The organism is Sulfitobacter sp. PM12 (assembly GCF_045586035.1).
In the GTDB taxonomy this organism is placed as follows: domain Bacteria; phylum Pseudomonadota; class Alphaproteobacteria; order Rhodobacterales; family Rhodobacteraceae; genus Sulfitobacter; species Sulfitobacter pontiacus.
Map to the genome: position 1 here is coordinate 2021365 of NZ_CP151529.1, position 54692 is coordinate 2076056.

Consider the following 54692-nt stretch of genomic DNA (forward strand, 5'->3'; position numbering starts at 1 on the left):
GCAAGATCTCCGGTGTTGGCCCCGTCATCGTTGGCAAGCTGAACGGTGAAGGCATCACAACCTTCGCACAGATCGCTGCTTGGACAGACGCTGACGTCGAAGCTATCGAAGAGAAACTGTCGTTCAAAGGTCGCGTCGGTCGTGAAGACTGGATCGCACAGGCCAAAGAACTCGCAAAAGGCTAAGGAGAGACACCAATGGCACATAAAAAAGCAGGCGGCTCATCCCGTAACGGCCGCGACTCAGCAGGTCGTCGTCTTGGCGTGAAAAAATATGGCGGCGAAGCTGTCATTCCCGGCAACATTCTGGTGCGTCAGCGCGGTACAAAGTACTGGCCCGCTGAAGGCGTTGGCATGGGCAAGGATCACACGATCTTCGCAACCGTTGACGGCAAGGTCCAGTTCCACAAGGGGCTGAAGAACCGTACGTTTATCTCGGTCCTGCCAGCGGCAGAAGCCGCAGAATAAGCCGCACCCGAGAGGTTTGAAAATTTAGGGATCGGCGGAAACGCCGGTCCCTTTTCCATTTTATCGCCCAGTGTTCACCCAGGAAGGGAGGGGCCGTTATGTCACGATCAAACCGCCCCGAGCTGAGCGATGGCACCATCCGTCTGCGCGCGCCCGAACACCGTGACATCGACGCCCGGTTCAAGCTTGGAAACACGCCCGAAATCCACCACATGTTCGGGGCAGAGCTGAACGCCGTACCAGTGATGACCAAGGCGCTGGCCGAACGTTGGTATGAAACGCAGCTGGTTGAACCGCTGGCCTGGGTCATCGAACATCGCGGCAAGACGATCGGTGCGCTGCGCCTGCACAGTCTGCGTCCGTGGGACGCCAGCGCCGATGTCGCGATCGGCATTCTCGCCCCCAAGAAACTGGGCAAGGGGTTGGGCACGCGCGCGCTGCATCTGCTTGCGGCCCACGCCTTTGGCTCGCTGTCGCTGCACCGCCTCTCTGCCCGTGTGCTCGACATCAACGAACGCGCTGCGGCCTGTTTCACCAAAGTCGGCTTTGCCGCCGAAGGGCGTGCGCGGCAGTCGTCTTTTCTGGGGGGCGAATGGCACGACAACCTGTTGTTCGGGCTGATCAAACCCGATTACGTTCCGCCCGTCTATGACGCCAAGCCGCGGCAAAAGCGCAAAAAGAAGAGCCAGTCATGAGCGTCGCCCTGACATCCTTTATCGTCTTCGCGGCAAGCCAGATCGGCACACCCGGACCGGCGAATATGGCGCTGATGGCCACGGGCGCGCGCTTCGGCTTTCGCGCGGCATTGCCTTTTGTCGCGGGCGTGGCACTTGGCAAACAGCTGGTGATCTGGCCAGTGGGTTTCGGGTTGATGCAACTGGCCGACCGCGCGCCGGGGGTTTTCGTCGCGCTGAAATTCGCCTCTGCCGCCTATATCATCTGGCTGGCGTGGAAGGTTGCGAACCTGCGGTTGGGGCAGGGCGCGCGAACCGAGGCCGCGCCGGGCTTTCTGGCCGGGCTGATCGTCCACCCGCTGAATCCCAAGGCCTGGGCGATGATCGTGGGCAGCTTCACGGCCTTCATCGCGCCCGGCACACCTGCGCTGGCGGCGACGGCCACGGTGGCCGCCGTGCTGCTGGGATGCCAGGTCGTGCTGCACCCCTTGTGGACGCTGGCCGGTGCGGGGATCGCAAAGACGGTCGCAGGCACCGTTTGGGAGAAATATTTGATGTGGACCTTGGCCGCTTTGACGGTGGCCTCTGTCTTGTTCGTGCTGTTCGGAGGAGGGACATAACGATGGAAGATTTAACAGTGTCGCAACAGCAAGTGATTGAAACAGAACGGTTTGACCTGCGCCCTGTGCGCATGTCGGATCGTGGGATGATCGAACATTATGCCAGCGATCCACGGGTTGCGATGCGCACCGCATCCATTCCGCACCCGCTACCGCCCGGCGTGATCGAAAGCTTCATCACCCGCGCCACCAGCACCCCCCGGACAGAAGATGTCTGGGTCATGGACGGGCTGAAAACCGGCGGCTCCGAGGTGATGGGCGTGATTTCCCTCATCCGGATGGACCGCGATCAATCCGAAGTCGGCTATTGGGTCGCCCCTGCGTTCTGGAACACGCATCTCGCGTCCGAGGCGGTACAGGCGCTGGTGCAGGCCAATCCGCTGCGCAACAAAAATATGTTCGCCTCGGTGTTTCGCGACAACCCTGCCTCTGCCAAAGTGTTGACAAATGCGGGCTTCCGCTATCTTGGCAATGCGGAAACCTATTGTCTGGCGCGCGAGACCTGCGTACCAACCTGGACGTATAGCCATAAACTATGACCACACGTGCCCCGAAAGGCCCTTTTGATGAAGTTTCTTGACCTGTGCAAAGTCTATATCCGCTCTGGCGCAGGCGGGGGCGGTTGCGTGTCTTTCCGGCGCGAAAAATACATTGAATACGGTGGTCCCGATGGCGGGGACGGCGGGTCGGGCGGATCGGTCTGGGCCGAAGCCGTCGACGGGCTGAACACGCTGATCGACTTCCGCTACCAGCAGCACTTCTTTGCCAAGAACGGCCAGCCCGGCATGGGCAAGCAGCGCACCGGCAAGGATGGCGATGACATCATCCTGCGCGTCCCCGTGGGCACCGAGATCCTTGATGAGGATCAGGAAACCGTGCTGGCGGATATGACAGAGCTTGGTCAGCGGGTCGAACTGGCGCGGGGCGGCAACGGCGGCTGGGGGAACCTGCATTTTAAATCCGCGACGAACCAGGCACCGCGCCGTGCCAATCCCGGACAGGAAGGCGTGGACCGCACGCTGTGGCTGCGTCTCAAGCTGATCGCGGATGTGGGTCTGCTCGGCCTGCCGAACGCGGGTAAGTCGACCTTCCTTGCCGCGACATCGAATGCGCGGCCAAAGATTGCCGATTACCCGTTTACCACACTGCACCCCAATCTGGGCGTTGTGGGGGTGGATAATACCGAATTCGTCGTCGCCGATATCCCCGGCCTGATCGAAGGCGCGTCCGAAGGGCGCGGTCTGGGCGATCTGTTTCTGGGCCATGTCGAACGCTGCGCGGTGCTGCTCCACCTGGTTGATGGCACGTCGAACACCATTGCCGAAGATTACCAGACCATCATCAACGAACTCGAAGCCTATGGCGGCGAGCTGGCGGATAAACCGCGGATCACCGTGCTGAATAAAATTGATGCACTGGATGAAGATGATCGCGTAACCGCCCGCGAGGAATTGGAAAAAGCCTGCGGCGCAGAGGTCATGATGATGTCTGGCGTCGCCCGCGAAGGCGTCACCGAGGTGCTGCGGGCTTTGCGTGGCCAGATTGACGACGACCGGCTGCGTTTCCGGTCCGAAGATGAAGAAGAGGCACCTTGGCAACCCTAAGCGACGGCACCCGTATCGTTGTAAAAATCGGCTCGGCGCTGCTCGTCGATCGGACCACCGGCCAGCTGCGCCGCGATTGGCTGCAAAGTCTCGCGCAGGATGTGGCGTGGCTCAAGGAGCAGGGCAAGGATGTGGTGCTGGTGTCTTCGGGCTCCATCGCTTTGGGGCGTGGTGTGCTTGGGCTGCCGCCAACCACGCTTGCGCTGGAACAATCCCAAGCCGCGGCCGCGGTGGGGCAAATCCGTCTCGCCCGCGCCTATGAAGAGGCGCTGGAACCCTATGGGATCACCGCCGCGCAGGTGCTTGTCACCCTAGAAGACAGCGCGGATCGTCGGCGGTATCTCAACAGCCGCGCCACGATGGAACAGCTGTTGTCCATGGGGGCGGTACCCATCGTCAACGAGAATGACACCGTCGCCACGGACGAGATTCGCTTTGGCGACAATGACCGGCTCGCGGCGCAGATCGCCGTGACCGTGGCGGCAGACCGGTTGATCCTGCTGTCGGATGTGGATGGCTTCTATTCTGCCAACCCCAATGACGACCCCGATGCCATCCGCTATGATGTGATCGACACGATCACCCCAGACATCGAGGCGCAGGCGGGCGATGCGGGCTCTGGCCTGTCCAAGGGCGGCATGAAGACAAAGCTGATGGCCGCGAAAACCGCGACCGCCGCGGGCTGCGCCATGGCCATCTCCGAAGGATCACCTTTGCGGCCTTTGCTGACCCTCGAAAACGGGGCCAACGCCACTTGGTTCACCGCGCAATCCGACCCCCAAACCGCGCGCAAACAATGGATTACGGCAATCAAACCACGCGGTAGCGTCACATTGGATGCCGGTGCGGTGGCTGCTATGTCCAAGGGCAAGTCGCTTTTGCCCGCCGGTGTCACCGCTGTTTCCGGCCCCTTCGGGCGCGGCGACTCCGTCGCGCTGCTTGCCCCTGACGGGCGCCCCATCGGGCACGGGCTGACACGCTATACCTCAGCAGAGGCAGAGCTGATCAAAGGTCGACAATCCTCGGAGATCGAGACCATTCTGGGCGCGCCGGGGCGTGCTGCTTTGATCCATCGGGACGATCTTGCGCTTTCCTGACGTCCAAATGGTTTAAAATCCTCGCCGAAGGCTTTAGGTAGAGGGCAACCCGAAATGACAAAAAAGCAGTAATTAGGTTATGACCTTGGATATGACACAGACAGACGACATTCCCGCGTTGATGGCGGATATTGGCGCGCGCGCCAAAGCCGCCGCCGCGACATTGGGCTTTGCCAGTGCCGACCAAAAGCAGACCGCGCTTGAAAAAGCCGCCGACGCGCTGATGGCCAGCAGCGCCGATATTCTGGACGCGAACGCCAAAGATCTGGAGTTTGGCCGCGACAAGGGTCTCTCTGACGCGATGATGGACCGGCTCTTGCTGGATGATGCGCGCATCAGTGCCATCGCCGACAGCCTGCGCAGCATCGCCGCACAGGATGATCCCGTGGGGCAGGTGCTGACCGAATGGGATCAGCCGACGGGCCTGAACATCCAGCGCGTGCGCACGCCTTTGGGTGTCATCGGTGTGATCTATGAATCGCGCCCGAATGTGACCGCGGATGCCGGTGCGCTTTGCCTCAAGGCGGGCAATGCCGTGATCCTGCGGGGCGGCTCCGAAAGCTTCCATTCTTCGCGCGCGATCCATGCGGCCTTGCAACAGGGGCTCGAGGCCGCAGATCTGCCTGCGGATTCAATCCAGCTGGTGCCCACGCGCGACCGCGCCGCGGTGAGCGAGATGCTGACCATGACCGACACGATTGATGTGATCGTCCCGCGCGGCGGCAAGGGGCTGGTCGGTCTGGTGCAGCGCGAAGCGCGGGTGCCGGTCTTTGCCCACCTCGAAGGCATCGTGCACATCTATATCGATGAAAACGCCGACCCCGAGAAGGTTTTGAAAGTCGTTCTGAACGCCAAGACCCGCCGCACCGGCATTTGCGGCTCGGCTGAATGTCTGCTGATCCATGAAAAAGTGGCGCGGACGATTGGCAAGGGCGTCATCAAGGCGCTGCTGGACGCTGGCGTCGAAGTGCGCGCCGATGGCGCGCTGACCGATATCGAAGGTACGGTGCCGGCCACGGCGGATGATTGGGGTCACGAATACCTTGATATGATCATCGCGGCGAAAACCGTGGGCAGCATCGACGATGCGATCACCCATATCCGCACCTACGGCTCGAACCACACCGATTGCATTATCACCGAAGACGATGCGGCGGCGACCAAATTCATGACGCGGCTGGATTCTGCGATCCTGATGCACAATGCCTCCACCCAATTCGCCGATGGTGGAGAGTTTGGCATGGGTGCCGAAATCGGGATCGCCACCGGCAAAATGCACGCGCGCGGGCCCGTCGGTGCCGAGCAGCTGACCAGCTTCAAGTATCTGGTGCGTGGCGATGGGGCCGTGCGCAGCTAAGCCGTGATCCCAACGGTGATGGTCGTTTCTGTCACGATAGATGTTAACAGTTGCCCGCTGTCTTTCACGATGGCGGGCAACAGCCCGAACTGGACCTGCGACGCTGTTAGACGCTCTGCCCGGGACTGCCCCGCCAGCACGCCCCAAAGCGCAGCGGTGATGCTTAGCCGGTCGGCCGTGCCGGTGATGTCCCATCCCGCATCGCGGTGATCTATGGTGATCTGCCCACCGTAGGGCATCCCCGTTTCCAGACACAGCAGGCTCAGGAACACCATCCGCAGCGCGTTGCGCGGCGCGGCGACGCCGTCGGGCCACGATACCTGCCATTTGGACTGAGCATATAGATCACGCAGGATACCGCTTATTTCTAGGGCAGGGACAGGCTGCGCGTCGCCCGCGCCGAAAGCCACGCGAAAGAACCGCAGCCGCGCACTGGCGTTGCGCACGCTTTCATCGATCAGCGCGACTTCGGGGCTCATATTCATGCCCGACATCAAAAGCAGCTCAAGCCCATTGTTGATTGCGCCCACCGGCGATATCAAGTCATGGCAGATGCGGCTGCCGATCAAGGCGGCAAGATCAGTGTCGGTTTCTACCATGGGACACCCCCCAATTAGCTGGCCCTAAATAGCTGGCCCTAAATAGCTGCCCCCCACACCGCGCCGCAGAAAGGACGTACGCTTGGAAGACCTGAATGCGATACTGACACCCGGAATGCTTGTACGCCACCCTGCACATCCCGATTGGGGCGTGGGGCAGGTGCAAAGCAATATCAGCGGCAAGGTCACGGTAAACTTCCGCAGCGAGGGCAAAATCGTGGTCGATAGTCATCGGGTGATGCTCACCCCCGCCTTTGATGAAGGCTCTTCGTTAGCAAATCGTTAATTTTTCGCCGAAAACCACCGCGACGTGGGGCAAGCATTGCGCAACGGGCGGCAACTGCCTATTTATCCGCGTGATTGCGACCGGAGACGAAACCAGCCCATGATCATTGCAAAAGCGGCAGAGTTCGAAGTCCGTCTGGCGCGCACCCAAGCGGATCTTCATGCGGCGCAGCGGCTGCGGTATGACGTTTTTGTCACCGAGCTGGGGGCGGGCGGGCCTTTGGTGGATCATGACAACCGGCTAGAGGTCGACCAATACGACGATTTCGTGGACCATCTGCTGCTTATTGATCGCAAGACCCAGCAAACCGTTGGCGTGTACCGGCTAATCCGCCGCGATATGGCGGATCGGGCAGGCGGGTTCTATTCGGAAAACGAATATGATCTGACCGCGCTCAAATCCTCCGGCCGCGAGATACTCGAGCTGGGGCGGTCCTGTCTGCATCCGTCCTATCGCGGGGGCATCGCGATGCACCAGCTTTGGGCGGGGCTTGCCTCTTATGTGGCGAAACACGGGATTGAGATCCTTTTTGGCGTCGCGAGCTTTCATGGCACCCAGGCCGAGGCATTGGCGCAGCCCTTGTCGCTGCTGCATCACACCTACCTCGCGCCGCCCGATCTGCGGGTCACCGCCTTGCCAAAGGCACGCCAGGAGATGAACCTGATCCCCGCCGACATCTTGAACCGGCGTCAGGCGATGGTGCAGATGCCCAGCCTGATCAAAGCCTATCTGCGGCTTGGCGGATGTGTGGGCGAGGGGGCCTTTATCGACCATGACTTCAACACGACGGATGTACTTTTGATGCTCGACACCGCCCGGCTTAGCGAACGGCAGGCCAAGATCTACAGCGGACAGCAAGGATGAGCGCGGCCTGGGACAGCGCCGACCACCCGACACCGGTATCCGTCGGGCCCCTTGGCTGGGTGCTGATGCTGCTGCGAGGGGTGGTGCTGGCGACGGTGGTTCTTGTGGGGCTGGTGATCCTGCTCGCGATCCGCCTGATAGAGCGCCCGCTATATGGGCAGGGCCGCCCCGTGACCCCGCATATCACCCAGATCGTCTGCAAAATCGCATTCTGGGTCATGGGGTTACGCCGCGCGGTTATCGGCACCCCGATGCGCCACAGGGGCGCTGTCGTCGCCAATCACACCAGTTGGCTTGATATCTTCAGTTTGAACGCGGCGCAGCGGATATACTTTGTGTCCAAGTCCGAAGTCGCCAGCTGGCCCGGCATTGGCTGGCTCGCCAAGGCGACCGGCACATTGTTTATTGAACGCAACCCGAAACACGCGCGCAAACAGACCGAAGTGTTCCAACAGCGCTTGCTCGACAACCACCGGCTGCTGTTCTTCCCCGAAGGCACCAGCACCGATGGCCTGCAGGTCTTGCCGTTCAAAACCACGCTCTTCCAGTCCTTCTTCGCGCCCGAACTGCGCGACCTGATCTGGGTGCAGCCTGTGACCGTGATTTATACCGCGCCCGATGGGACCGATCCGCGGTTTTATGGCTGGTGGGGCGATATGAGCTTTGGCGGCCATCTGCTGCGCACCTTGGCGTCCCTGCGGCAGGGGCAAGTAACAACGATCTATCACACGCCGCTGGCCGTCGCCGATTTCGAGAACCGCAAAGCCTTGGCCCAAGCCTGTGAAGCGCAGGTGCGCGCGGCCCATCCCTCGGCCGGGCTTGCAGCGCCAAACCCCGCTGAATTGCGCTGATATAGGGCCCCAATGGCTAAAACATGCGCCTTGGACCTTGCGAAGCGTGAAAATCCGGACTATACGCGCGTCACTTAAACCCGCAGTCGGGGTTGGGCCTTTGAGGGAGAAATCCTTGAACGTCCGCCGGTTGGTCCCATTCCGGGATCGAGACCCCCGACGAGGCAAAACCGGAAAGGTATAAAGACATGGCTCTTCCTGAGTTCTCCATGCGCCAACTGCTTGAAGCAGGCGTACACTTTGGTCACCAAACACAGCGCTGGAACCCCCGCATGGGTCCGTTCATCTACGGCGCGCGTAACGGCATCCACATCATGGACCTGACACAGACTGTTCCAATGCTGGACCAGGCCCTGCAAGTCATCCGTGACACCGTCGCCAAAGGCGGCAGCATTCTTTTCGTTGGCACCAAGCGTCAGGCTGCACAGCCAATCGCAGAAGCCGCAGAGAAATGCGCACAGTACTACATGAACCACCGTTGGTTGGGCGGCACGCTGACAAACTGGCAGACCGTTTCCAAATCCATCCAGCGCCTGAAGTCCATCGACGAACAGTCCGAGCGTGGCTTTTCCGGCCTGACCAAGAAAGAGCGTCTTGGCATGGAACGTGACCAAGCGAAGCTGGAAGCATCGCTGGGTGGTATCCGTGAAATGGGCGGTCGCCCTGACCTGATCTTCGTCATCGACGTGAAAAAAGAAGCACTGGCCGTGGCCGAAGCGAACAAGCTGGGCATCCCGGTTATCGCTGTTGTCGACACCAACTGCTCCCCCGACGGGATCGACTACATCATCCCGGGCAACGACGACGCCGCCCGCGCGATCCACATGTATTGCGATCTGGCCGCACGTGCCGCACTTGACGGTATGTCCGCGCAGCTGGGTGCCGCAGGTGTTGATATCGGTGCGATGGAAGAAGCGCCCGAAGAAGAAGCCCTGATCGACGGTGGTGTCGAAGTTGGCAACGCTTCGGAAGAAACCGTTTCGAACGACGCAATGGCAAAAGACGCACCTCTGGATATCGAATCCAAGAAGGAAACGCTGGCCGACGCCAAGTCGTAAGCGACGCGAAAGAGACGGGCAGGGGGCATGTTTCCCTCTGCCTGTCACAAAACCATTACATGATTGAGACAGTGGTGCAGGACGCTCTGCCCCTCAATTTATCCCAATTCAAGGAGAACCAAAGCGATGGCAATCACAGCATCCATGGTCAAAGAACTGCGCGACACAACCGGTGCCGGCATGATGGACGCGAAAAAAGCGTTGACTGAAACAGATGGCGACATGGAAGCAGCCGTTGACTGGCTGCGCACCAAGGGTCTGGCGAAAGCAGCCAAGAAATCCGGCCGCACCGCAGCCGAGGGCCTTGTTGCCGTTAAAGTCGAAGGCGGCCACGGTGTTGCTGTCGAAGTGAACTCCGAAACCGACTTCGTTGGCAAAAACGCCGACTTCCAGAAAATGGTTTCCGGCATCGCAGATGTTGCTACCGGTGTGTCCGACGTTGACGCGCTGAACGCGGCTGACATGGGCGGCAAGCCCGTTTCCACCGTCATCACCGACGCCATTGCGAAAATCGGCGAGAACATGTCGGTGCGCCGCATGCAGTCCATCGATGGGGATCAGGTCGTGTCCTATGTGCACAACGCTGTAGCACCCGGCATGGGCAAAATCGGTGTTCTGGTCGCAATGACCGGCGGCAACGAAGAACTGGGCAAACAGATCGCGATGCACATCGCCGCTGTGAACCCTGCCTCCTTGTCCGAAGCGGATCTGGACCCGGCTGTTGTTGAAAAAGAAAAGCAGGTTCAAATGGACATCGCACGCGAGTCCGGCAAGCCGGAAGCCGTGATCGAGAAAATGATCACCGGCCGCATGCAGAAATACATGTCCGAAGTGACACTGCTGAACCAGGCATTCGTTGTGAACCCTGACCTGACCGTCGGCAAAGCCGCGGAAGAAGCTGGCGCGACCATCACCGGTTTCGTCCGTCTTGAAGTTGGCGAAGGCATCGAAGTCGTCAAAGAAGACTTCGCAGCAGAAGTTGCAAAAGCCGCCAAAGGCTAAGCTGTCACACAGCAGATGAGAGAAAGGGCGAGGGCGCATCGGCACCTTCGCCCTTTTTTATTATAAATCAGATACTAAGCGGTGAAACCTAATCTTTTAGGTGAACTTCCAGCGCATCCAAGGCCATCAGATAACCCTGCGCACCAAACCCACAGATCTGACCCAGAGCCACAGGCGCGATGTAAGACCGGTGCCGGAATTCCTCGCGTGCGTGGATGTTGCTCAGGTGCACCTCGACAACTGGCAGCTCGACTGAAGCGATCGCATCCATCAACGCAATCGACGTATGGGTATAGGCACCGGCATTCAGCACGATCCCGGCATGTTTGCCTTTGGCCGCGTGGATCAGATCGATCAGCGCGCCTTCGTGGTTGGACTGTTCAAACGCCACATCAAACCCAAGCGTCTTCGCTTTCTCGCGGCACAGCGCCTCGACATCGGCCAAAGTCGTCTTTCCATAGACCTCGGGTTGGCGCGTGCCCAGCAGGTTCAGGTTCGGACCGTTCAGGATCAGAATGGATGTCATAGCGATGGCCTTGTTGTTACGATGTGGTGGCGCAGACGTAGCACAGGCGCCGCGGCGTCGTTAGTCTTTCTTTTCAGGGTATTCGACCGGACCACCGTGCTTTTCCCACGTCGAAAAACCTTCGCGCAGATGCGCCGCATCAAAACCCATGTCTTGCAGCGTCGCCGTGGTGATCGCCGAGCGCCAGCCAGAGGCACAGTGAAAGACAAAGGTTTTGTCCTGACCGAAGATCTCTTTGAAGTACGGGCTGTCAGGGTCGACCCAGAATTCGATCATGCCGCGCGGTGCGTGAAAGCTGCCGGGGATATAGCCGCTGCGCTGGCGTTCACGGATATCGCGCAAGTCAACGACAACAACATCCGGGTCCTTCAGCATGGCCATCAGATCAGGCGTTTCGATCTCGCGGATACGTGCACGGGCAGCGGCGACCATATCCGCCGAAGACATCTTGAGCGTCATATTCTTCCTTTCGTTCAGCAGCCGCCAAAGCGCCGATCGCTTACAGTTGCATCGGCTTGGCGCATGTGGATTATGGCACGCAGAACAACGGGGTAAAGCAAGAAGCCACGCGGGTGGGAGAATGAAGAAACTGGATGAAGAATCGTCTTTTTATACTGCTTTTCAGTGATTTATGACGCACTTTAACAGCAAAACATCACCCAAAGCACACGGTTTATTTACATAATACTGATTATGAGATTCAGGTTAGGCCCATACGCACCCCTCACAAACACAGGATTAGCTAATGAAACTCTGCCGTATCGAAACCCCTGACGGGATAAAACCTGCGATGATTGACGCAGATGGTGCCGCGCGCGATCTGACGCAGCATCTGACGGATATCGAGCTTGCCACGATGGCACCCGCAGCGCTGGACCAGCTGCGCGATGTGGACGTTTCGGCCTTGCCTGTCATCACGGGCCGGTTTGCCTCTGTGATCAATGACATTCGTCGTATTCTGTGTATCGGGCTGAATTACTCCGACCACGCGGCAGAAGCTGGCATGGACGTGCCCGATCACCCGATCCTGTTTAGTAAACTCTGCGCGGCCACCGGTGCCAACGACCCGATCATCATCCCCAAGGATTCCGAGAAAACCGATTGGGAAGTTGAACTTGCGGTCGTGATCGGTACCAAGGCACAGCATGTGTCCGAGGCAGACGCGCTGTCCCATGTGGCGGGTTATGCGACTTTCAACGACGTGTCAGAGCGCGCTTTTCAGATCGAATTCGGCGGTCAGTGGGTCAAGGGCAAGTCCTGCGACAGCTTCGCGCCCATCGGCCCGTATCTGGTGACCGCAGACGAGGTGCCGGACCCACAGAACCTTGATCTATGGCTTGATGTGAACGGCACCCGTCGCCAGACGGGCAATACCCGCACGATGGTCTTCTCGGTGGCCGAGATTATCTCTTTCCTCAGCCGTTTCATGACCTTACTGCCCGGAGACGTGATCGCCACCGGCACACCGCCCGGCGTTGGCATGGGCTTTAAGCCGCCGGTGTACCTGCAACCGGGCGACGTCGTTGAACTGGGCATCGAAGGCTTGGGGAATCAACGCCAAGAAGTCATTAAATTCAACGGGTAAGCGCCCTACCCTAATGCATAACCTGCACCGCGCACCGTGCGGATTGGGTCATCGCCACCGTGAGATGTCAGCGCCTTGCGCAGCCGCGCGATGTGCACATCCACGGTGCGCGTGTCGACATAGATATCGCGGCCCCAGACGTGATCCAGCAGCTGATCGCGGCTAAACACACGGCCCGGACGCTCTAACAGGGTGACCAGCAGCCGGTATTCTGTCGGGCCCAGTTTCAGCTCGTTCGCGGCGCGGTTCACGCGGTGGCGTTCCGTGTCCAGCGTGATATCGGCATAGCTGAGCGCCGCGCCCGAGGATGCCGGGCGCACACGGCGCAATTGGGTGCGCACACGGGCCATGAGCTCGCGCATGGAATAGGGTTTGACGACGTAATCATCCGCCCCCGTCTCTAGCCCGCGCACGGTGTCCACCTCTTCTGACCGTGCCGAGAGCATGATCACGGGGATATTACGCGTATCTTCGCGGGTCTTGAGCTGCCGGCACACCTCGATCCCGCTCAGCAGCGGCATCATCCAATCCAGAATAATTAGGTCCGGCAGCGCCTCTGCAACGAGCAGGATCGCTTCTTCACCATTCTCGGCCCGCCTTACGTCAAACCCTTCGGATTCAAGGTTATACGCCAGAATTTCGCGCTGTGCGGGTTCGTCTTCCACCAACAGGATCTGGGGCTGCGCCGCCGACATGGTTCTACCCCTTCAGCTTGGTGGAGGTGTTATCCGCCTTTGGGCGGTCCTCGTCCGGATGGGTGCCGGTCACCAGATAGACGACCTGTTCCGCGATCGAAGTGACCAGATCGCCCATGCGTTCCACGTTTTTCGCGATGAAATGCAGGTGCATACACGATGTAATGTTGCGCGGGTCTTCCATCATGAAGGTGAGGAATTCACGGAACAGCGCGTTGTACATCTGATCGACGTCTTCATCGCGTGCGATCACGTCCATCGCCAGTTCTGCGTCGCGCTGCACATAGGAATCCAGCGCGTCCTTGAGCATGGATTCAACCGTTTTACACATGCGGCGGATGGCACCGGCGCTATCCGCAACTGCAGGAAGCTGCGCGAGCACTGAATTACGCTTGGCCATGTTTTTCGCATAGTCGCCAATACGTTCCAGGCTGGCGCTGATCTTGATCACGCTCAGGATCAGACGCAGGTCCACGGCTGTGGGTGCGCGCAGGGCGATGATGCGGGCGGCGCGTTCGTTGATCAGCTCTTCGAGCGCGTCAATCGCCTTGTCCCCGCCGCGGACCTGATCGGCCAGCTCTTCGTCGCGGGTTTCAAGCGATTGTGCGGCAAGGCGAATGGCATCTTCGACCATGCCACCCATTTTCATGATCTGTGCCTGAACGCTTTCGAGGTCACGGTCAAAGGCAGAGACAATGTGTTGATCTTGCATGATACTTATCCAATCCGGCCAGTGATGTAGCTTTCCGTCCGAGGGTCTTCGGGCGACGTGAAAATCTTGTCGGTCTCGCCGAACTCCACCAGATTGCCAAGGTGGAAGAACGCTGTTTTCTGGCTCACCCGTGCGGCCTGCTGCATGGAGTGTGTGACGATCACGACCGAATAGTCCTGACGCAGCTCGTCGATCAGCTCTTCGACCTGCGCGGTGGCGATCGGGTCAAGCGCGGAACAGGGTTCGTCCATTAGCAGCACTTCGGGTTCGGTCGCAACGGCACGGGCGATGCACAGACGCTGCTGTTGCCCGCCAGAAAGGCCGGTGCCGGGCGCATGCAGACGGTCCTTGACCTCGTTCCAGATGGCACCGCGTTTCAGGGCGCGTTCAACGATATCGTCAAGCTCGGACTTGTTACGGGCCAGACCGTGGATACGGGGGCCGTAGGCCACGTTGTCGTAGATCGATTTGGGGAACGGGTTCGGCTTCTGGAACACCATGCCGACCTTGGCGCGCAGCTGCACCGGATCGACCGCACTGTCATAGATGTCTTCGCCGTCGATCAGGATATCGCCTTTGACGGTGCAGATATCAATTGTGTCGTTCATCCGGTTGATACACCGCAGGAAAGTCGATTTCCCGCAGCCCGATGGTCCGATAAAGGCGGTGACGGTTTTGTCTTGGATATCGACAGAGACATCCTTGATCGCGTGGGTGTCCCCGTAGAAAACCTGCACGTTGCGGGCGGCGATTTTTGTTTGGTTCGTTGTCACGTCCGTCTCCGAAATTACGTTGTCTTTCATAGCCTTGCCTTTCATTCTTACCAGCGCCGCTCGAACCGGCGCCGCAGCATTACGGCGATGGCGTTCATGGTGATCAAAAAGACCAGCAAGATGATGATACCGCCCCAGGCGCGTTCATAGAACGCGGGATCGGCGCGCTTGGCCCATTCGTAGATCTGCGCCGGCATGGCGGAGTTCGGGTCCATGAGCCCCGATGCGATGCCCTCGGGCGGGTTCGAGGCGATGAAGCCCACCATCCCGATCAGCAGCAGCGGGGCCGTTTCACCAAGCGCCTGCGCCAGACCGATGATTGTGCCAGTGAGGATACCCGGAGCAGCCAAAGGCAGCACGTGGTGGAACACCGATTGCATCTTCGACGCCCCTACCCCCAGTGCCGCGTCACGGATGCTGGGCGGGACAGATTTCAGCGAGGCGCGGGTCGAGATGATGATCGTCGGCAGCGTCATCAGCGTCAGTACCAGCCCGCCCACCAGCGGGGCCGAGTTTGGCAGATGCATATAGTTGATGAAAACCGCGAGACCCAGAATACCAAAGACAATCGAGGGCACCGCCGCGAGGTTAGAAATATTCACCTCGATGATATCGGTGAGCAGGTTCTTGGGGGCGAATTCTTCAAGGTAGATCGACGCGGCGACCCCGATGGGCAGCGCCAACGCCAGCACCACCAGCATCATAAAGAGCGAGCCAAGCATCGAGACCCCCATGCCCGCCGCCTCGGGTCGGGCATCAGACGCATCGGCACCTGTGATGAAATCGATGTTAAAGCGTTTTTCCAGCGCCCCATCTGCGACAAGGGCGTCCACCAGATCAAGCTGCTCTGCGCTGATGCTTTTGTCGTTGGCGATGCTGTCGCGTGTGACGCGGCCCTTCATATAGCCATCGACGCGGCTGTTGGTCAGGAATTCGAATTCAACCGCGGTGCCGATGAGCTCGGGGTTATCCAGCACAAAGTCACGCAGCTGTGCCGCCGCATCCTTGGACAGGATGCCCGCCATATCCTTGGGCTTTAGGTCCGTGGTAATCCCGGCCTCGGCCACCTTGGCCTCAAGCGCGGCGGCCATCAGCGGCGCGTAGCCGAAGGTCGATACCTTCTTGATCTCGTCCAGATTCCGGTTGCCGTTCTTGTCCAGCTTTTCCTCAAGCAGTTGCACGTTCAGCGTCAGGAACGTCTGCTGAAAGGCCCCTACGCCGCGTCCGATAATCGTGGTCAGCAAGATCGCCAGCATCAGCAGGCCCACGGCGATGGCCGCGATACCGTAGGATTTGAAACGGGCCTCTGCACGGTTGCGTTTGACGGTGCGCGCGTCGGGCTTCAGCAGCGAATGGCGCGGCGTTGCGGTATTGGGCATGTCGGTCATTCGTACTGCTCCCGGTATTTGCGCACGATATAAAGCGCCAGAACGTTCAGCCCCAGGGTCAGCACGAACAGCGTCAGACCAAGGGCAAAGGCGACCAGCGTTTCAGGGCTGGCAAAGTCGGTATCCCCGGTCAGCTGGCTGACGATACGGGTGGTGATGGTGGTCATCGCTTCCAGCGGGTTGCCCGAGATGCGGGCGATAGCCCCTGCCCCCAGAACAACGATCATCGTCTCGCCGATGGCCCGGCTCGCGGCGAGAAGCACAGCCCCTACGATCCCCGGCAAAGCGGCAGGCATCACGACCTGGCGGATGGTTTCGGAATGGGTCGCGCCCAGGCCAAATGACCCGTCGCGCATCGATTGCGGCACAGCGTTGATGATATCGTCGCTCAGCGAAGAAACGAAGGGGATCAGCATGATGCCCATGACCAGCCCCGCCGTCAGGACCGAAGTCGCCCCGCTCATCCAGTCGACGCCCAGCAGACCATTCTCGCCGCGGCCAAAGATGTTCACAAGGAACGGCCCCACTGTCAGCAAGGCAAACAGACCGTACACAATGGTCGGGATACCGGCGAGGATCTCAAGCAAAGGCTTGGCGAAAGAGCGTACTTTGTTGTTGGCGTATTCCGACAGGTAGATCGCGGCAAAGAGGCCGATGGGCACGGCCACCAGCAGCGCGATGATCGAGATATAGAGCGTCCCCCAGAGCAGCGGCAGGATCGACAGGTCACTATCCCCGCGGAAGTTCGGGGCCCATGTGGTGCCCAGAAAGAAATCCTGCCACGGATGCAGGCGGAAGAAATTCAGCGTCTCGAACAGCATCGACAGGACGATCCCCACGGTGGTCAGGATCGCCAGCGACGCGGCGAGCACCAGCAACCCCAGCAGAAAGCGTTCCACCGTATTGCGCGCGCGAAAATCGGCCCGTGCGGTGCGCATCGCGATGAACAGGCCGGCCAGCGCCAAAACAGAGATCACCGCGATCATCAGCCAGCGGCCGGTGTATTCCATTGACCGATAGCGCTGCGCGGCGGCCAGCACCTCTGGCGTCACGTCAGACCCAAGCGCCACGCCCGTGCCCGCCAGCAGCGCGCGCACGTCAGTGCCGGTCACGTCCAGATCACGGGCGCTTTGCGCATCCAGCGCGCCTGATTCCACGGCCGCGTCCAGCCCGTTGGCCACGCGGCGCACGTCGCTCATCACCAGATTGACCGAAGAGCCTTCGTTCACAGCGCTTTGCGGAATCATGTCGATGACCGCGTTCTGGATCAGCATCGGCTGGACCAGCATCCAGATCGCCAGCACAAACAGCGCCGGGATGGCGGTGAGCATGGCGGCATTATAGCCGTAGTAATTCGGAAGGGAGTGCAGCTTGCGCGCATCGCCCGAGACGGACGACATGGCCCGGCTGCGCACCAGACCATAGGCAAGGACTGTTAATATCAAAACAACGGCAACTAAGAGCGTGGTAGATCCCACATTGAAAATATCGCGCATGGTGGCCCCCGGTCGCAGCCTGTTTCAGGCTATCATTGTTTGGAAAGTATCAGTCGGCAGCAAAAATCCGGAGGCACCTCGCAGCGCCTCCGGATCGTCAGACAGGGTTTAGGAACCGCTGCCCATTACAGTTTCTTCAGCAACAACCGACTGTGTTTTCGCCAGTTCCGGGTCGGAGACCAGACCGTATTCAGCCAAAGGACCGTCGGGGCCAGCAATCTCGTCTGCCACGAAGAACTCGGCATATTCTTTCAGGCCGGGGATCACGCCGATGTGCGCTTTCTTGACGTAGAAGAACAGCGGGCGGGATACGGGGTAGTCGCCGCTCGAGATGGTTTCAACGGTGGGCTCAACGCCGCTCATGTTGGCGACGGTCAGCTTGTCGGTGTTGTTCTCGTAGAATGCCAGACCGAAGACGCCGATGCCGTCTTTGTTGCTTTCGATGCGCGCCAGCGTTTCGGTGTAGTCACCGTCGATGTCCACGGACACACCATCGGTGCGCAGCGCGATACATGCTTTTTCAGCGGCTTTCTTGTCGTCGCCATTGGCGGCTTTGAACGCTTCGAAATCGCCGGTGGCTTCACAGCCTGCCAGGATCACTTTTTCTTCGAAAACTTCACGAGTGCCGTGCTTGGTGCCGGGGATGTAGGCCTGGATCGGCTGCTCGGGGAAGCTGGCGTTCACGTCGGACCACATTTTGTTGGGGTTCGCCACGATCTCGCCATCGACAACGACTTCGGCGGACAGGGCTTTGTACCAGTCTTCGGGGGTGAATTCGAATGTGTTGCCATTGATGTCGGAGGCAAACACGATGCCGTCATAGCCGATCTGGACTTCGATGATGTCGGTCACACCGTTCGCGGCGCAGGCTTCGACTTCGGAGCTCTTGATCTTGCGCGAGGCGTTTGCCACGTCGATTGTGTTCTCGCCAACACCTTCACAAAAACGCTTCAGACCCGCCGAGGAGCCACCGGATTCTACAACAGGTGTCGGGAAATCGAAGTTTTCGCCAAAGGCTTCGGCAACGATGGACGCATAGGGCAAAACAGTGGAGGAACCGGCAACCTGTACCTGATCACGCGCGGCAGCGGCGGTTGCGGATACGGCGGCAATGGCCAGCGCGGAAGTGGTGAGTTTAACGAGCGACATGATGTCTCCTGTCAGCTTAGATTTGTCTGACCACCCCCATGGTGATCTTGCCGCACCAATAGGCGGGCGACACTGAGCTTTTGTGACAGTCATGTTACAGTTTTATGACACGGACGGAAATTGTAATTTCTTTTTGACCAAAATGCGCCCGATCACGCCACATCCATAGGCAAGATCACCGTGAATCGCGCCCCATCTCCCAGATCAGAGGTGATTTTCAGCCGTCCGCGGTGCCGGTTCAGGATATGTTTTACAATCGCCAGCCCCAGCCCCGTCCCGCCAAGGGCACGGCTGCGGTGGCTGTCTGCGCGGTAGAAGCGTTCGGTCAGGCGTGGCAGGTGCACAGGGTCGATCCCCGGCCCGTGGTCGCGGATGGTGACCCGCACCGCAGGCCCGCGCAAGGAAGGGTCACGCAAGGTCGTCTCGACCGAAATTTCGACGTCTTTGCCTACGCCCCCATATTTGATGCCGTTTTCAATAAGATTCGTGAACACCTGCAACAGCTGGTCCGTATCCCCCATCAGGGGCAGCGGATCGTCCCCCATGGTCGCGACCAGCGTCACATTCGCCTCTACGGCCAAGGGGTTGAGGTTGCGCATGGTCGATTGGAGCACATAGCGCAGATCGACCTTATCCGTCGGGCGCACCCGTTCGTCCGATTCGACGCGGGACAGCGACAGCAGATCGCCCACCAGCCGGTTCATGCGCTCGGCCTCTCCGGTCATGATCCCCAGAAACCGGTCCCGTGCGGGGGCGTCGTCACGCGCAGGGCCGCGTAAGGTTTCAATGAACCCCATCATCGCCGTCAGCGGGGTGCGCAACTCGTGGCTGACGTTGGCGACGAAATCGCGGCGCATCTGGCTGGCGTTGGTGACCTGTGTGATGTCTTGAAAGCTCAGCAAGACGTAATCCATGCCGGTCACCTTTCGGACGTGCACCCGAAAGGTCGTGTCATTGCCATTGTCGCTGGCCAGGTATTGCGCCTCGCGCGGGGTATCATCCTGTTGGCATTGCTCGACCGCATCGACCACCGCAGGCTGGCGCAAGACGTTGATATAATGACGGTCCAATGCGCCACGGCCCAGCAGAGCTTGGGCCGGCGCATTCATCGCGACGATACGTTCGGCCCGATCAACAGCAAGCGTAGGCAAAGGCAGCGCTGCCAGCAGATCCGGCAGATGCGGGCGCAGCACCATGCTCAGACAGGTTTAAGCTGGCTGGCAAAGCGCCGCGCGTTGTCTTGGTAGTGTTTCGCGCTGGCGGTGAGCCCTGCAATCGCCGCCGCGTCGAGCTCGCGCACGACCTTGCCCGGTGCGCCCATCACAAGCGACCCGTCAGGGATCACCTTGTTTTCAGTGATCAACGCCCCTGCCCCGATCAGACAATTCTTGCCGATCTTGGCCCCGTTCAGGATCGTCGCCCCCATCCCGACCAGCGAGTTATCCCCGATGGTACAGCCGTGCAGCATGACCTTGTGACCGATCGTACAGTTTTCCCCGACGGTCAGCGGGCAGCCCGGGTCCGTGTGAAAGACGCAGTTTTCCTGCACATTACTGCCCTTGCCTACGAGGATCAGTTCGTTATCGCCGCGCAGCGTACAGCCGAACCAGACAGAGGCATCTGCCTCGAGCGTCACATTCCCGATGACATTGGCATCGGGGGCAACCCATGCATCCGCGTGAACCTGCGGGGTGATATCGGCCAGAGCGTAAAGCGTCATTTCGTGTCCTCGAATTCTGATTGCAGCGCGCGCACATGATCCACCAGTTTCGGCTGCTGCGAAAGGCGCAATCTTTCGGCGGTGATGATCGACTTCAGCTTGGCCTCTGTTTCGGTCAGGTCGTCATTGACCAGCACGTAGTCGTAGCCGTCCCAATGACTGATCTCGTCCCAGCTTTTCTCCATTCGCAGGGCGATGGTATCGGGGGCGTCCTGACCACGGGTTTCCAGACGCCGCCGCAGCTCTTTGATCGAGGGCGGCAGGATGAAGATCGACAGTACGTGCTGCTTGAGCGTCGAGTTGCTGATCTGCTGCGCGCCCTGCCAATCCACGTCGAACAGCACGTCGCGACCGCTGTCGATCGCCTTTTGCACCGGTCCCTTGGGCGAGCCGTAATAGTTGTTGAAGACGCGGGCGTGCTCAAGCATATCGCCATCGTTCACCATGGCACGGAAATCATCCTCGGCGGTGAAAAAATAGTCCTTGCCGTCTTCCTCGCCGACACGTGGTGCGCGGGTGGTGGCCGAGACAGAGAATTCAAGCGAGGTATCCCAATCGCGCAGCTTGCGGGCCAGCGTCGATTTACCCGCCCCCGAGGGCGAGCTGAGGATGATCAATAGGCCGCGTCTGTCGCTCATGTCTTACTCCACATTTTGCACTTGTTCGCGCATCTGATCTATCACCGCCTTCAAGGCCAGCCCGATCTGGGTCAGCGCGGTGTTTTGTGCCTTGGCGCACAGTGTATTGGCCTCGCGGTTGAACTCCTGCATCAGGAAATCCAGTTTGCGCCCCACGGCCCCGTCCTGCGCCAGCAAGGCTCGGGCCGCATCCACATGGGCGCGCAGGCGGTCGATCTCTTCGGTGATGTCGGATTTGACGGCGATCAGCGCCAGTTCCTGCGCCAGCCGGTCAGCGTCCACGCCTTCGGCATTGTCCAGCACCCGCGAAAGATTGCGTTGCAATGTCTGTGCCATCTCGTCCTTGCGCGTCTCGGCCAGCGCGGCGGCCTGTGTCGTCAACTCTGCCACCTGCGCCAACTGCGCTTCGAGCACCTGCGCCAAGGCAGCCCCTTCGCGGGCGCGCATGTCGTTGAAATTGGCAAGCACCGTGGGGAATTCCGCCAACAATGTCGCGCAAAGGGCGGCCACATCATCCACCGTCGTCGCCTGTTCAAGCACGCCGCGCATGGTGACGATATCGGTCGCCTTGGAGGGCGCAAGCGAGATACCCGCATCCATCGCGCGCGCTTCGATCTGGTGCAGCGCGTCCAGCACGACCTCAAGCTGATCCGCGTTCACCGTCAATGCGCCAGAGCCATCCTCGCGGGTGATCCGTAGGTTGCAGGTGACATTGCCGCGGGTGATGGCAGCGCTTAGCGTCTTGCGCAGGCCGGCTTCCAGCCCGTCGATCCAGTCGGGCACACGCAGGCGCAGGTCGAGCCCCTTGCCGTTGACCGATCGCAATTCCCACCCCCAACTGTGCGGGCCGGACGCACCACTGGCCGAGGCGAAACCCGTCATTGAACGTATCATGGCATGGTCCTTGTCGATTGCGATTGTTGCGCGCCTTAAAAGGGAAACTCGCAAATGGGGCAAGTAAAAAGCCATTCTGCCGCGCGAGGTCTCCCCTTAACGGTCTGTTAACCAAGTTTGCTGTTATATCTACAAATTACTGCTCATTTGACTAAACTCAGGCAATACATCGCGGCCCCTTGCCGCCCCCCGTCCTGCTCTTGTCCCGACCGCAATAAGGCTGCCCGATGAAACACCTTCCCCCTCTGGATGACATGCCCCAGACCGGCTCTCGCCGCGTGATGCCGCCGCCGACACCCGCGATGGTTGACGTGCGGGCCTATTGGCAGGGGCTGTGCCGTGGTCAGCCGGTCCCGTTCCGGTCGCAGATCGATCCTGCACAGATCACCTCCGCGCTGGATCGCGCCTTTGTTCTGGAACGCAGGCGGTCTGAACTGGCGCGGTTTCGCGTCGCCGGATCGCAGCTGTGCACTGCCATGGGGATGGACCTGCGCGGGATGCCGATGATCTCTCTGTTCGACCCGTCCGAGCGTCGCCGCTGCAGTGATTGGCTGGATCACATTCTGTCACAGCCCGCCACCGGAGAGATGACGCTCACCGCGGGGGATGCGACCGTTCAGGCGCGTATGCTGGTGCTGCCGCTGCGCAGTGACATGGGGCAGATCGACCGGATGCTTGGCTGTCTGGAGCTCACATCCAATGGCATCGAGCATCCGGGCTTGTATCGCATCGGCGACCTTGCCACGACACCAATCCCGCGCCCGCCACGGGCCGATGTGGCAGAGGAAACGCGTGCGCCCTGCCCCGAAGGTTTCGCCGATCCCGCCGCGCGTTTTGCCGCGCGGCGGGATCGCAACCGGCCAGCCTATCTACGGGTCGTGAAGTAAACGGGGTAACCCCGATGGGACGCACCCCGATGCAGCAAAAGAAAAAGGCCGCGCATGATGATATGCGCGGCCTTTCTTATTGCATGAGCTGCGGCAGTTAGCCGACGGCTTTGACCTGTTGGTTCGCCCGGCGTGCCGACAGTTCCTCGGCCACGAGGAAGGCAAGCTCCAGCGACTGGCTGGCGTTCAAACGCGGGTCGCAGGCCGTGTGGTAGCGGTCCGACAGGTCTTCGTCCTGAACGGCGCGGACACCACCAGTACATTCAGTCACATCCTGACCGGTCATCTCAAAGTGGACACCACCGGGCACGGTGCCCTCGGCCCCATGTACCGCAAAGAATTCACGCACTTCGCGCAGCACGGAATCAAAGGGCCGCGTCTTATAGCCGCTTGAGGATTTGATCGTGTTCCCGTGCATGGGGTCACAGGTCCAGACGACATTCGCGCCCTCTTCCTGCACGGTCTTGATCAGACGCGGCAGGTGTTCACCTACATTGCCGGCCCCGAAACGCGCGATCAGGGTCAGGCGACCCTCTTCGTTTTCGGGGTTCAGCTTGTGCATCAACAGCTTGAGGTCATCGCTGGTCATCGTCGGGCCGCACTTCAGACCGATGGGGTTCTGAACGCCGCGGGCAAATTCCACATGCGCGCCATCAGGCTGACGTGTCCGGTCACCGATCCAGATCATATGACCCGAGCCCGCCAGCCATTTGCCAGTCTGGCTGTCCTGACGGCACAGCGCCTCTTCGTATTCCAGCAGCAGCGATTCGTGGCTGGTATAATATTCCACCGATTGCAGCGTATGCGCCGTCTCGGACGTGACACCCGCCGCCGCCATGAAATCAAGCGTGTCTGAAATGCGGTTCGCGATCTCGCGGTATTTTTCCGCCTTTTCGCTTTCGGTAAAGCCCAAAGTCCAGCCGTGCACCTGATGCACATCGGCATAGCCGCCGGTCGAGAACGCCCGGATCAGGTTCAGGGTCGCGGCGGCCTGTGTGTAGGCGCGCAGCATCTTTTTAGGGTCGGGAATACGGGCGTCGGCGGTAAAGGCCAGCTCGTTGATGATGTCACCGCGGTAGCTTGGCAGTTCCACCCCATCCACCGTTTCAGTCGGCGCTGAACGCGGCTTGGCGAACTGACCCGCCATGCGGCCCAGCTTGATCACCGGCACTTTGGCACCGTGGGTCAGCACGATGGCCATCTGCAACATCACCTTGAAGGTGTCGCGGATCATATCGCTGCTGAATTGTTCGAAGCTTTCGGCGCAATCGCCACCCTGAAGCAAGAACGCCTCGCCACGGCCCGCGGCCGCCAGATGCTTTTTCAGCCGCCGCGCTTCACCCGCAAAGACCAACAATGGATAACGGGACAATTCAGCTTCGACCGCGCGCAGCGCGTCCTGATCAGGATAGTCGGGCATCTGGATCCGCGGTTTGTCGCGCCAGCTTGATTTTGTCCAATCGGTCATCATTTTTCTCCGAAGTCCGCAGCGCCCGAAGTGTCAGGCGCAAACATTGTGAAATTGTGGTATATAAAGGTCTGACCCAAGTGACCAGAACCGAAATTCACCCTATTGACCTTCGCCCCCGCCCGTGGGCAAGGTTTTCGGCAGGTTTTTGAGGGCAGCGCCCACTTTGCCCCAACGTATAACGCAAACCTGAAAGGCGACGTGATGAGCGACACCCGTCTGGCCAACCGCATTCTTCCTGACGCTGAAAAGACACGGCGCTTTGTCTTTGTGCTGCTGGAAAACTTTACCATGCTCAGCTTTGCCTCGGCGGTGGAATGTCTGCGCATCGCCAACCGCATGGCGGGTCGTCCGGCCTATGACTGGCGTCTGATCGGCGAGGATGGCGGGCGCGTGCGCTGTTCGGCAGGGGCGGAATTCACGCTGGATGGCGATCTGGACGATCTGGGCCGCGACGACACGCTGGTGGTGTGCAGCGGCATCGACGTGCAGGCGGCGACGACCAAGAAGCTGCTGGGATGGCTGCGCCGGGAGGCCCGCAAGGGCATGATGGTCGGCGGTCTGTGCACGGCCGCCTTTACGCTGGCCAAGGCCGGATTGCTGGACGGGAAGAAAGCCACGATCCACTGGGAAAATCAGGATAGTTTCAGCGAAGACTTCGAGGACGTCACCCTGACGAAATCGGTCTTTGTGGTGGACGGCAACCGGATGACGACAGCGGGCGGGACATCCTCGATCGATTTGATGCTCAAGCTGATTGCCGACGATCTGGGCGAGGATCTGGCAAATGCCGTCGCCGACCAGCTGATCTATAGCTCCATCCGCACGGACCAGGACACGCAGCGTCTGTCGGTGCCCACCCGTATCGGCGTGCGGCATCCCAAGCTGGGTCAGGTCATCCAGATGATGGAGGCCAATATCGAAGAGCCGATCAGTCCGTCCTCATTGGCGCGCGATGTCGGCATGTCCACGCGGCAGCTTGAACGGCTGTTCCGCCGCTACCTCAACCGCAGCCCCAAACGCTATTACATGGAACTGCGCCTGCAAAAGGCGCGTAACCTGCTGATGCAAACGGATATGAGCGTGATCAACGTGGCGCTGGCCTGTGGCTTTGCCTCGCCGTCGCATTTTTCCAAATGCTACCGCGCGCATTATAACACCACGCCTTACCGCGAACGCGGGTCGCATGCGGCCAAGCCTGTCGCCTAGTCGTTACTGATCCGGTACACCGCCCCGTTCCCGACCGAGATAAACCAGATCGCGCCGTCCGGTGCCTCTATGATGTCGCGCACCCGTGCCGTGGCGGGGGCAGAGATTTGCGCCACCTCGGCCAGCGGATCGCCCTTTAGCCGCGCGATATAATTGAACTTGAGCGAGCCGACGAAGATATCGCCCCGCCAGTCGGGAAACATCTTGCCCGAATAGACCAGCAACCCCGAGGGCGCGATAGACGGGTCCCAGTAGAAGGCGGGCTGCTCCATCCCCTCTTTCGCGGTGCCTTCGCCGATCTTGGCACCGGAGTAGTGACGCCCGTAGGATATCACCGGCCATCCGTAATTCGCGCCCTTGCGGACCGCGTTAACCTCGTCCCCGCCGCGCGCACCATGTTCTGACACCCACAGGTTGCCCTTCAGATCAAGCGCTGCCCCTTGCGGGTTGCGATGCCCGTAGGACCAGATTTCCGGCAGCACGTCGTCACGCCCGACAAACGGGTTATCGGCGGGCACAGTACCGTCACGGTTCACCCGCACGACAGAGCCGTTGTGCTGCGCCAGATCCTGCGCCGCCGGACGGTCGCCGCGCTCTCCGACAGTGACGAAAAGCGTGCCATCGCGCGCCTCGACCACGCGGCTGCCAAAGTGCTGACCGGCGGCAGACCCGCGTGACATGGTAAAGAGATCGCGTAGATTTTCGAGCCGCGCACCATCCTGCGACAGCTCTGCCGCGGCAAGCGCGGTACCGGCCCCGCCTTCAAGCGCCTTGGCATAGGTCAGGAATATGGTGCGCGATCTGTCAAAATCCCGTGCCAGCGTGATGTCCAGCAAGCCGCCCTGCCCTGCGTCAACGACCTGCGGGGTACCCGCAACCTCGCGGCTGGTCCCCTCGCGGACCCGCAGCAAGCGGCCGTCGCGTTCGGTGACCAGCACGTCCCCATTCGGCAAAATTGCCAGCGCCCAAGGCGTCTCCAGCCCTGACACCTGCTGGGTAATCCGCAGCTCTTGCGCGCCAACGCCCGACGCGCCCATGACCGATCCGGCTATGAGCAACGCCCCGATGGCCCGTGCGGCTTGACCTATCATCCCCCCGAGAAACATGGCTTTCCCCCTTCATACAACCTATCCCTGCAAACCTAGCGCAGACAAAGCGTCGATCCACATCATCTTGCGCCACTTTACCTAGGGATAACGCTTTTCTTTTCCAAAATCGCCGCATAGGCTCTGGCGCAGAACACCATGTTCAACAGGGAGAGAAACATGAAAAAGATGCTTATGGCCACAACGGCTGCAGCATTGCTGGCCACTAATGCCTATGCCGACGCGCACAGCAAGGACGTGAAGCTTGGCGTGATCTTTGGCTACACCGGCCCGATTGAATCGCTGACCGGCATCATGGCATCCAGCGCCGAGCTGGCCATGAAAGAAGTCACCGACAGCGGCATGCTGATGGACGGGGCGACAGTCACCGCCTCGCGCGCGGACACGGGCTGCGTCGATAACGCGCTTGCGGTATCCAGTGCGGAACGCCTGATCGCCGAAGGGATCAACGGCATTGTGGGCGCGGCCTGCTCTGGCGTGAGCGGCGCGATCTTGCAAAACGCGGCACTGCCCAACGGCATGGTGATGATTTCGCCATCCTCCACATCGCCCGGCCTGAGCACGATGGAAGACGATGGCCTGTTCTTCCGCACCGCCCCCTCCGACGCCCGTCAGGGCGAGGTCATGGCAGAGGTGCTGATGGAAGAAGGCATCAAGGAAGTCGCGGTCACCTATACCAACAACGACTACGGCAAGGGTTTGGCGGACGCGTTCCAGCAGGCCTATGAAGCCGCAGGCGGGACGATCACCATCTCTGCCGCACACGAAGACGGCAAGGCCGATTACTCTGCCGAGGTTGGCGCGCTGGCCTCTGCCGGTGGCGACCGTCTGGTGGTTGCGGGCTACGTCGATCAGGGTGGATCGGGCGTTGTGCGTGCAGCGATCGATTCAGGCGCGTTCGACACGTTCCACTTCCCCGACGGGATGATCGCGGCGAACCTTGAAAACAACTTCGGCTCCGAGCTTGACGGCTCCACCGGCCAGCACCCCGGCACCGATAGCCCCGGCGCTGACAAGTTCACCGCGCTGGTTGACGGTGCCTTCGACACCACATCGCCCTTCGCACCGGAAAGCTATGACGCAGCGGCGCTGCTGATGCTGGCGATGCAGGCCGCAGGGTCTTCCGATCCGCAGGTCTATAAGGATCAGGTCATGTCGGTTGCGAACGCCCCCGGCGAAAAGATCTATCCGGGTGAGCTGGCCAAAGCGCTGCAAATCCTCAAGGACGGCGGCGAAGTCGATTATGAAGGCGCAACCGCGGTTGAACTGATCGGCCCCGGTGAATCCGCTGGCAGCTACCGTCAGATCAAGATCGAAGATGGCAAGATCACGACGGTTCAATACCGCTAACATCACATGACGTGACAGAAAACAGCCCGGTGCATTGCGACCGGGCTGTTTTTGCAACGGGGCTTCGGCACCGCACGGGGAGACTACAAAATGATCGTCGTAGACGACATCCATAAACATTTCGGCGGGTTCCACGCCGTGGACGGGGCCAATCTGACCATTGGCAAAGGCACGATCACCGGTTTGATCGGCCCGAACGGTGCTGGCAAAACGACGCTATTCAACGTGATCGCGGGGGTGCTGAAACCGACCTCGGGGCGCGTGACGATGGACGGCGAGGATATTACCGGCCTGCCCCCCCATACGCTGTTTCACAAAGGGCTGCTGCGGACCTTCCAGATCGCGCATGAATTCTCGTCGATGACCTGCCGCGAGAACCTGATGATGGTGCCCGGCGATCAGGCGGGCGAGACGCTATGGAACACGTGGTTCGGGCGCAAGCGCATCGCCGATCAGGAACGCGCCTTGCGCGCCAAAGCCGACGAAGTGCTTGAGTTTCTGACGGTGGAACATCTGGCCGAGCAGAAAGCGGGTCAGATCTCCGGCGGTCAGAAAAAGCTGCTGGAACTGGGGCGGACCATGATGGTCGACGCCAAGATCGTGTTCCTTGACGAGGTCGGGGCCGGTGTGAACCGCACGCTGCTCAATACCATCGGTGACGCGATCATCCGGCTGAACAAGGAACGCGGCTATACCTTTGTCGTGATCGAACACGACATGGATTTCATCGGCCGTCTGTGTGATCCGGTGATCTGTATGGCCGAGGGCAAGGTTCTCGCTCAAGGCACCCTGCCCGAGATCAAGGCCAACGAACAGGTGATCGAGGCCTATCTGGGCACCGGGCTCAAGAACAAGGCCGTGTCTGCATGAGACGGATGGCCACCGCATTGACGCTCTGCGCGGGATTTGCCCTGCCGCAGGCCGCTGCGGCCTGTGCGCAGCTGTCGGCGCAGGTCTGGATGTGCGATCGGGGCACCCCGTGGGAAGAAGCAACCTGGGACACGGTCGGCGACGGCTCCACCCGCTATCTGGGCGAGGTGATCCTGAACTTCACCCAAGAATGGCCCGGGTACGACATCGCCGACGGCACCTCGACGCTGGAAGAGCAATACGAGACCTATAGCGCCTGGATCGCGGCGGATGGCGGCCCTGCCCCCGAAGTGCTGAAGGTCGACCGGATCGACACGCCGATGGGCACGACCCTGCGCCACCTGCAATATGACGAGATCGAAGGCGACCGCACCATGAGCGCGGTCATGTTGTCGGATGTCGGATCAGCGCGGATTATGCTGTATCTCGATACCACCGACACAATGCCTTTGGATGAAATGGACAAGATGTCCTTTGAGGTGGCCATGATGCTGCGCGACACATGTGCGGATGAGATATCCTGCGCCGCGCCCATCCCTGCGGCGGCCCTGGACACCGAATGAAAGAGACTGACATGAGCAACCCATACGGCGACCGGGGCAATAAGGACCTGTCGATCGCGAACCCCAAAGGGCAAGGCACCGCGCAGCCGGTCAAAGGGGGCGGCAAAAGCCACCCCGCGCCGGGGGGCCCCTTCCTGATCGGCGACACGATGACGGGCGGTTATGGCAAGGGCCCCGATATCCTGCACGGCTGCACCATCGCCGTCGAAAAGGGTGAGATCGCAGTCATCGTCGGCCCCAATGGCGCGGGCAAATCCACGGCTATGAAGGCCGTCTTTGGCATGCTCGACGTGCGCCAGGGCCATGTGCGGCTGGACGGCGAAGACATCACCTCGCTATCGCCGCAAGACCGTGTGGCCAAGGGCATGGGGTTCGTGCCGCAGACCTCGAACATCTTTACCTCGATGACGGTGGAAGAAAACCTCGAGATGGGGGCGTTCATCCGCCGCGATGATTTCCGTGATACGATGGCGCAGGTCTATGACCTTTTTCCGATCCTCAAGGAAAAGCGCTATCAGGCCGCGGGCGAACTGTCGGGCGGGCAACGCCAGCAGGTCGCGGTGGGCCGCGCGTTGATGACGCAGCCGAAGGTGCTGATGCTGGACGAACCCACCGCTGGCGTGTCCCCCATCGTGATGGACGAACTATTCGACCGCATCATCGAGGTCGCGCGGACCGGTATCCCGATCCTGATGGTGGAACAGAACGCCCGCCAAGCGCTGGAAATTGCGGATAAGGGCTATGTTCTGGTGCAAGGGGCCAATGCCTTTACCGGCACGGGAAAAGAGCTTTTGGAAGACCCCGAAGTTCGCAAGTCCTTTCTGGGGGGTTAAGCGATGCGATGGACCCTTCCGATGGCCCTATTGGCAACCACGGCGCCAGCCTTGGCGCAGGATAGCGTTGCCACGACCGCAGCAACAGCCCCGACCGCCGCAGCCGCTACGGCCCCCACAGAGCCCTTCCAGCAGACGATTGCGATCGCCTGCCGCTTTACGTGGGAATGTGTGGAAAACGAGCCCTGCACCGAGACAGAGTTCACCCCCGACATCACCGGCAACGCAGGCGGAGCCTCTGCCGATGCGCTGACGGTTCAATCACAAATGGTCAGCGACGCCGAAACCGTCGACATGACCGGCACGAAACAAGTCAAGGCGCTGTCCCTGACGGGGGGTGGGTTTGATGCCCGCCACCTGCTGAGCATCGCCACCGACGGGGCCTCCCGTTATACCGTGCATTACGCTGATGGGCCGATTGTCATCAGCTATCTAGGGACATGCAAATAATGGATTTACTCAACGCTTTCATCGCCTTGGCCAACTATGTGCTGGTTCCGGGCATCGCCTACGGGTCGCAGCTGGCGCTTGGTGCGCTTGGGGTGACCCTGGTCTATGGCATCTTGCGGTTCTCGAACTTTGCCCATGGCGACACGATGGCGCTTGGCGCGATGTCCGCCGTGCTGATCACTTGGGGTTTCCAGTCGCTGGGGCTGAGCCTGGGAGTCCTGCCAACCGCGCTGCTGGCGCTGCCCTTTGCGATCATCATCACCATCGGGCTGCTGCTTGGCACAGACAAACTTGTCTATAGCTTCTACCGCGAAAAGAAGGCCAAGCCGGTGATCTTTGTCATCGTCTCGCTGGGGGTGACATTCGTCTATAACGGCATCACCCGATTTATCATCGGCGCAGAGGATCAACGGTTTCTGGATGGCGAACGCTTCATCATCTCGGCCCGTGACTTCAAAGAGATGACGGGGCTTGAGGAAGGTCTGGCGATCAAAACGACCCAAGGGCTGACCGTGGTGACGGCTGTCATCGTGGTTGCCGCGCTGTTCTGGTTCCTGAACAAGACACGCTCGGGCAAATCCATGCGCGCCTACTCTGACAACGAGGACCTGGCGCTGCTGTCGGGCATCAATCCTGAACGCGTGGTCATGATCACCTGGATCATTGTGGCCTGTCTGGCGACCACCGCAGGCGTGCTGTATGGCTTGGACAAGTCCTTTAAACCCTTCACCTATTTCCAACTGCTGCTGCCGATCTTTGCCGCCGCGATCGTGGGCGGTCTTGGCAGCCCGATCGGTGCCATCGCGGGGGGCTTTGTTATCGCATTCTCCGAGGTGACGATCACCTATGCGTGGAAAAAGGTCTTTGGCTACCTCGCACCCGAGGGGATGGCCCCCGACGGCTTGGTGCAGCTTTTGTCCACCGACTATAAATTCGCCGTCAGCTTCGTGATCTTGTTGATCGTGCTGCTGTTCAAACCCACAGGTCTGTTCAAGGGGCAATCGGTATGAACGAGACACTGAAAAACACCGCTCTTTTCGCCATTGTCGCGCTGCTGATCGTACTGACCGGGCTGGCGCAAAGCTGGAACGCGGCGCTGCTGATCATTGCGATGGGGCTGATCTCCAGCATCATGGCACTTGGCGTGAACCTGCAATGGGGCTTTGCGGGGCTGTTCAACGTGGGCATCATGGGGTTTGTCGCCCTTGGCGGTCTGGCCGCTGTGCTGATCGGCATGCAACCCACGCAAGGCGCTTGGTCCGCGGGGGGCTGGGGGATCCTCACCGCCCTGCTGATGGGGGCCGCGACGATCATTCTGGCGGTTCAGGTGATGAAACGCATGGCCAAGGGATGGCTGCGCACGCTGGTTGTTCTGGTGGTGCTGGTGGCAGGGTTTTTCATCTTCCGCGCCCTGCTCGACCCATCCGTGAGCGCGGTCGAGGCCGTGAACCCCGCGACCACCGGCTATCTTGGCGGGCTTGGCCTGCCGGTGATCATCGCCTGGCCCGTGGGTGGGCTGTTTGCAGCCGGAGCGGCCTGGCTGATCGGGAAAACCGCGCTTGGGCTGCGGTCGGATTACCTAGCGATCGCGACCCTGGGCATCGCCGAGATCATCATCGCCGTGCTCAAGAACGAAGACTGGCTGTCGCGGGGCGTCAAGAACGTCATCGGTATCCCGCGCCCCGTCCCCTATGAGATCGACCTGCAAAACAACGCGGGCTTTGTCGAACAGGCGGCCGGCTTCGGACTGAACCCGGTCGAGGCATCGACGCTTTGGGTGAAGTTCCTGTATGTGTGTCTGTTCGCCGTGGTGCTCTTGGTGCTGATGTGGCTAAGCCAGCGGGCGCTGAATTCGCCTTGGGGCCGCATGCTGCGCGCGATCCGCGACAACGAGGTCGCAGCCGAAGCCATGGGCAAGGACGTGACCGCACGGCACTTGCAGGTGTTCATTCTCGGCTCTGCCATCTGCGGGATTGCTGGCGCGATGATGACCACGCTGGACAGCCAGTTGACGCCCGGATCCTACCAGCCGTTGCGCTTCACCTTCCTGATCTGGGTCATGGTGATCGTTGGCGGGTCCGGCAACAATCTGGGGGCCGTGCTGGGGGGCTTTTTGATGTGGTACCTTTGGGTCATGGTTGAACCCATGGGGCTGTGGCTGATGCAATTGGTCACCGCGGGCATGTCCGACGGCTATTGGCTGAAAGACCACCTGATCGAGTCTGCTGCGCATATGCGGTTGATGACGATGGGGGCGGTCTTGCTGCTGGTATTGCGGTTCAGCCCGCGCGGGTTGATCCCCGAGAAGTAAAAGAAAAGGCCTTATCCCTTGCGGGATAAGGCCAGCCTTCGGCGAGGATTTATTGCCATTTGGAAGCGCGTTCAGCGTCCTTTGAACAACCCGCCCAAGATTCCGCGCACGATGCGCCGGCCGGTTGTGCCTTTCAGCTCCTTGATCACCACACTCGCGATGGCACCGCCAAAGCTGTCGTCGCTTTTGGTCGTGCGTTTCGAGGTAGAGCGCGTGACCCGTTTGCCTGCATAGCGCCGCGCCGCGTTGAATTCGCGCAAGGCGGGGGATGTGTCTTCGGCCTCGGCTTGTTCCTCGGCCTGTGCTGCCTCTTTCGCGGCGTCTTCGGCGCGTTTGGCCAGCATTTCGAACGCGGAGGCGCGATCAAGGCGGGTGTCGTATTTCCCCGCCATCGGGCTTTGCGCCATCAGGGCGGCACGGGTGGCCGGATCGATCGGACCAAGCTGCGAGGATGGTGGCCGGATCAGGGTGCGTTCCACAATGCCGGGGATCCCTTTTTTCTGCAGCATGGAGGTCACCGCCTCGCCCACGCCCACATCGCGGATCGCGTCTTCGGTTTCGAAACGCGGGTTCTCGCGGTAGGTTTCGGCGGCAAGGCGCAGCGCCTTGCGATCACGCGCGGTGAAGGCGCGCAAGGCGTGCTGGATGCGGTTGCCCAATTGGCCAAGGATATCTTCGGGCACGTCTGCGGGGTTCTGTGTGATGAAATACACGCCCACGCCCTTGGAGCGGATCAGCCGCGCCACCTGTTCAACCTTGTCGACCAGCGCTTTGGGGGCGTCGTCAAACAGCAAATGCGCCTCGTCGAAGAAGAACACCAGTTTGGGTTTATCGGGGTCGCCGACCTCGGGCAGTTCCTCGAAGAGTTCTGACAGCAACCACAGCAGGAAGGTCGCGTAGAGCTTGGGCGACTGCATCAGCTGGTCGGCCGCGAGGATATTGATAAAACCGCGCCCGTCCGTGTCTGTGCGCATCAGGTCGGTGAGCGTCAGCGAAGGTTCCCCAAAGAGATCAGCCGCGCCTTGGTTTTCCAGCACCAGCAAGCGCCGCTGGATCGCGCCGACCGACGCCGACGATACATTGCCGTAGCGCAGCGCCAGGGTTGAAGCGTTTTCCCCGATCCAGACCAGCAGCGCCTGCAGATCCTTGAGGTCCAGCAGCGGAAGCCCGTCTTCGTCAGCAACGCGGAAGGCGATGTTGAGGATACCTTCCTGGGCCTCCGTCAGATCGAGAAGCTGCGCCAGCAGCAAGGGCCCCATTTCCGAGATTGTCGTCCGCACCGGATGCCCCTGTTTGCCGAACATATCCCAGAAGGTGACCGGAAAGGCGCTGTAGTCGAAATCGTCAAAGCCGATGGTCTGGGCGCGCTCTGAAAAGGGGGTGTGCAGCTTGTGGCTGGCAGAGCCTGCCTGCGCCAGCCCCGACAGATCGCCTTTGACGTCGGACAGAAATACCGGAACCCCTGCGGCGGAAAACCCTTCGGCCAGGATTTGCAGCGTGACGGTTTTGCCTGTGCCCGTGGCCCCCGCGACCAGCCCATGGCGGTTGGCATAGCCGATGTTGAGAAACTGTTTCGTCGCGTAGTCTTCGCCACCGCCGCCGATGAAGATATCATTTGTCACGTATTTAATTCCTTTTGGGCCAATAACCTGCAGCCAAAGTGCAGAGCGAGCATACAAACTTAACCTTTTCACACCATAGTGATTTTGTCGCCGGTCGTGATGTCCTTTTCGTGCTGGCGGCACTTCCTCCCTGTCAGACTTGGCCGCGCCTTCGGGTGCGGCCCTTTTTACGTTTGAGGTCCGTTTTACGCGCTTGAAACCGCTGTGATATTTTATGTTGACGGTGCCCGAATGCTTTCGTAACGTGCTTTCAATAAGTCGGCCAAGTCCGATGGGGAGAACGAAGAACAGGGAAAAGGACGCATCGCGTCCTTTTTTCTATTTCAGCCCCCCGCACCCGGCCTCTTCCCCGTGAAAACCTGATGAAATAGGCAAAATTTTGCCTTAAATCACGATGGTTTCAGCGCTATCGTCCTGACATTGGCATTGGCGCATGGTAGATGGCGTCGAATTTAACTGATTTGGAACGAGCATGAAAAAGTATATCACACTTCTCCCACTCTGCGCGGCGATGGCTCTGACTATGCCCGTTTCCGGTTACGCACAAACTGCAGCCACGGAAACACCCGCAGCAACAGACGCCCCGGAAACGGCGGAGCCGACCGCTGAAGCGGCACCCGCAACGGAAGAAAACACCACCACCGGCAGCAGCACCGACGTCCAGTCGCAACTGAGCCTTGGTGAAGATGCCGACGGGGAGCCGACCCTGGGCAAGCCCTACACCAAAGAGGTGATCGGTGCCTGGGAGATGCGCTGTATCAAGACCGAAGAAGAGGTCGACCCCTGCCAGATGTACCAGCTGATGGATGATGGCCAAGGCGCGCCTGTCGCCGAATTCTCGCTGTTCCGCCTGCCAGCGGGCGGCAAGGCGACAGCCGGTGCCACTGTGGTTGTTCCATTGGAAACGGCCCTGCCCTCGCAGCTGACGCTGACCGTCGATGGTGGCAAAGCGCGCCGCTATCCTTTCGCTTTCTGTAACCCCGTTGGTTGCTACGTTCGCATGGGCCTGACCGAAGCCGATGTCGCCGCGTTCAAACGCGGGAAAGAGGCCGTGATCACCATCGTGCCCGCGCTAGCGCCCGACCAGAAGGTCGAACTGTCGCTGTCGCTGGACGGGTTCACCGCAAGCTTCGACAAATCCTCGGTTGTTGAAGACCGGTAAGCAGACGCTTGGCCCTCGGGCCGTTAAGACGACAAAGCCGACCCGTTTGACGCGGGCGGCTTTTTCATGGGCGGTGTCGCTGGTGGGATCAGATCGCGCGCAGCGCCAGTACAGCGTTCATGCCGCCAAAGGCAAAGGCGTTGGACAGCGCCACCGTGACCCGCGCATCGCGGGCCACATTGGGCACCACATCCAAAGCGCAGTCGGGGTCGGGCTCTTCGTAGCCGATGGTGGGGGCGATCACCCCGTCGCGTAGGGCCATGATGCAGGCCAAAAGCTCTACCGCGCCGGTGCCGCCGATCAGATGCCCATGCATCGATTTGGTCGAGCTGATCATCAGCCTGTCTGCATGGGTGCCGAACACATCTGCCACCGCCGCACATTCGGTTTTGTCATTGGCTGCCGTGCCCGTGCCATGGGCGTTGATATAGCCCACCTCGCCCGGGTTGATCCGGGCGTCGTCCAACGCGCCTTTGATCGCGCGGGCGGCACCCGCCTTGGACGGCATCACAATGTCCGACGCGTCAGAGGACATGGCAAAGCCCGATACTTCGCACAGGATATCAGCCCCGCGGGCGCGGGCGTGGTCATACTCCTCGAACACGAAAATGCCTGCGCCTTCGCCCTGCACCATACCATTGCGATTGGCCGAGAACGGGCGGCAGGCGTCGCGCGACATCACGCGCAACCCTTCCCACGCCTTGACCCCGCCAAAGCACATCATGGATTCCGAGCCGCCCGTGACCATCGCCGGTGCCATCCCGCTGCGGATCATCGAAAACGCCTGCGCCATCGCGTGGTTCGAGGACGCGCAGGCGGTGGAAACGGTGAAGGATGGCCCCTTGAGGTGATGCTCCATGCTCACATGGCTGGCGGCGGCGTTGTTCATCAGGCGCGGCACCACGAAGGGATGCACGCGGTTCTTCCCTTCGGCATAGACCGCACGGTAGTTATCGTCCCATGTGCTGACCCCGCCGCCCGCTGTGCCAAGCACCACGCCGGATTTCGCCGAGAGCTCTCCCTTGAACTCAAGCCCCGATTGGCGGATCGCCTCCGCCGCGGCGGCAAGGGTGAACTGGGTGAACCGGTCATACAGCGCGATCTTCTGGCGGTTATACTGGCTTTCGCCGTCAAACCCGTGGACCTGACCGCCGATCTTGATCGACAGCCGGTCCACGTCGCGGAAATCAAGCGGCCCTATTCCACACACTCCGTTGCGCATGGCCGCAAGCGTATCGGGCACGTTCAATCCCAGCGGATTGACCGTGCCCGCACCCGTAATCACGACACGTTTCACGCGTCAGGCCTGCTCGGCGCGCAGCCGTTCCACCCCTGCGACAATGCTGGCCACGCTGGAAATATCGAACCCCGTAGCGTCCGGCTGGTTCGCGTTGAACGGCACCGATACGTCAAATGTCTCTTCAATCGCGAAGATGCTTTCGACGATGCCCATGCTGTCGATGCCAAGGCTTTCGAGCGTGCTGTTCATGGTGACATCCGATGGCGTCAGAAACGCTTGATCGGCGATAATGCTGATGACCTGATCTTTGATGTTCATCCTAAGTCTCCGTCAGAACGGGCCATGCCTCGGCCCTAGCTTGTCTCACTGTCTTTGGAGGTGCCCATCTGGGATTTTAACGCCGCCACATCGCGAAGCAAGCGCGGCAAACGGCGCAGCGCTTTGTAGCCTTCAATCTGCTTGCCCATCTCTGTCGCGGGATAGCCCAGCAACGACCGGCCCGCGGGCGCGTTGGACAGGATCTTGGTGCCGCCGCCTGCGATCACCCCGTCGCCGATGGTGATATTGTCGCTGACGCCCACCTGCCCCCCCAGCACGACGTTGTCGCCGATGGTCACGGAACCGGCGATACCGACCTGCCCGCACAGCAGACAGTTTTTGCCGACCACAACGTTATGCCCCAGATGCACGAGGTTATCGAGCTTGCTGCCGTCGCCAATCGCGGTGTTGCGAATGGTGCCGCTGTCAACCGTGCAGTTCATACCGCATTCCACGTCGTTCCCGATGGTCACACTTCCAAGGGTGTGAATACGGGTCCATTGTTGCGCTTTTGTGTCGCCGCGATCACCAAGGGTCTTGCGGGTCTGTTCCACCGTGCTGGGCTCAGCCGTCACGAACGAAAACCCGTCGCCGCCGATCCGCGCGCCCGGTTGTGCGATGAAATCATCGCCGATGCGCACCCGCGCGCCGATGCTGACGTGATCGCGCAGATAGGCGTTCTTACCCAGAACCGCGTCTGTCCCAATGTAGCACTGCGGCCCGATGACAGAGCCAGCGCCGATTTTCGCGCCCGCCGCCACAATCGCCAGTGGCCCGACAGAGACGTCCTCGGCCAGTTCGGCAGTCTCATCAATAACGGCAGAGGGGTGGATGCCAGCCCCGAACCCCTGCCCCGGATCCATCATTCGGGTCAGTCCCGACATGGCAAAGCGCGGACGGTCCGGCAGGATGGCGGCCTTCAACCCCATCTCTTGCCAATCGGCATCGGGCCAGAGCATGGCCGCGCGGGCCGATCCGTCAGACAGCGATTGTGCGTATTTGGGGCTCATGGCGAGCGCGAGATCGTCGGGGCCCGCGTCTGCCGGCTCTGCCAGTTTGGCAATCGAAATGGAGGTATCGCCGGCCGCTGGCAAGCCAAGCGCGTCGGCGATCTGTTGGATGGTGTAGGTCATGTGCGGTCTCCCCTTATCAGGGACGAGTTAACCCTGAACCGCGCCCAATGCCACCCCCGCCTTGCTCAGCGCATCCCAGATACGGCCATCGCGACCATAGATATCGGCGCGATACTGCGTATGGCCGCGCGGTGTGGTGAAGGCGGTGCGGTAGATGATGTGGACCGGCACTTCGGTATCCAGATGGACGAAAGTCTCGCGGCCTGTGGCCAGTTGCCGTTTGAAATAGGCGACAGGATCAGCCGCCTGCGGGGCCAGCAGCGTATAGGCGAAATCAAACGGATCGGCGAGCCGCACGCAGCCGTGGCTAAAGGCACGAACGTCGCGGTCAAACAGGCTCTTGGAGGGCGTGTCGTGCAGGTAAATGTTGTATTTGTTGGGGAAAATGAACTTTACCAGCCCAAGCGCATTGGTCCGTCCCGGCTTTTGGCGCATGCCATATGGGAAGGTGCGCGCTGTATAGCGGCTAAAGTTCACAGACCCACGGCTGATGATCCGGCCACGATTATCGATCAGATCAATATGACCCGCGGCATTGGGGTTACGCTGCATCGACGGCAGATATTCCTTGGTCACGATCGACCGCGGCACCGTCCACGTCGGGTTGATGACGATATATTCCATCACGTCCGAGAATTCAGGCGTCAGACGGTCCGATTGGTTCGCCCCCACGACCGAGCGTGTCTCGAAGGTGACCTGCCCGTTGTCGACGACGGACGCGGTGAAGGCGGGGATATTGACCAGCACGTGACGTACGCCGCGTTCCTTGTTCAGCCAGCGTTCACGCTCCATCGCGACGATGACGGATTGCAGCCGCGTCTCGACGCTCTTGTTGATCTCGGCCATGGTGCCGGAGCCAGCGACGCCGTCCTCATTCAGCCCGTGATCTTTTTGAAAGCTGCGCACCGCCTCTTGCAAAGTGGCGTCATAGGTCATCACGTTAGAACGTTTAAGATACCCCATCGACATCAATCGGTTGCGCAGCGCGACCACTTGCGTGCCTTGCGCCCCGGGCTTGAGCGAGGATGCAGGCACCGCGGGGCCCCAACCGCCTTGGGTCAGCAAATGCTCCATCCGCAGCTTTTCACGCATCAGGGCGTTATACTCCATCGTTCGCGGGCGCAGATTACGCAGGAACGGCGTCGGATCGGAAGAAATGAAATCGGTGATATAGGTCTGACGGTCGCGGTATGGCACCTCGCGCACGATGGACGGATCAATGCGCGACGGCACCAGCACACCGGTTTGCAGATCACGGGCGTATTGCAGGAAAACGCGCGTCATCTCGACCTCGGCCAGACCGCGATCCCGCGGGGTCTGCGCGTTTTTGAGCTTTTCCATCAGCCCTTGAGGGTCATAGCGTGCGACGGGTAGCCCGTGCAAATCAGCCGCGCGGATCGCCGACATAAGAGCGGCACGTCGGGCGCGCTGTATCTCTGTCGCTTCGGTCCAGATCGGTGCATAGCCGTGGGTCCGGTAGTAGGCGGCGATATCCTCATCCCGCGCGGCGGCTTCGGCAACGGCCTGTTTGAACGCGGTCACCTGCGCAAAAGCGGGTTGCGGCGCGGTAAAGAGTGTCAGAGCGGTGGCAGCCGCCCCCAGAAAACCGGCCAAGCGGCGAAATTTCCGCGATTGAATGCTTAAAATACGAGTCATTGATTCCCCCGAAATCGGTGAGCTTTGGATTTCCTAGATAGGCAGGGAACCCTATGCTCTTGTCCAATAACAATGCCCGTGAACTGAAAACTAAGGATAAATTGATGCTTATCGGCATCGCCCCTGTGGCAAAAATGAACAACCAACTAAGGGTTGCGCAAAAATTCGCCTAAATTTGTTGATGGATGGAACCTTTTCGATTCAGCACTTGGTTCAAGAATCGCGCTATGCCATAAATTGTTGCATCTGGGGATCGATGGAAAACTCCGTGTAACATCATGGAACCAAAGGCAGAAGACGGGACATACAATCAATGACTGGTAAGAGCACTTCGGGCATGACCCGGCGCTCCGTATTGGGCGCATTCGCAGCGACGGCCGTAGCAGCGGCACCGACCTTCGCAAACGCAGCAGGATTTTTGCGTGGGGCCGGCGATATTCGTCGCATCAAGATGTATTCCGGCCGGACCGGCGAACGCATCGACATGATCTATTGGATCGAAGGCAACTACATCAAAGATGCCGTATCCGAGCTGAACTATTTCATGCGTGACTGGCGTACAGATGGCGTCAAGTCGATGGACCTGCGCACCGTGGACATCATGGCCGCGTCGCATAACCTTCTGGATGTGTCCGAGCCCTATATGCTTCTATCCGGTTACCGCAGCCCGCAGACCAACGCGATGCTGCGTTCCAGATCGCGCGGTGTGGCCAAGAACTCCCTCCATATGCGTGGTCAGGCGGCTGACCTGCGTCTGGCATCGCGTTCGGTGAACCAGATGGCACGCGCGGCGATTGCCTGTAACGGTGGCGGTGTTGGTCGCTATTCCGGTTCTAACTTCGTGCATATGGATTGCGGTCAGGTACGTAACTGGGGCGGCTAAGCGCCAGACGACGATCACGGAAACAAAGCGCCCTCGGGCGCTTTTTTCGTTTTAAGACAACGCGCTATTCGATCTCTTTCGCTCAGCCGATCCACACGAGCGTCACCCAGGCCAGCACGCCATAGCGCAATGCCTTGCCGATGCCGACGATTGCGACGAAGGACCACAGCGGCTCTCTTAGCACCCCTGCGGTGACGGTCAGCGCATCGCCAACAACCGGAAACCAGCTGACCAGCAGCGACCAGCGGCCATAGCGCGCATACCACATCTCGGCCCGCGCCATTTGCGACGGGGACGCAGGAAACCAGCGCTTGTGCTGGAACCGCAGCACCGCATGCCCCAGCCCCCAATTCACCACCGACCCCAAGACATTGCCCACCGTGGCAACCGCCAGCAACCCCAGAACCCCGTGCTGACCATGGATCATCAGCCCGACCAGCAACGCTTCGGATTGCATCGGTAGAATCGTCGCTGCAAGAAAGGCGACCGCGAAAAGGCTCAGGTAACCCGTCATCGACCCGCCCGAACCAACGGGCATCTGGCGACCCGTTCGGGGCGTCGGAACCGATCACCGTAGAGGCGGAATATATCGTAAGGGGGGTATGGCGGACAGACAGGGATTCGAACCCTGGAGACGGCCTCCCGCCTAATCACTTGTTATTTAACAGCATTTTATAAATTACAGCCTCCCCTTTAGCGCCAGCGTCAAAAAGTGCTATACATTTTGCTATACATTTCGCTATACAATCTGATCAGGCATGAGGTTTAACATGATCAGACTGCGCAGCAATAAGTATCAGCTCTACAAGCGCGTTCCGAGCCGGTTTTCGAGCATCGAAAGTCGAACATTTGTCACACTTAGTCTGCACACTGATTCAGCGTCAGTTGCCCGCTCTAAGGCTGACCGTGCTTGGGCACAAATGGTGGAAGCATGGGAAGCTCGGCTAGCTGGTGACACCGCTGCCGCCGATCAAAGACTGGCAGCTGCAAGGGACTTAGCTGCGGCACGTGGCTATCGCTACCTTGATGCTGGTGCCGTCGCGAAACTGCCCGTCAATGATGTGCTTAGCCGGATTGAGGCGGTGCCCCTGCTAAATGGAGCGCCCGACAAACTAGAAGCCAGCGCGATCTTGGGTGGTGCGCCCGAAAGCCTGATAACGGTGAGTAAGGCACTTGATCAATATTGGTCCCTTGCTGCTGATAAGGTTATCGGCAAGTCGCCAGACCAACTAAGACGATGGCGGAACCCACGCATCAAAGCGGTGAAGAATTTCGTGGCGGTGGTCGGCGACAAGCAGATTGGAGATATCACCGGCGATGACATGCTCGATTTCCGCGGCTGGTGGATGGAGCGGATCGAAGCAGGTGAGGTTACGCCGAATGCTGGCAACAAAGACCTGATCCATCTTGGCGACATTCTGAAAACCATCAACAAGATGAAACGACTTGGCCTCAGGCTGCCCCTTTCCGATCTGGCGTTCAAGAACAGCGAAGCGGGCAAGCGCCCCCCATTTTCGGATACTTGGATTAAGGACCGCTTGCTCATGCCCGGCGCGCTGGATCGGCTGAATGATCAAGCAAGGGCCATCCTTCTGGTCATGATCAACACCGGCTTGCGCCCGTCTGAGATTGCCGGACTGACTCGTGACTGCATTAAATTGGACACCAACGTGCCGCATGTCTCCATTGAGCCTATAGGACGGCATTTGAAGAGCAAGAACGCTCGGAGGGTCATGCCCCTACTTGGTGTCAGCCTTGAAGCTCTACGGGCCTTCCCTGACGGCTTCAATCGCTATCGTTTAGCACCGGCGGGCCTGTCTGCTGTGGTCAACAAATACTTGCGCGCGCACGGCCTACTTGAGACGCCAGAACACAGCATGTATGGCCTGCGTCACTCATTTGAAGATCGTTTGCTAGCTGCTGGTGTCGATGAGCGTATCAGGCGTGACCTGTTCGGGCACTCCCTCAATCGAGAGCGGTATGGGGCTGGCGCGTCGCTCGCACAAATGAGCGCTGTAATTCAGCCGATGGCTTTTTGACGCTGCACAAGCGCCCGAGCGCGGGCAAGCATGTCATTGTCCACTTCTAGCGCTACGATCTCGCTTTCCAGCCGCTCGAATATCGGCAGATACACCCGGTCGATCAGCACCAGCTGTGCAACCTTGTGTCTTGCGGCTTTGAGGCGTTCGAGTTGATCGGGCATGTTCTCAATGACTGTGTGTGTGGCGATATCTCCTTTATAGCGTGGCGGGTTCAGGGATGAGCACGATTGTCAAAAATAGTTCTTCGCCCTCACGACGTGAATGGAACATTAAGTGAACATTCAGTTATATGGAGCTTTACCCTATGAACCCATGATCCTTGGAATAAAATTCGAGATCCGCAATGCCGACCTCACTGCGCGGGACGTTCTCGTGGTGACCTGGCACGCCTGCCAACGTCGCACCGCACGTCCTGCACTCACTTTATCATGAGATGCGAAAGCTGATTCATGTGCAGGCGGACATGAAGTGCAGGCGCTGTGCGCGCAAGGTGGCCTTCACTGGCGCATAGAACGTGCTGTCGGGCTGGAGTATTCGCGATCGGCATAGTAGCCCGCCGGTGTCAGCCGGCGGGTAGTTTTAGGTCAAACTATCCTAACCTTTGATGCAGCGTTTTTGTATCTGGGTCTGGTGCAAGACCTCTTGTCTGCCTTTTAGATCGGCGATCTGAGGTGCAACATTGCCACCCGAAAGGGAAGAAACAGGCAAACCAAGAAGGATGACCCCAGCTGTGTCGTTACTACGAGCTTTGGTCTGCTGCGCAGAGGCTTTGACAAGGGCATTGTCGACACGCGTTGCCTCAGCTCTTAGCTGAGAGCAGGACATACCATCGAAGGTTGTAGGGGAAATGTATGAACCCTGGATGTCCTCAGGCTTCTGGGCGCATGCACCCAGCACCATAGTCAGTGCAACAATCGAAAACGTATACTTCATTGACAAATCTCCCGTGCCATTCCCGTCATAAGCGACTTTCCGCTGATATCCGGTGATGGTCATGCCAGCAAGGAGTGCAACCCTAAGGTGTCGAAGTGGGAGTGGGTAATGGTATAATTGCACCACTAAGCCCACCGGGTTATTCCGTCGGGCTGCGTGGTAGTGATCAGGCGAGAGGCTTGATCCGCTCTAGCATGGCAAGCCCCTCTGCGTTCGCTTCGAGGATATTGCGGAAGCGCTTCGCGACCCTCTTCTCAGCTGGTGTCTTGGCTTTCACCTCGAGAACATATGGATCAATAGAGGCGGGCCAGACGTTGGCCACCTCGCCTAGCACTTCAATGATCCGGTCAGACAAAGGTGTGGGGTGCGCGGGGTCCCGGTCCAGCGCAGAAAGCGCGGCCACAAGGGAGCCGTGGGTTTCGTCGGGCAGATAGGTGTCAGTTAGGGCCATTGTCGGCACTCCAAAGGGGTTGGTCGTGCCGCAAGATTCTCACAAGCAGATTCAGCGCGCAAGACACAAAACGCTTCTAAGTATTTGTTTTTTAATAAGTAAATGATTACTTAGATCGGCCCCCGCAGCGGCTTGCTATCGCTGCAGGAGCTTTCCGTGAGTGCAAGAGTGACAAAGCCCTCATCCAAGAACATAACACGAACACACCCTGCCCGCTAGGTGTTTTTGATCAAATCGCCGATTGTGGTGCCAGCCGGCGCAGCGCCCAGATGTTTGGCGATCACCTCAATAGCAGCAGTCAATTGATTAATCCCAGCAGCTCCAATGCTATCCGTCAGTGCCTTCGTTTTACGTCCCTGATCAGCCAAGACTGCCGCCGCCACCTGTTCACCGTTCATTTGCATTTACGAACTGCCTCTTCCAGCTCCTGCTGGGTAAAAGCAAAGCGGCGATACAACTCTGCAAAGTCATCGCTCACGCTGTCGATATCGTTGAGCGCCGCTAAGACTGCCCGCTTCACATTCGCGTCGCGATCTCCGCCGATGTCGAGCGTCTTGCCATCCCCGTTCGGCTTCCCGTCGAAAAAGCGCGCCATGTTGCCTTCAAAGCGCCGCCGATCATTGTCCATCACTTCGCGTCCTCTGCTGCTTTCTTCTTTGCGCGACGTAGCGCCTGTGTTTCCTTTTTACGTTCGCGAAGACGCTTTACCTTCTCGTCGGGCGTCTCAGCTGCCATCACTTCCTTGGGTGTCATCACATTGGCTTCGGGACGGTCACGGCGGCTTGCATTGCGTTCATCTTTCCCAATCGTCAGCTTGTATTCATCAATGCGCTCACGCTTACGGTAGGTATCATCAGTGGAGCGCTCGAGCTCGATCTTGATCCGGCGGTTCACCTCCGCAAGTTCAGCCATAACCTCGTGATAGCGCGGTTCCTCCGGGGTGAGCGTTGCCAGTTCCTGCTCCAATGGTGCCCGCTTTTTGAATTGACGATCATACCGAGGTGTATAGCCATGCACGATCGGGGTTGCTGGATGATCTGCACGGATAGCCTCAAGTTCTTCGTCGGTGAACCTCGGGCCGGGGTGTAAGTCGGGAATATCCTCGTCGTTTGCGAGGGCGTCTATGGCAGCGAGTATCGCGTCCTTACCGCCATCCCCGCCCCAGCTGATCTCACCACTGTCAGACAGGCTGTGGCAGGTCTGCGGGTCGAAGGCGCGGTCCATGCGGTCCTCAAACTCGTGCTGGCGGCGGCTGCTATAAAATTCGTCGTCGGAAAGGCTTGTCATGTCAGGCACTCACTGCGGGGTATCGTTCCCGTCTGATATTGAGTCGCCGGAATCAGCTTGCAAGAGGTGATTTGCGCAATGAAAAATAAACAGCGCTGACCCCATATTTCGTCTGCATCCCTAAAACTACCTGACTATAACATCTCCCCGCATCACGCTGGACCGGGAGAAATTTCGACATTTTGGGGCGGTTTTTCGCATTATCTCCAGCGCCGGAGAGGTGAAGCATTCTGGTCGTATTATATATGCTTTTAAGAGATATTACTGTTTTTGATAACAAGTGCTTCTATACCGTTCTTCTTGACGCCCAGAATGCTTCAACTCCCCGGCTCATGACCTACCCCGGTCAGCAGACGCGACACCGGGCACACTGCACCCTAACCCTGCTCCGGTTCCGCGCAAGAAATGTCCGCGATGCACAGAATACCCGCGCCCCGGCCCTCACGCATGAAGTGCCCCGGCAGAGGCTCCGAAAAGCACCGCAGGACTCGACCTTGCTTGTGTAGGCGGCAAGGGTAGCTCAGATGAAAGTCGCGCGCCTAAGGTGCCATGCAGCACCTCTGGAGCGTTGAGATGAAAGCCGATGTCATTTGGTATCTAGGGGGCGATAGGTGTTGACCCTGAACCCAGCTTGCGAAACAGTTCAACTTAGAATTGAGCACACCATACTTCTCGATAGATCGGATACCCGCGGATGATAGAACGTGCACTCATTCTGTTGCTGCTACCACTGTCAGCTGCGCCACCTGCTTGGTCACAAGAGTGCGATCCAAACTATGATCCCTGCGTTCCCGTGGCCTCTGACGTCGATTGCGCAGGTGGCAGCGGCAATGGTCCCGCTTATGTGCAGGGACCGGTCACAGTTATTGGCACTGACATCTATGGTCTAGATCGCGATGGCGACGGTATCGGCTGTGAGTAATTGTATCTCAATAAGGGGCGATTATTAAACTAACTGGCTATTTCATTAGCGCAGCTTGATCTGGGAACCTGCTCTAGCACCCTCCACTTTCGCGCTCCCGAAATCGCTAACATTCACTGGAAGGCGATATAAATTGGACCCGATACTATTTTTTATAATCACATGGATGTTTTCACCCCTTGTTCTCTTCGTCCTTTGGCTACGATCTCGGAGCGCAACAAAGAGGGCTAATAAACGTATTGAAGAGGCAGAAGCGCTTGTAGAGAAATATGCGCCAATCACGTCGATTGAGAACGAGATATCATCACTCAACGAGACGGTATCGGACCTGCAGCAAAAAATCGAAGCTACACGTTCATCCTATTCGGATAAGCGGAACACGCTTAACAAACTAGAACAACAAATGGCAATTTATGACGAAAGGCTCTCTTTTGCTGAGCTTGGCGTCTACGAACCGCACTTCGAGTTCAACGACGCAGAAGAATTCAAAGAAGAAATTAAGCGTATTCGCGACCGCCAAAAAGCGATGATTACCGCCAAGACCTCCACCCACTGTCCGACTGATTGGCAGGTCGACGGAAGTCGTGCCAAGGGCCAGACTATGATCAACCGTCAGATCCGCTTAACGATGCGAGCCTTTAACAACGAATGCGAAGCCGCAACTGCCAACACGCGCTGGAACAACGTCAACGCGATGGAGAAGCGCATCATCAACGCGGTCACGCAAATTGACAAAGCCAACGAGTCGATGAAGCTGCGTATAAGTGAGAAGTATGTCAGCCTTAAGTTGGACGAGTTGCACGCTACCCATGAATATCGTGAGCGACTCAAAATGGAGAAAGAAGAACGTGCAGAACTGGCGCGGGCGGAACGCGAGGAGAAAAAACTACTAGCAGAGGCCGAAGCAGCCGAACGTGAAGAGGAACGATATCAGAAGCTCTTGGACAAGGCGCGCACAGAGGCGGGTGTCGATGAAGGCCGAATTGTTGAGCTGGAAGCCGCTTTAGCCGAAGCGCACGCGAGAAGCGAACGTGCTCGAGCAATGGCTGAAATGACTAGATCTGGCTACGTTTATATTATCTCCAATATCGGTTCTTTTGGTGAGGATGTAGTCAAGATTGGCCTGACGCGGCGGCTCGAACCAGACGATCGGGTTAAAGAACTTGGTGACGCAAGTGTCCCGTTTGGCTTCGACACTCATGCGATGATCTATTCGGATGAAGCCCCAGCCCTCGAAAATGCCCTTCACAAAGAGTTCTCTGACCGCCGGATAAACGCTTCCAACATGCGCAAGGAGTTCTTCCGGGTCAGCTTGGAAGAAGTTGAGGAAGCTGTAAAACGCCTTGCCCCGTCCGCCAGCTTTTTCTCAGACCGTGAGGCGCAGGAATGGCATGAAACAATCTCTCGCCGCAAAGAGGCTCTAAAGAACATGGCACGAGGGTCGGAAGAATTACCGGAATATTTATAGCTCATCAAGCGGCAATTGGCGCAACATCCACGAACGCATTGTTGACGCGCAACGGTCGTTGAAAATACGAAACCTATCCCCGCCCATTCAACAGATTGCCCGGCCTCATCTGGCGCTGTATCTCCCTCACGACTGCGCCGCGCATCGTGCTTTCCAGCTCACGCGCCATTTTGCTCGCCAGATCGCTATTCTGCTCCAGTGTGCCCGCTGACCCATTTACCGTAACCGGGGCACTGATAGAAATTGTGGGCGCAGAGGCGCTGGCATGGCCCTTAGGACTCAATGACGGCGTGCGGGCAGCACCTACAAGGCCACCGACAGCATAGCCCCTCTGGGCGCTCTGGTGCAGCGCTTCAAGTGTGGGCACCCCGATAGCCTTGGTGGCTTCTGCGCTCAGGACATACTCCCCTTTGTGGACGATACCCGCCGGTTCAAATTTACCACCCGCGCCCGTGTATCCACCCGCAGCAAACCCGCCGCCGATCACCTGCACGACTTTGCCGAACAGTGATCCACCTGCCCCGCTGGCAGCTTCAAGCAGCCGCTTCTTGAGCGCCAGCTTAATCAACTCTAGGATCAGCTGACCCACGGCCTGTTTCGCCGTCATCGCACCTGACGCCATACCCTCAAATAGGCTGGCGATCCGGTCTGCACCAGCGCGGCTGGCGTTCTGAACCTCTTCGATCTTGTCCGCCGCCAATTCAGCTGCACTGCCCGCGTCGGTGTATTCCTTGGCTAGTGTGTCGATCTGGTCGGCAAGCTGTGGCGTCACTTCCACGCCAGCACGTTGCGCCGCCGCCAGCAGCTCAGCTTTAGTGCGGGCAAACTCCACAGCGTCACCATAACGAAGCTGCGCACCGGATACTTCGGCCAAGGCTTGAGCCTCGATACGTAGGGCATTTGTCTCGAGCACGATATTCTCGATCTCGCGTTCAAGATCGTTCTGCCGCGGCGCACCAGCGCCACCCTTGCCACCACCACTGCCTGAAACCGGCTCTGGTGCGCCAAAGCTGGCATCGACGCTCGGCAGTGCTGGGCGCAGCGATGTGCCAACCGCCAAGCCGGGTGTCGCGGCGCGGTAGCCATTGCGCGACTTCGGGCCGGGGTCCATGTATGACGGCGCAACTGTCTCACCACCCGACAATGCACCGGGCAGGCTCGCGCGCAGGGCACGAGCGTTCGCCGCCGCTGTGGCAAGTGCCTTCACCAAGCGGCTAAGGCCCCCGATGACATAACCAAAATCAACACCGTCGATGGCGTTCACCTCGACAAGTGTCGCCTGCGCTGCTGCGGTTGTCTCCGCCAGCCGCTGTTCAAACTCATCCGCGCCGATGGCACCGCTTGCTAGATCGTTGACCAACTTGCGCATCTCGGTCGCCACCCGGTCTAGTGCGCTTGCAGCTTCAGTCTGCCCCAAAGCGCGCAGCTCTGTCGCGACCTTAGCAAGACGGGTCGCATTGCGTTCAGCGATATAGCCGGTTTCATCATAGGCACTTGCCAGCGCCTCGATCTCTGTGCGGTGCGTCTCCACCGCACGGGCATCACGGTTTAGCTCATCATAGATGCCCGCGCCTAAAAGCGCGTTGCCCTGCCGTGGGTTGTCAAAGAGGTTGTCGATGTGACTGCGCACTTCCCCAAGTTTAGGCACCGCCTCTGCAATGCCGATTACAAGCGACTTCATGAACACATCGGCGCGCGTCTTGAGTGCCGCGAACCGCCGGTCAAGTTCAGCCGCCTTTTCGATCAGTTCGCTGTCCAGCACTGCGCCGGTATCATTGGCCGCGCGAATGGTGTCGCGCAGTTTACCTTCGCCACGACTGACTAGCTCAGCAAAACGCTCACCGGCTGAACCCCCAAACAACTCATCACTGATCCTGATCCGCGCGGCTTCATCCATGCTTTCCATGCGACCGATGATCTCAAGCAACAGTTTGGAAGGGTCTGCCAGTTTGGCCTTAAGTTCAGTAGCCCCATACCCCAAGCGGGCAAACGCTTCGGCTCCCGCGCCCTGCCCGGTCACGACAAATTCGTCAGCCCGCAAGTTCAGCTCTTTCAAACCGTCAACGATCTGATCAATGCCGATGCGGTTCTGCGCTCCTACAAACTTCCATTCCTGCAAGGCCTGAACGCTAACCCCTGCCCGTTTGGCCTCATCCCCGATCTGCGCTGTCTCGCTTACGATCCGGCCAAGGTTCTGTGACAAACCAGACAAAGCACCGACGGTCAGGCCACCCACCAGACCACCGGCCAAGCCGGGGCCAAGGCGCTTGAACGTGGCAAGGATGCTGTCACCGGCCTTGCCGTAGGTGTCGCGCAGCTTGTCAGCACTCTGGCGGGCACGGCGCTCCATTTGGTCGCTGGCGCGGTTCTGCGCAGCGTTTGCGCGCTTTAATCCTTTTTCGAGTTTGTCGATGCGGGCTTCTATATCGACGACAAGGCCGGGAAGGTCAGACATGGGGTAGTATCCTTAGAATATGAAAAGCCCTTCGGCTTCGGGTGCGTTGTATTTGCTCAGGTTCGTTTCAGCGGCGCAGGCTCGGGACACAGCCATCGCGGCGGCGATAGCCCCGTCGATCCGGTCAGTCTTCTTGCCTTTGTGCATGCGGATCAGGCCGGATGTCGGATTGCGTGATGCGACCACGCTGTCGAAGTGCTGGCGCAGCGCTGCATGATCATCGTGCCGGATCAGATCACCGTTCACCGTGCGTTCGAGGTCACCGGCGGCCACGCCCATGTTCAGCGGGGTCTGGCGGTATTCGATCACGGGCAGACCGTCATCATGCAGGCTTTGCATCAAGCGGCGGGCAAGGTGCGGGTCTACGGCGATCTCTTGCACGTCATTGGTCGCGCATATCTCCCTGATCTGGTCTTCGATCAGCCCAGCGTCGATGATTGGGCCGGGTGTCACAAAGATCAGGCCAGCGTCGCGCCATTCCTCATAGGGCAGCCCGTCGCGATCAGCGCGGCCCTTGAGATCATCGCCGGGCACAAACAGCCAAGGGTGAACCGTGATCTGGTCATCATCATGACGCCAAGCGGCGACCACCGCGGTCAAGTCACCAGAGAGAGACATATCAACGCCAAGATAACAGGGAAGCTCTGCCAGCGCGTCGAATTCCGGTTCGAACACACGGGCGTCATACGTCGCCATGTCAAACAGCGGGTCGCGGCTATTGGCCTGCCAAACGTTCAAATTGAACTGCAGGAACGCTGCCCGGTCTGCCGGCTTGTTCTCGGCCTCTTTAGCCAAGCCGCGCATGCCATCGATGGACGGGAAGCCATGTGCAAGACCGGGGTTGGCACGGTGCCATACCGTTTCATCCTGCCAGTCATCGTCAGGTTCAGCTTGGAACAGGATAGGCAGATAGGCAGGGTTGTCGATTTCGCCCAGCGCGACGCGGCGGGCATAAGTATACTGTTCCGATGCCAAAGTCTCGGCACCGCGTCCGGCAGTCGTGGCGATCACGGTCAGGCTGTCACGCACCTTGGCTGCACCACTGCGCAAGGCTTCCCAAAGGTCGCGGCCTTTCCAGATGTGGATTTCGTCGATCAGCGTGAATGTGGGTGTTAGGCCATGCGCAGCACCGCCATCACTAGAAAGGGTGCGCAGGGTCACGTCCTGAGCGGTGTATTTGATAAGCTTGGGCGCATTGTAGGCGTCATAGATGCGCGTGGCCGCGATCAAACGACTGTCCATGCGCACGATATTCGCAGCCTCACGAAACCCGATGCCCGCCTGATCACGATCTGCAGCGGCGAACAGCACCTGACCGGCTGGCACCCGCTCTGGGCCGATGGTGTGCAGCAACGCCAACGCAGCCGCTAAGCTGGTCTTGCGGTTGCCGCGTGGCACCAGAAAGAACACGTTCTGCACGATCCTGCGCCCGTCCGGGTGCCTGGGGCCATAAATCCGCCGCACGATCCGCTCTTGCCAAGGCGCAAGCTGGAAAGCACCGCCCGGTGCGTCGCTGTTGGGGTGACGCAATCGGCGCAGAAACTGCACGGCCCTTTCGCCATACCCTAACGGATCGGCTATCGGGCTGGCGTCGTATATCCACGCGGGGAACGCGCTTGCGCTGGTCATACGTCACCGGACGTTCAAAGGGTTGTCATCGTCCGCGCCGTCATCAGCGTTAGTGCCGATACGCGCACGGCTCACCGGTGACAGCCCATACTCCGCGGCGAGCTGGCGCGCTGTTTGGGCGGCACGGTTCTGAACGCCGAACATCTTTGGGTCGATCTCACCAGCGTTCAGGCTACGGTTGGTCTCGATCTCGCGCACTACACCGATCATCATGCAGTAATGCTCGACACCTGCCAGATCAGCCTTAGTCAAAACCCGGTCTTTGATCAGCCGCGGCATGATGCGCTTCCACTCCGCCGCGGCATAAGCGCTGAAATACTCAGGCACCGGGGGCGCTTTGGTCAGCGCGTCTTTGGTGACTTTGGCTTGCGGTTTCACCCCGCGTAGGTGCGCGCTCATGTTTCATCCACCGCGTTCACGCAGTGCAGCTCCAGCGCCAGCCGATCCAATGGCACGATCCGGGCAATCCGGTAGGTGTAGCCTGCGTGTGTCACGCGCATTTCTGTGCTGATCCAGTTCGTCGCCCAAAGCTTGAACACCTTACGGTCCTCGGTGCGCTCTAAGTTGCTCAGGAAGGCGTCAGCACTCTCCTGCACCAGCTCTGCGCGTAGGGTTTGCTCAGGCACCCACTGCACCAGCACCGCACCGGACGGCTGCACCCTCTCCAGCTTGCGCTCAAAGGTGATCTGCTCACGCATTGCGCCGGCCCGGATCATGCCCGCCACCTAATCACCGCTTCGACTTCGATCACGCCATGGGTATAAGCCAGCTCGGGCTGCGGGTCGCGCATCCAAATTACCCGCGGTAGGTCGAGTTGGTCGATGTCAAAGCCGTCCTGATGATCAGCCATACCGATCAGCGTCTTTGCCACCGCAAAGCCGATGGCTTTGGCGGTATCCGCACCATCTTCAATTGCCCAGATATGCACGTCGAGATTTACCCGAGCCAAGTGCTGCTCCCCGGAGGCGCGGCCTAGGTAGTGCGTTTGAGCGTGACCCATTATCACGCAGGGTAAGCGATCAGGGCGCGTGGAACCGGCCCGAATACGGTCGGGCTGCACTAGAGCGCTCACAGTCAGGTCAGCGATAAGGGTGCCACGCAACGCGGTCTGCAATGCAACAGATGGTTCAATCATTTACTGTCACCTGCGTTCTTTACCGCCTTTGCTACAGCGCGGCTGATCCGAGCCATTACCTTGGCTTTCTTCAAGCGGAATGCAGGGCGCATGAACGGCCTCGCCTCATGGCTTACCGTGCCAAACTCTTGCAGGTGACCATGGCGCATATCTGGGCTGCCCACTGTTACGGCGGCTTGGTTGTCGGCGAGGGTCACGCTGCCACCGCCGGTCGCGTAAGCGGGCGTTGTGCCGCCGGGGCCGGTGACCGTGATGGTATTCACAAGGTCGCCTGTGTCTTCAGGTGCAAGCAGCTCCATGGCATCTGCTATGTCCTGCGCACCTTTAACCAGCGCTGGGCGCAGCTCTGCCAACACCTCACGCGGGATGGCTAAAAGGCGCTGTTCCAGCTCCACTGATCCTTTAAGCCGCGACATGGCCGGTCACACTCTCGCGGTAAGGGGCAATCAGTTCGAGCACACCAAAGGGCACGGCGGTTAGGCGCACATCTGTCGCGGCTTCCCTGCTGACATACCAATAGGCGGCAAGCTGCAATGTGGCTTCGGTCAGGGACGCAGGCACCGGCTCGGCAAAGGGCTTGCCGGTGTGGTTCACTACCCATTCTTCCGCTACAGCCAGCTTATGCGTCAGCAGCGCGTCGTCCAGATCGTGTTCGAGGTTCAGTTGCGCTTTAAGCAATGCCAGTGGTGTGGTCGTCATACCGTTCTATCCTGAAAAGTTATATTCGGGGTCTCTTGTGCGGCTCTCCCCCCGCCGGTCCCCTGAACTAATGCAAAGATCGGGGCTACCCGCCCCGTTTTGAGGCACTTACAGGAAAACTCTGAGCAGAGGACTTGTCTGTTCAGGATTGGGTCACTATCGCCGTTAAAGGTTACAATCATGAAGGAAACAAATTGTCTGATTGGGTTGGAAGTTTGACTGCAAGCGACTGGATCGCTGGCTATGCGGCTTTGGTAGCCACTTTCTTGGCCGGACTTGAGGGATGGAAATGGTTTTGGAGTGGGCCAAAAGTAAAGCTTCGGATATCTTTGCTCGACACCGAGAAATCTATACAAAGGCAAGGTATCCAAGTGCACATCGTGAATGCAGGACAATTTGATGTCACGATTGTTCAAGCTGAACTTGTGCGCCGCAGCCAAGGTAAACGTTACCCAGTAACGGGATACCTTTTTCCGGAAGAATGGCTGCCATATAGACTGCTGCAGAATGACGAGTTGAGCTTCCCTATCAGCCAAGCTGACTATTCCGGAGGAG

62 protein-coding genes (2 of these 62 only partly in view) are annotated in these 54692 nt (G+C 59.4%); 28 read left to right on the top strand and 34 right to left on the bottom strand.

Annotated elements, in window-relative coordinates:
• The 8 genes from AADW22_RS09935 to AADW22_RS09970 form a co-directional block, all read left to right on the top strand.
• A protein-coding gene (locus AADW22_RS09935; RefSeq protein ID WP_005853569.1) for a 50S ribosomal protein L21 crosses the window boundary here: on the top strand, nt 1-185 show its end. The gene continues 529 nt to the left of window position 1, outside the view; the window shows 185 of its 714 coding nt (coding positions 530-714); its start codon lies off the left edge, out of view; its stop codon occupies nt 183-185.
• A 12-nt stretch (nt 186-197) separates the two neighbouring features.
• Complete coding sequence (gene rpmA, locus AADW22_RS09940) at nt 198-467, top strand: 50S ribosomal protein L27 (RefSeq protein ID WP_005853571.1); 270 nt, start codon at nt 198-200, stop codon at nt 465-467.
• A gap of 98 nt (nt 468-565) precedes the next feature.
• The gene (locus AADW22_RS09945; protein ID WP_260002483.1) at nt 566-1162 is read left to right on the top strand and encodes a GNAT family N-acetyltransferase; all 597 of its coding nucleotides are present in this window, start codon (nt 566-568) and stop codon (nt 1160-1162) included.
• Entirely contained in the window at nt 1159-1761 is a 603-nt protein-coding gene (locus AADW22_RS09950) for a LysE family translocator (protein ID WP_407473619.1), read from the top strand. Before AADW22_RS09945 ends, AADW22_RS09950 begins: the two co-directional genes overlap by 4 nt.
• Nucleotides 1762-1763: 2 nt before the next feature.
• Entirely contained in the window at nt 1764-2300 is a 537-nt protein-coding gene (locus AADW22_RS09955) for a GNAT family N-acetyltransferase (RefSeq protein WP_005853576.1), read from the top strand.
• A gap of 27 nt (nt 2301-2327) precedes the next feature.
• Nucleotides 2328-3365 (top strand): GTPase ObgE, encoded by a 1038-nt coding sequence (gene obgE, locus AADW22_RS09960; protein ID WP_289081094.1) that lies wholly within the window; start codon nt 2328-2330, stop codon nt 3363-3365.
• On the top strand, nt 3353-4462 hold the full coding sequence (proB, locus tag AADW22_RS09965) for a glutamate 5-kinase (RefSeq protein WP_289081093.1): 1110 nt from the start codon (nt 3353-3355) through the stop codon (nt 4460-4462). Before obgE ends, proB begins: the two co-directional genes overlap by 13 nt.
• Nucleotides 4463-4541: 79 nt before the next feature.
• A complete protein-coding gene (locus tag AADW22_RS09970; protein WP_407473620.1) occupies nt 4542-5819 on the top strand; it encodes a glutamate-5-semialdehyde dehydrogenase in 1278 nt (425 codons plus the stop codon).
• On the opposite strand, the gene AADW22_RS09975 is transcribed toward AADW22_RS09970, so the two are convergent.
• Nucleotides 5816-6418, bottom strand: coding sequence for a histidine phosphotransferase family protein (locus AADW22_RS09975; protein WP_289081091.1), 603 nt, complete (start codon nt 6416-6418; stop codon nt 5816-5818). The genes AADW22_RS09970 and AADW22_RS09975 overlap by 4 nt on opposite strands.
• Before the next feature lie 82 nt (nt 6419-6500).
• On the opposite strand from AADW22_RS09975, the gene AADW22_RS09980 reads away from it, so the two are divergent.
• The 5 genes from AADW22_RS09980 to tsf all read left to right on the top strand — a co-directional run bounded on the left by AADW22_RS09980 (nt 6501) and on the right by tsf (nt 10479).
• Nucleotides 6501-6704: a DUF3553 domain-containing protein gene (locus AADW22_RS09980; protein WP_132996579.1), complete on the top strand. Its 204-nt coding sequence runs from the start codon at nt 6501-6503 to the stop codon at nt 6702-6704.
• Between the two features lie 99 nt (nt 6705-6803).
• Nucleotides 6804-7568, top strand: coding sequence for a GNAT family N-acetyltransferase (locus tag AADW22_RS09985; protein WP_407473621.1), 765 nt, complete (start codon nt 6804-6806; stop codon nt 7566-7568).
• Complete coding sequence (locus AADW22_RS09990; RefSeq protein ID WP_407473622.1) at nt 7565-8419, top strand: lysophospholipid acyltransferase family protein; 855 nt, start codon at nt 7565-7567, stop codon at nt 8417-8419. Before AADW22_RS09985 ends, AADW22_RS09990 begins: the two co-directional genes overlap by 4 nt.
• A gap of 188 nt (nt 8420-8607) precedes the next feature.
• A complete protein-coding gene (gene rpsB, locus AADW22_RS09995; RefSeq protein WP_005853591.1) occupies nt 8608-9477 on the top strand; it encodes a 30S ribosomal protein S2 in 870 nt (289 codons plus the stop codon).
• Between the two features lie 126 nt (nt 9478-9603).
• Nucleotides 9604-10479 (top strand): translation elongation factor Ts, encoded by an 876-nt coding sequence (gene tsf / locus AADW22_RS10000; RefSeq protein WP_005853593.1) that lies wholly within the window; start codon nt 9604-9606, stop codon nt 10477-10479.
• Between the two features lie 88 nt (nt 10480-10567).
• On the opposite strand, the gene aroQ is transcribed toward tsf, so the two are convergent.
• Together aroQ and AADW22_RS10010 are read right to left on the bottom strand one after the other, a co-directional pair.
• Nucleotides 10568-11005 (bottom strand): type II 3-dehydroquinate dehydratase, encoded by a 438-nt coding sequence (aroQ, locus tag AADW22_RS10005; protein WP_407473623.1) that lies wholly within the window; start codon nt 11003-11005, stop codon nt 10568-10570.
• A gap of 60 nt (nt 11006-11065) precedes the next feature.
• Nucleotides 11066-11464: a rhodanese-like domain-containing protein gene (locus AADW22_RS10010; protein WP_005853596.1), complete on the bottom strand. Its 399-nt coding sequence runs from the start codon at nt 11462-11464 to the stop codon at nt 11066-11068.
• A 286-nt stretch (nt 11465-11750) separates the two neighbouring features.
• On the opposite strand from AADW22_RS10010, the gene AADW22_RS10015 reads away from it, so the two are divergent.
• A complete protein-coding gene (locus AADW22_RS10015) occupies nt 11751-12590 on the top strand; it encodes a fumarylacetoacetate hydrolase family protein (RefSeq protein ID WP_407473624.1) in 840 nt (279 codons plus the stop codon).
• Between the two features lie 5 nt (nt 12591-12595).
• Here AADW22_RS10015 and phoB read toward each other — a convergent pair whose 3' ends face one another.
• The 10 genes from phoB to AADW22_RS10065 form a co-directional block, all read right to left on the bottom strand.
• Nucleotides 12596-13285: a phosphate regulon transcriptional regulator PhoB gene (gene phoB, locus AADW22_RS10020; RefSeq protein ID WP_005853599.1), complete on the bottom strand. Its 690-nt coding sequence runs from the start codon at nt 13283-13285 to the stop codon at nt 12596-12598.
• Between the two features lie 4 nt (nt 13286-13289).
• The gene (gene phoU / locus AADW22_RS10025; protein WP_009824650.1) at nt 13290-13997 is read right to left on the bottom strand and encodes a phosphate signaling complex protein PhoU; all 708 of its coding nucleotides are present in this window, start codon (nt 13995-13997) and stop codon (nt 13290-13292) included.
• 5 nt (nt 13998-14002) lie between these two features.
• Complete coding sequence (gene pstB / locus AADW22_RS10030) at nt 14003-14800, bottom strand: phosphate ABC transporter ATP-binding protein PstB (RefSeq protein ID WP_005853603.1); 798 nt, start codon at nt 14798-14800, stop codon at nt 14003-14005.
• A 17-nt stretch (nt 14801-14817) separates the two neighbouring features.
• Entirely contained in the window at nt 14818-16158 is a 1341-nt protein-coding gene (gene pstA, locus AADW22_RS10035; protein WP_407473625.1) for a phosphate ABC transporter permease PstA, read from the bottom strand.
• Nucleotides 16155-17654, bottom strand: a complete 1500-nt coding sequence (gene pstC, locus AADW22_RS10040; protein WP_407473626.1) for a phosphate ABC transporter permease subunit PstC — start codon at nt 17652-17654, stop codon at nt 16155-16157. Before pstC ends, pstA begins: the two co-directional genes overlap by 4 nt.
• Nucleotides 17655-17762: 108 nt before the next feature.
• On the bottom strand, nt 17763-18803 hold the full coding sequence (locus AADW22_RS10045) for a substrate-binding domain-containing protein (RefSeq protein ID WP_132996574.1): 1041 nt from the start codon (nt 18801-18803) through the stop codon (nt 17763-17765).
• A gap of 152 nt (nt 18804-18955) precedes the next feature.
• Complete coding sequence (locus AADW22_RS10050) at nt 18956-19999, bottom strand: cell wall metabolism sensor histidine kinase WalK (protein ID WP_009824654.1); 1044 nt, start codon at nt 19997-19999, stop codon at nt 18956-18958.
• A gap of 2 nt (nt 20000-20001) precedes the next feature.
• Nucleotides 20002-20523: a gamma carbonic anhydrase family protein gene (locus tag AADW22_RS10055; protein WP_009824655.1), complete on the bottom strand. Its 522-nt coding sequence runs from the start codon at nt 20521-20523 to the stop codon at nt 20002-20004.
• Complete coding sequence (gene gmk, locus AADW22_RS10060) at nt 20520-21161, bottom strand: guanylate kinase (protein ID WP_005853615.1); 642 nt, start codon at nt 21159-21161, stop codon at nt 20520-20522. The genes AADW22_RS10055 and gmk overlap by 4 nt, the downstream gene beginning before the upstream one ends.
• Nucleotides 21162-21164: 3 nt before the next feature.
• On the bottom strand, nt 21165-22055 hold the full coding sequence (locus tag AADW22_RS10065; protein ID WP_407473627.1) for a YicC/YloC family endoribonuclease: 891 nt from the start codon (nt 22053-22055) through the stop codon (nt 21165-21167).
• Nucleotides 22056-22282: 227 nt separating this feature from the next.
• Here AADW22_RS10065 and AADW22_RS10070 point away from each other — a divergent pair, with 227 nt between their 5' ends.
• Nucleotides 22283-22942, top strand: coding sequence for a PAS domain-containing protein (locus AADW22_RS10070; protein WP_407473628.1), 660 nt, complete (start codon nt 22283-22285; stop codon nt 22940-22942).
• Between the two features lie 97 nt (nt 22943-23039).
• Here AADW22_RS10070 and AADW22_RS10075 read toward each other — a convergent pair whose 3' ends face one another.
• A complete protein-coding gene (locus AADW22_RS10075) occupies nt 23040-24410 on the bottom strand; it encodes a class II 3-deoxy-7-phosphoheptulonate synthase (protein WP_039912024.1) in 1371 nt (456 codons plus the stop codon).
• A 204-nt stretch (nt 24411-24614) separates the two neighbouring features.
• Between AADW22_RS10075 and AADW22_RS10080 the strand changes: the two genes are divergently transcribed.
• On the top strand, nt 24615-25619 hold the full coding sequence (locus AADW22_RS10080; RefSeq protein ID WP_180827738.1) for a GlxA family transcriptional regulator: 1005 nt from the start codon (nt 24615-24617) through the stop codon (nt 25617-25619).
• On the opposite strand, the gene AADW22_RS10085 is transcribed toward AADW22_RS10080, so the two are convergent.
• Entirely contained in the window at nt 25616-26725 is a 1110-nt protein-coding gene (locus AADW22_RS10085) for a PQQ-dependent sugar dehydrogenase (protein WP_407473629.1), read from the bottom strand. The two genes, AADW22_RS10080 and AADW22_RS10085, sit on opposite strands and share 4 nt — an antisense overlap.
• Nucleotides 26726-26884: 159 nt before the next feature.
• Between AADW22_RS10085 and AADW22_RS10090 the strand changes: the two genes are divergently transcribed.
• The 7 genes from AADW22_RS10090 (at nt 26885) to AADW22_RS10120 (ending at nt 33102) form a co-directional block, all read left to right on the top strand.
• Complete coding sequence (locus AADW22_RS10090; RefSeq protein WP_005853628.1) at nt 26885-28075, top strand: ABC transporter substrate-binding protein; 1191 nt, start codon at nt 26885-26887, stop codon at nt 28073-28075.
• Between the two features lie 90 nt (nt 28076-28165).
• Nucleotides 28166-28945 (top strand): ABC transporter ATP-binding protein, encoded by a 780-nt coding sequence (locus tag AADW22_RS10095; protein ID WP_005853630.1) that lies wholly within the window; start codon nt 28166-28168, stop codon nt 28943-28945.
• A complete protein-coding gene (locus AADW22_RS10100) occupies nt 28942-29508 on the top strand; it encodes a hypothetical protein (RefSeq protein ID WP_051577590.1) in 567 nt (188 codons plus the stop codon). The genes AADW22_RS10095 and AADW22_RS10100 overlap by 4 nt, the downstream gene beginning before the upstream one ends.
• Nucleotides 29509-29519: 11 nt before the next feature.
• Nucleotides 29520-30341, top strand: a complete 822-nt coding sequence (locus tag AADW22_RS10105) for an ABC transporter ATP-binding protein (RefSeq protein WP_081781256.1) — start codon at nt 29520-29522, stop codon at nt 30339-30341.
• A gap of 21 nt (nt 30342-30362) precedes the next feature.
• Nucleotides 30363-30791 carry a hypothetical protein gene (locus tag AADW22_RS10110; RefSeq protein ID WP_184582027.1) on the top strand — a complete coding sequence of 143 codons (429 nt, stop codon included), beginning with the start codon at nt 30363-30365 and terminating at the stop codon, nt 30789-30791.
• Nucleotides 30791-31801, top strand: coding sequence for a branched-chain amino acid ABC transporter permease (locus AADW22_RS10115; protein ID WP_005853635.1), 1011 nt, complete (start codon nt 30791-30793; stop codon nt 31799-31801). Before AADW22_RS10110 ends, AADW22_RS10115 begins: the two co-directional genes overlap by 1 nt.
• The gene (locus AADW22_RS10120; RefSeq protein ID WP_407473630.1) at nt 31798-33102 is read left to right on the top strand and encodes a branched-chain amino acid ABC transporter permease; all 1305 of its coding nucleotides are present in this window, start codon (nt 31798-31800) and stop codon (nt 33100-33102) included. Before AADW22_RS10115 ends, AADW22_RS10120 begins: the two co-directional genes overlap by 4 nt.
• Before the next feature lie 71 nt (nt 33103-33173).
• Here the strand turns inward: AADW22_RS10120 and AADW22_RS10125 are convergent, their stop codons facing one another.
• Entirely contained in the window at nt 33174-34724 is a 1551-nt protein-coding gene (locus AADW22_RS10125; protein ID WP_407473631.1) for a helicase HerA-like domain-containing protein, read from the bottom strand.
• Nucleotides 34725-35247: 523 nt separating this feature from the next.
• On the opposite strand from AADW22_RS10125, the gene AADW22_RS10130 reads away from it, so the two are divergent.
• Entirely contained in the window at nt 35248-35886 is a 639-nt protein-coding gene (locus AADW22_RS10130; RefSeq protein ID WP_235208529.1) for an invasion associated locus B family protein, read from the top strand.
• A gap of 88 nt (nt 35887-35974) precedes the next feature.
• Here the strand turns inward: AADW22_RS10130 and AADW22_RS10135 are convergent, their stop codons facing one another.
• From AADW22_RS10135 to AADW22_RS10150, 4 genes are read right to left on the bottom strand one after another with little or no spacing between them, the layout of a single operon-like run.
• Nucleotides 35975-37183 (bottom strand): beta-ketoacyl-[acyl-carrier-protein] synthase family protein, encoded by a 1209-nt coding sequence (locus tag AADW22_RS10135; protein WP_407473632.1) that lies wholly within the window; start codon nt 37181-37183, stop codon nt 35975-35977.
• Nucleotides 37184-37186: 3 nt separating this feature from the next.
• Nucleotides 37187-37444, bottom strand: a complete 258-nt coding sequence (locus AADW22_RS10140) for an acyl carrier protein (RefSeq protein WP_009824672.1) — start codon at nt 37442-37444, stop codon at nt 37187-37189.
• Nucleotides 37445-37479: 35 nt separating this feature from the next.
• A complete protein-coding gene (lpxD, locus tag AADW22_RS10145; RefSeq protein WP_407473633.1) occupies nt 37480-38577 on the bottom strand; it encodes a UDP-3-O-(3-hydroxymyristoyl)glucosamine N-acyltransferase in 1098 nt (365 codons plus the stop codon).
• A 27-nt stretch (nt 38578-38604) separates the two neighbouring features.
• A complete protein-coding gene (locus AADW22_RS10150; protein ID WP_407473634.1) occupies nt 38605-40233 on the bottom strand; it encodes a murein L,D-transpeptidase in 1629 nt (542 codons plus the stop codon).
• A 337-nt stretch (nt 40234-40570) separates the two neighbouring features.
• Between AADW22_RS10150 and AADW22_RS10155 the strand changes: the two genes are divergently transcribed.
• Entirely contained in the window at nt 40571-41116 is a 546-nt protein-coding gene (locus AADW22_RS10155; protein WP_005853653.1) for a DUF882 domain-containing protein, read from the top strand.
• Between the two features lie 82 nt (nt 41117-41198).
• On the opposite strand, the gene AADW22_RS10160 is transcribed toward AADW22_RS10155, so the two are convergent.
• Nucleotides 41199-41654 (bottom strand): YqaA family protein, encoded by a 456-nt coding sequence (locus AADW22_RS10160; protein ID WP_235208527.1) that lies wholly within the window; start codon nt 41652-41654, stop codon nt 41199-41201.
• Nucleotides 41655-41886: 232 nt separating this feature from the next.
• Between AADW22_RS10160 and AADW22_RS10165 the strand changes: the two genes are divergently transcribed.
• Nucleotides 41887-43155: a tyrosine-type recombinase/integrase gene (locus tag AADW22_RS10165; protein ID WP_407473635.1), complete on the top strand. Its 1269-nt coding sequence runs from the start codon at nt 41887-41889 to the stop codon at nt 43153-43155.
• Here AADW22_RS10165 and AADW22_RS10170 read toward each other — a convergent pair.
• The 6 genes from AADW22_RS10170 to AADW22_RS10195 form a co-directional block, all read right to left on the bottom strand.
• Nucleotides 43137-43319, bottom strand: coding sequence for a hypothetical protein (locus tag AADW22_RS10170; RefSeq protein WP_407473636.1), 183 nt, complete (start codon nt 43317-43319; stop codon nt 43137-43139). The genes AADW22_RS10165 and AADW22_RS10170 overlap by 19 nt on opposite strands.
• Before the next feature lie 433 nt (nt 43320-43752).
• Nucleotides 43753-44091, bottom strand: coding sequence for a hypothetical protein (locus AADW22_RS10175; RefSeq protein ID WP_407473637.1), 339 nt, complete (start codon nt 44089-44091; stop codon nt 43753-43755).
• 166 nt (nt 44092-44257) lie between these two features.
• Nucleotides 44258-44542, bottom strand: coding sequence for a hypothetical protein (locus tag AADW22_RS10180; RefSeq protein ID WP_407473638.1), 285 nt, complete (start codon nt 44540-44542; stop codon nt 44258-44260).
• Nucleotides 44543-44757: 215 nt separating this feature from the next.
• Nucleotides 44758-44946 (bottom strand): hypothetical protein, encoded by a 189-nt coding sequence (locus tag AADW22_RS10185; RefSeq protein ID WP_407473639.1) that lies wholly within the window; start codon nt 44944-44946, stop codon nt 44758-44760.
• Nucleotides 44937-45170 (bottom strand): hypothetical protein, encoded by a 234-nt coding sequence (locus AADW22_RS10190; RefSeq protein ID WP_407473640.1) that lies wholly within the window; start codon nt 45168-45170, stop codon nt 44937-44939. Before AADW22_RS10190 ends, AADW22_RS10185 begins: the two co-directional genes overlap by 10 nt.
• Nucleotides 45170-45829, bottom strand: coding sequence for a hypothetical protein (locus tag AADW22_RS10195; protein WP_407473641.1), 660 nt, complete (start codon nt 45827-45829; stop codon nt 45170-45172). Before AADW22_RS10195 ends, AADW22_RS10190 begins: the two co-directional genes overlap by 1 nt.
• Before the next feature lie 1055 nt (nt 45830-46884).
• Between AADW22_RS10195 and AADW22_RS10200 the strand changes: the two genes are divergently transcribed.
• A complete protein-coding gene (locus AADW22_RS10200) occupies nt 46885-48219 on the top strand; it encodes a DUF4041 domain-containing protein (RefSeq protein WP_407473642.1) in 1335 nt (444 codons plus the stop codon).
• Nucleotides 48220-48292: 73 nt separating this feature from the next.
• On the opposite strand, the gene AADW22_RS10205 is transcribed toward AADW22_RS10200, so the two are convergent.
• The 7 genes from AADW22_RS10205 to AADW22_RS10235 are packed head-to-tail and all read right to left on the bottom strand — an operon-like array spanning nt 48293 to nt 54137.
• Complete coding sequence (locus AADW22_RS10205) at nt 48293-50674, bottom strand: hypothetical protein (protein ID WP_407473643.1); 2382 nt, start codon at nt 50672-50674, stop codon at nt 48293-48295.
• A gap of 12 nt (nt 50675-50686) precedes the next feature.
• On the bottom strand, nt 50687-52303 hold the full coding sequence (locus AADW22_RS10210) for a terminase large subunit (RefSeq protein WP_407473644.1): 1617 nt from the start codon (nt 52301-52303) through the stop codon (nt 50687-50689).
• A 3-nt stretch (nt 52304-52306) separates the two neighbouring features.
• On the bottom strand, nt 52307-52702 hold the full coding sequence (locus AADW22_RS10215) for a P27 family phage terminase small subunit (RefSeq protein ID WP_407473645.1): 396 nt from the start codon (nt 52700-52702) through the stop codon (nt 52307-52309).
• Nucleotides 52699-53001 (bottom strand): phage head closure protein, encoded by a 303-nt coding sequence (locus AADW22_RS10220; RefSeq protein WP_407473646.1) that lies wholly within the window; start codon nt 52999-53001, stop codon nt 52699-52701. The genes AADW22_RS10215 and AADW22_RS10220 overlap by 4 nt, the downstream gene beginning before the upstream one ends.
• Before the next feature lie 14 nt (nt 53002-53015).
• Nucleotides 53016-53438: a DUF3168 domain-containing protein gene (locus AADW22_RS10225; RefSeq protein WP_407473647.1), complete on the bottom strand. Its 423-nt coding sequence runs from the start codon at nt 53436-53438 to the stop codon at nt 53016-53018.
• The gene (locus AADW22_RS10230) at nt 53435-53854 is read right to left on the bottom strand and encodes an HK97-gp10 family putative phage morphogenesis protein (protein WP_407473648.1); all 420 of its coding nucleotides are present in this window, start codon (nt 53852-53854) and stop codon (nt 53435-53437) included. The genes AADW22_RS10225 and AADW22_RS10230 overlap by 4 nt, the downstream gene beginning before the upstream one ends.
• Complete coding sequence (locus AADW22_RS10235; protein WP_407473649.1) at nt 53841-54137, bottom strand: head-tail connector protein; 297 nt, start codon at nt 54135-54137, stop codon at nt 53841-53843. The genes AADW22_RS10230 and AADW22_RS10235 overlap by 14 nt, the downstream gene beginning before the upstream one ends.
• Before the next feature lie 134 nt (nt 54138-54271).
• Here AADW22_RS10235 and AADW22_RS10240 point away from each other — a divergent pair, with 134 nt between their 5' ends.
• Nucleotides 54272-54692 carry the 5' portion of a hypothetical protein gene (locus AADW22_RS10240; protein ID WP_407473650.1) on the top strand. Its footprint extends 83 nt past the window's final position, so the window shows 421 of its 504 coding nt (coding positions 1-421); its start codon is at nt 54272-54274; its stop codon lies beyond the right edge, outside the window.

Bases quoted from the DNA above. Each gene is read 5' to 3' on its own strand.
- rpmA (WP_005853571.1), top strand. From the start codon at position 198: ATGGCACATAAAAAAGCAGGCGGCTCATCCCGTAACGGCCGCGACTCA.
- AADW22_RS09945 (WP_260002483.1), top strand. From the start codon at position 566: ATGTCACGATCAAACCGCCCCGAGCTGAGCGATGGCACCATCCGTCTG.
- AADW22_RS09950 (WP_407473619.1), top strand. From the start codon at position 1,159: ATGAGCGTCGCCCTGACATCCTTTATCGTCTTCGCGGCAAGCCAGATC.
- AADW22_RS09955 (WP_005853576.1), top strand. From the start codon at position 1,764: ATGGAAGATTTAACAGTGTCGCAACAGCAAGTGATTGAAACAGAACGG.
- obgE (WP_289081094.1), top strand. From the start codon at position 2,328: ATGAAGTTTCTTGACCTGTGCAAAGTCTATATCCGCTCTGGCGCAGGC.
- AADW22_RS09970 (WP_407473620.1), top strand. From the start codon at position 4,542: ATGACCTTGGATATGACACAGACAGACGACATTCCCGCGTTGATGGCG.
- AADW22_RS09975 (WP_289081091.1), bottom strand. From the start codon at position 6,418: ATGGTAGAAACCGACACTGATCTTGCCGCCTTGATCGGCAGCCGCATC.
- AADW22_RS09985 (WP_407473621.1), top strand. From the start codon at position 6,804: ATGATCATTGCAAAAGCGGCAGAGTTCGAAGTCCGTCTGGCGCGCACC.
- AADW22_RS09990 (WP_407473622.1), top strand. From the start codon at position 7,565: ATGAGCGCGGCCTGGGACAGCGCCGACCACCCGACACCGGTATCCGTC.
- rpsB (WP_005853591.1), top strand. From the start codon at position 8,608: ATGGCTCTTCCTGAGTTCTCCATGCGCCAACTGCTTGAAGCAGGCGTA.
- tsf (WP_005853593.1), top strand. From the start codon at position 9,604: ATGGCAATCACAGCATCCATGGTCAAAGAACTGCGCGACACAACCGGT.
- aroQ (WP_407473623.1), bottom strand. From the start codon at position 11,005: ATGACATCCATTCTGATCCTGAACGGTCCGAACCTGAACCTGCTGGGC.
- AADW22_RS10010 (WP_005853596.1), bottom strand. From the start codon at position 11,464: ATGACGCTCAAGATGTCTTCGGCGGATATGGTCGCCGCTGCCCGTGCA.
- AADW22_RS10015 (WP_407473624.1), top strand. From the start codon at position 11,751: ATGAAACTCTGCCGTATCGAAACCCCTGACGGGATAAAACCTGCGATG.
- phoB (WP_005853599.1), bottom strand. From the start codon at position 13,285: ATGTCGGCGGCGCAGCCCCAGATCCTGTTGGTGGAAGACGAACCCGCA.
- phoU (WP_009824650.1), bottom strand. From the start codon at position 13,997: ATGCAAGATCAACACATTGTCTCTGCCTTTGACCGTGACCTCGAAAGC.
- pstB (WP_005853603.1), bottom strand. From the start codon at position 14,800: ATGAAAGACAACGTAATTTCGGAGACGGACGTGACAACGAACCAAACA.
- pstA (WP_407473625.1), bottom strand. From the start codon at position 16,158: ATGACCGACATGCCCAATACCGCAACGCCGCGCCATTCGCTGCTGAAG.
- pstC (WP_407473626.1), bottom strand. From the start codon at position 17,654: ATGCGCGATATTTTCAATGTGGGATCTACCACGCTCTTAGTTGCCGTT.
- AADW22_RS10045 (WP_132996574.1), bottom strand. From the start codon at position 18,803: ATGTCGCTCGTTAAACTCACCACTTCCGCGCTGGCCATTGCCGCCGTA.
- AADW22_RS10050 (WP_009824654.1), bottom strand. From the start codon at position 19,999: ATGGTGCTGCGCCCGCATCTGCCGGATCTGCTGGCAGCGCTGCCTTTG.
- AADW22_RS10055 (WP_009824655.1), bottom strand. From the start codon at position 20,523: ATGACGCTTTACGCTCTGGCCGATATCACCCCGCAGGTTCACGCGGAT.
- gmk (WP_005853615.1), bottom strand. From the start codon at position 21,161: ATGAGCGACAGACGCGGCCTATTGATCATCCTCAGCTCGCCCTCGGGG.
- AADW22_RS10065 (WP_407473627.1), bottom strand. From the start codon at position 22,055: ATGATACGTTCAATGACGGGTTTCGCCTCGGCCAGTGGTGCGTCCGGC.
- AADW22_RS10070 (WP_407473628.1), top strand. From the start codon at position 22,283: ATGAAACACCTTCCCCCTCTGGATGACATGCCCCAGACCGGCTCTCGC.
- AADW22_RS10075 (WP_039912024.1), bottom strand. From the start codon at position 24,410: ATGACCGATTGGACAAAATCAAGCTGGCGCGACAAACCGCGGATCCAG.
- AADW22_RS10080 (WP_180827738.1), top strand. From the start codon at position 24,615: ATGAGCGACACCCGTCTGGCCAACCGCATTCTTCCTGACGCTGAAAAG.
- AADW22_RS10085 (WP_407473629.1), bottom strand. From the start codon at position 26,725: ATGTTTCTCGGGGGGATGATAGGTCAAGCCGCACGGGCCATCGGGGCG.
- AADW22_RS10090 (WP_005853628.1), top strand. From the start codon at position 26,885: ATGAAAAAGATGCTTATGGCCACAACGGCTGCAGCATTGCTGGCCACT.
- AADW22_RS10095 (WP_005853630.1), top strand. From the start codon at position 28,166: ATGATCGTCGTAGACGACATCCATAAACATTTCGGCGGGTTCCACGCC.
- AADW22_RS10100 (WP_051577590.1), top strand. From the start codon at position 28,942: ATGAGACGGATGGCCACCGCATTGACGCTCTGCGCGGGATTTGCCCTG.
- AADW22_RS10105 (WP_081781256.1), top strand. From the start codon at position 29,520: ATGAGCAACCCATACGGCGACCGGGGCAATAAGGACCTGTCGATCGCG.
- AADW22_RS10110 (WP_184582027.1), top strand. From the start codon at position 30,363: ATGGCCCTATTGGCAACCACGGCGCCAGCCTTGGCGCAGGATAGCGTT.
- AADW22_RS10115 (WP_005853635.1), top strand. From the start codon at position 30,791: ATGGATTTACTCAACGCTTTCATCGCCTTGGCCAACTATGTGCTGGTT.
- AADW22_RS10120 (WP_407473630.1), top strand. From the start codon at position 31,798: ATGAACGAGACACTGAAAAACACCGCTCTTTTCGCCATTGTCGCGCTG.
- AADW22_RS10130 (WP_235208529.1), top strand. From the start codon at position 35,248: ATGCCCGTTTCCGGTTACGCACAAACTGCAGCCACGGAAACACCCGCA.
- AADW22_RS10140 (WP_009824672.1), bottom strand. From the start codon at position 37,444: ATGAACATCAAAGATCAGGTCATCAGCATTATCGCCGATCAAGCGTTT.
- lpxD (WP_407473633.1), bottom strand. From the start codon at position 38,577: ATGACCTACACCATCCAACAGATCGCCGACGCGCTTGGCTTGCCAGCG.
- AADW22_RS10150 (WP_407473634.1), bottom strand. From the start codon at position 40,233: ATGACTCGTATTTTAAGCATTCAATCGCGGAAATTTCGCCGCTTGGCC.
- AADW22_RS10155 (WP_005853653.1), top strand. From the start codon at position 40,571: ATGACCCGGCGCTCCGTATTGGGCGCATTCGCAGCGACGGCCGTAGCA.
- AADW22_RS10160 (WP_235208527.1), bottom strand. From the start codon at position 41,654: ATGCCCGTTGGTTCGGGCGGGTCGATGACGGGTTACCTGAGCCTTTTC.
- AADW22_RS10165 (WP_407473635.1), top strand. From the start codon at position 41,887: ATGATCAGACTGCGCAGCAATAAGTATCAGCTCTACAAGCGCGTTCCG.
- AADW22_RS10170 (WP_407473636.1), bottom strand. From the start codon at position 43,319: ATGCCCGATCAACTCGAACGCCTCAAAGCCGCAAGACACAAGGTTGCA.
- AADW22_RS10175 (WP_407473637.1), bottom strand. From the start codon at position 44,091: ATGAAGTATACGTTTTCGATTGTTGCACTGACTATGGTGCTGGGTGCA.
- AADW22_RS10180 (WP_407473638.1), bottom strand. From the start codon at position 44,542: ATGGCCCTAACTGACACCTATCTGCCCGACGAAACCCACGGCTCCCTT.
- AADW22_RS10185 (WP_407473639.1), bottom strand. From the start codon at position 44,946: ATGCAAATGAACGGTGAACAGGTGGCGGCGGCAGTCTTGGCTGATCAG.
- AADW22_RS10190 (WP_407473640.1), bottom strand. From the start codon at position 45,170: ATGGACAATGATCGGCGGCGCTTTGAAGGCAACATGGCGCGCTTTTTC.
- AADW22_RS10195 (WP_407473641.1), bottom strand. From the start codon at position 45,829: ATGACAAGCCTTTCCGACGACGAATTTTATAGCAGCCGCCGCCAGCAC.
- AADW22_RS10205 (WP_407473643.1), bottom strand. From the start codon at position 50,674: ATGTCTGACCTTCCCGGCCTTGTCGTCGATATAGAAGCCCGCATCGAC.
- AADW22_RS10210 (WP_407473644.1), bottom strand. From the start codon at position 52,303: ATGACCAGCGCAAGCGCGTTCCCCGCGTGGATATACGACGCCAGCCCG.
- AADW22_RS10215 (WP_407473645.1), bottom strand. From the start codon at position 52,702: ATGAGCGCGCACCTACGCGGGGTGAAACCGCAAGCCAAAGTCACCAAA.
- AADW22_RS10220 (WP_407473646.1), bottom strand. From the start codon at position 53,001: ATGCGTGAGCAGATCACCTTTGAGCGCAAGCTGGAGAGGGTGCAGCCG.
- AADW22_RS10225 (WP_407473647.1), bottom strand. From the start codon at position 53,438: ATGATTGAACCATCTGTTGCATTGCAGACCGCGTTGCGTGGCACCCTT.
- AADW22_RS10230 (WP_407473648.1), bottom strand. From the start codon at position 53,854: ATGTCGCGGCTTAAAGGATCAGTGGAGCTGGAACAGCGCCTTTTAGCC.
- AADW22_RS10235 (WP_407473649.1), bottom strand. From the start codon at position 54,137: ATGACGACCACACCACTGGCATTGCTTAAAGCGCAACTGAACCTCGAA.